The 57671-nt window shown below is 34.7% G+C and carries 31 protein-coding genes and 1 pseudogene (1 of these 32 cut by a window edge); 25 read left to right on the top strand and 7 right to left on the bottom strand.

Going from position 1 to position 57671, the window contains the following annotated elements; genetic code table 11:
- The 5 genes from AC1Q5Z_RS13280 to AC1Q5Z_RS13300 all read right to left on the bottom strand — a co-directional run.
- A protein-coding gene (locus tag AC1Q5Z_RS13280) for a RagB/SusD family nutrient uptake outer membrane protein (RefSeq protein ID WP_198856200.1) crosses the window boundary here: on the bottom strand, positions 1-904 show its 5' portion. It extends 620 nt beyond the left edge of the window; the window shows 904 of its 1524 coding nt (coding positions 1-904); its start codon is at positions 902-904; its stop codon lies off the left edge, out of view.
- A gap of 59 nt (positions 905-963) precedes the next feature.
- A complete protein-coding gene (locus AC1Q5Z_RS13285; protein WP_492445214.1) occupies positions 964-4068 on the bottom strand; it encodes a SusC/RagA family TonB-linked outer membrane protein in 3105 nt (1034 codons plus the stop codon).
- 437 nt (positions 4069-4505) lie between these two features.
- Positions 4506-8654, bottom strand: coding sequence for a hybrid sensor histidine kinase/response regulator (locus AC1Q5Z_RS13290; protein ID WP_492445215.1), 4149 nt, complete (start codon positions 8652-8654; stop codon positions 4506-4508).
- Positions 8655-8869: 215 nt separating this feature from the next.
- Positions 8870-11164, bottom strand: a complete 2295-nt coding sequence (gene bglX, locus AC1Q5Z_RS13295) for a beta-glucosidase BglX (RefSeq protein ID WP_492445217.1) — start codon at positions 11162-11164, stop codon at positions 8870-8872.
- Between the two features lie 540 nt (positions 11165-11704).
- Entirely contained in the window at positions 11705-12349 is a 645-nt protein-coding gene (locus tag AC1Q5Z_RS13300; protein WP_492445219.1) for a hypothetical protein, read from the bottom strand.
- Positions 12350-13777: 1428 nt separating this feature from the next.
- Between AC1Q5Z_RS13300 and AC1Q5Z_RS13305 the strand changes: the two genes are divergently transcribed.
- Both AC1Q5Z_RS13305 and xylE read left to right on the top strand, forming a co-directional pair.
- Positions 13778-15409, top strand: coding sequence for a glycoside hydrolase family 43 protein (locus AC1Q5Z_RS13305; protein WP_492445221.1), 1632 nt, complete (start codon positions 13778-13780; stop codon positions 15407-15409).
- A 344-nt stretch (positions 15410-15753) separates the two neighbouring features.
- The gene (xylE, locus tag AC1Q5Z_RS13310) at positions 15754-17172 is read left to right on the top strand and encodes a D-xylose transporter XylE (protein ID WP_198858490.1); all 1419 of its coding nucleotides are present in this window, start codon (positions 15754-15756) and stop codon (positions 17170-17172) included.
- A gap of 155 nt (positions 17173-17327) precedes the next feature.
- On the opposite strand, the gene AC1Q5Z_RS13315 is transcribed toward xylE, so the two are convergent.
- The gene (locus AC1Q5Z_RS13315; protein WP_492445223.1) at positions 17328-18203 is read right to left on the bottom strand and encodes an AraC family transcriptional regulator; all 876 of its coding nucleotides are present in this window, start codon (positions 18201-18203) and stop codon (positions 17328-17330) included.
- Between the two features lie 149 nt (positions 18204-18352).
- Between AC1Q5Z_RS13315 and AC1Q5Z_RS13320 the strand changes: the two genes are divergently transcribed.
- The 22 genes from AC1Q5Z_RS13320 to AC1Q5Z_RS13425 all read left to right on the top strand — a co-directional run bounded on the left by AC1Q5Z_RS13320 (position 18353) and on the right by AC1Q5Z_RS13425 (position 54791).
- Positions 18353-19231, top strand: coding sequence for a phytanoyl-CoA dioxygenase family protein (locus tag AC1Q5Z_RS13320; RefSeq protein WP_492445225.1), 879 nt, complete (start codon positions 18353-18355; stop codon positions 19229-19231).
- Entirely contained in the window at positions 19221-20042 is an 822-nt protein-coding gene (locus AC1Q5Z_RS13325) for a sugar phosphate isomerase/epimerase family protein (protein ID WP_492445227.1), read from the top strand. Before AC1Q5Z_RS13320 ends, AC1Q5Z_RS13325 begins: the two co-directional genes overlap by 11 nt.
- A 35-nt stretch (positions 20043-20077) precedes the next feature.
- Positions 20078-22606 carry an alpha-glucuronidase family glycosyl hydrolase gene (locus tag AC1Q5Z_RS13330; RefSeq protein WP_492445229.1) on the top strand — a complete coding sequence of 843 codons (2529 nt, stop codon included), beginning with the start codon at positions 20078-20080 and terminating at the stop codon, positions 22604-22606.
- 340 nt (positions 22607-22946) lie between these two features.
- Complete coding sequence (locus AC1Q5Z_RS13335; protein WP_492445231.1) at positions 22947-26105, top strand: SusC/RagA family TonB-linked outer membrane protein; 3159 nt, start codon at positions 22947-22949, stop codon at positions 26103-26105.
- A 10-nt stretch (positions 26106-26115) separates the two neighbouring features.
- Positions 26116-27807, top strand: a complete 1692-nt coding sequence (locus AC1Q5Z_RS13340; RefSeq protein ID WP_198858484.1) for a RagB/SusD family nutrient uptake outer membrane protein — start codon at positions 26116-26118, stop codon at positions 27805-27807.
- Between the two features lie 16 nt (positions 27808-27823).
- Positions 27824-28966: a glycan-binding surface protein gene (locus AC1Q5Z_RS13345; protein WP_198858483.1), complete on the top strand. Its 1143-nt coding sequence runs from the start codon at positions 27824-27826 to the stop codon at positions 28964-28966.
- A 27-nt stretch (positions 28967-28993) separates the two neighbouring features.
- Complete coding sequence (locus AC1Q5Z_RS13350; protein ID WP_492445234.1) at positions 28994-30529, top strand: hypothetical protein; 1536 nt, start codon at positions 28994-28996, stop codon at positions 30527-30529.
- Between the two features lie 81 nt (positions 30530-30610).
- Complete coding sequence (locus AC1Q5Z_RS13355) at positions 30611-31720, top strand: glycoside hydrolase family 26 protein (protein ID WP_492445236.1); 1110 nt, start codon at positions 30611-30613, stop codon at positions 31718-31720.
- A gap of 2 nt (positions 31721-31722) precedes the next feature.
- On the top strand, positions 31723-33012 hold the full coding sequence (locus tag AC1Q5Z_RS13360) for a family 43 glycosylhydrolase (protein ID WP_492445238.1): 1290 nt from the start codon (positions 31723-31725) through the stop codon (positions 33010-33012).
- 48 nt (positions 33013-33060) lie between these two features.
- Positions 33061-35331 carry a GH92 family glycosyl hydrolase gene (locus AC1Q5Z_RS13365; RefSeq protein WP_492445240.1) on the top strand — a complete coding sequence of 757 codons (2271 nt, stop codon included), beginning with the start codon at positions 33061-33063 and terminating at the stop codon, positions 35329-35331.
- A 24-nt stretch (positions 35332-35355) separates the two neighbouring features.
- Entirely contained in the window at positions 35356-37320 is a 1965-nt protein-coding gene (locus tag AC1Q5Z_RS13370) for a sialate O-acetylesterase (RefSeq protein WP_492445242.1), read from the top strand.
- Positions 37321-37361: 41 nt separating this feature from the next.
- On the top strand, positions 37362-39245 hold the full coding sequence (locus tag AC1Q5Z_RS13375; protein WP_492445244.1) for a sialate O-acetylesterase: 1884 nt from the start codon (positions 37362-37364) through the stop codon (positions 39243-39245).
- Between the two features lies 1 nt (position 39246).
- Entirely contained in the window at positions 39247-40638 is a 1392-nt protein-coding gene (locus AC1Q5Z_RS13380) for a family 43 glycosylhydrolase (protein WP_492445246.1), read from the top strand.
- 64 nt (positions 40639-40702) lie between these two features.
- Entirely contained in the window at positions 40703-42256 is a 1554-nt protein-coding gene (locus AC1Q5Z_RS13385) for a glycosyl hydrolase (RefSeq protein ID WP_492445248.1), read from the top strand.
- A 63-nt stretch (positions 42257-42319) separates the two neighbouring features.
- Entirely contained in the window at positions 42320-43192 is an 873-nt protein-coding gene (locus AC1Q5Z_RS13390) for an AraC family transcriptional regulator (protein WP_370569089.1), read from the top strand.
- 504 nt (positions 43193-43696) lie between these two features.
- Positions 43697-45910, top strand: coding sequence for a family 43 glycosylhydrolase (locus AC1Q5Z_RS13395; RefSeq protein ID WP_492445250.1), 2214 nt, complete (start codon positions 43697-43699; stop codon positions 45908-45910).
- 21 nt (positions 45911-45931) lie between these two features.
- Positions 45932-48241, top strand: a complete 2310-nt coding sequence (locus tag AC1Q5Z_RS13400; protein WP_492445252.1) for an RICIN domain-containing protein — start codon at positions 45932-45934, stop codon at positions 48239-48241.
- A 98-nt stretch (positions 48242-48339) separates the two neighbouring features.
- On the top strand, positions 48340-50952 hold the full coding sequence (locus tag AC1Q5Z_RS13405) for a glycosyl hydrolase (protein WP_492445254.1): 2613 nt from the start codon (positions 48340-48342) through the stop codon (positions 50950-50952).
- Positions 50953-51095: 143 nt separating this feature from the next.
- Complete coding sequence (locus tag AC1Q5Z_RS13410) at positions 51096-52217, top strand: glycoside hydrolase 5 family protein (protein ID WP_492445256.1); 1122 nt, start codon at positions 51096-51098, stop codon at positions 52215-52217.
- 119 nt (positions 52218-52336) lie between these two features.
- Entirely contained in the window at positions 52337-53317 is a 981-nt protein-coding gene (locus tag AC1Q5Z_RS13415; RefSeq protein ID WP_492445258.1) for a glycoside hydrolase family 43 protein, read from the top strand.
- Between the two features lie 118 nt (positions 53318-53435).
- Entirely contained in the window at positions 53436-54044 is a 609-nt protein-coding gene (locus AC1Q5Z_RS13420; RefSeq protein ID WP_492445260.1) for a LacI family DNA-binding transcriptional regulator, read from the top strand.
- A gap of 81 nt (positions 54045-54125) precedes the next feature.
- Positions 54126-54791 carry an IS6 family transposase gene (locus tag AC1Q5Z_RS13425; protein WP_492445262.1) on the top strand — a complete coding sequence of 222 codons (666 nt, stop codon included), beginning with the start codon at positions 54126-54128 and terminating at the stop codon, positions 54789-54791.
- Between the two features lie 37 nt (positions 54792-54828).
- Here the strand turns inward: AC1Q5Z_RS13425 and AC1Q5Z_RS13430 are convergent.
- Positions 54829-55458, bottom strand: a pseudogene (locus AC1Q5Z_RS13430) (DUF389 domain-containing protein); the annotation flags it as partial.
- Between the two features lie 513 nt (positions 55459-55971).
- On the opposite strand from AC1Q5Z_RS13430, the gene AC1Q5Z_RS13435 reads away from it, so the two are divergent.
- Positions 55972-57576 (top strand): arylsulfatase, encoded by a 1605-nt coding sequence (locus tag AC1Q5Z_RS13435; RefSeq protein WP_492445264.1) that lies wholly within the window; start codon positions 55972-55974, stop codon positions 57574-57576.
- Positions 57577-57671: the final 95 nt, after the last annotated feature.

Raw genomic sequence — 57671 nt, forward strand, 5'->3', positions numbered from 1 at the left:
TAGAAGGCAGATAAACTCCCCAACCGTCACCACCGCCAGTTATTCCAGTACCACCAGGAACTATATACGCTTGATTTGTATTTTGCGTTCCCCATTCGGTAGCAACTGCCTTCCATTGCAGGGCAAACATACTTTCGGCGCTATTATTATTTTCGGGACTGCTAAATAAGTTTCCGTACTCTTGAATTAAAGTGTATTGGTTTCCGATAATTTTCTGAGTTAGAGTTGCGCATTCTGCATATTCATTTAATGTCAAATGTACTTTTGCAAGGATTCCCATAGCAGCAAATTTGGTAACATATCCTTTTTTTACCGAAGTTGCTGGTAAATTTTCGATCGCATATTCTAAATCTTGTTTTATGAATTTGTAAACATCTGTAACAAGATTTCTTTTTGGTTGCGCAGCCGATCCTGCTTTGTTGATAATAGGCACAGCTCCAAAGCTTCTTACCAGATAGAAATAAGCATTAGCTCTCATAAACCTTGATATTGCTATGGCATTTTTATAAGATGCTTCTGGGAGCTCGCTTTTTCTGTCTTCAACCAAACTCATTAAATTATTAGATTGATCAATAACCGAAAACAAAGAAGTATATCCTTCTGTCAGGATTGGATTTTGCGAGGTTACCTGAGCGTCTTTAAATTGTGCATATGCACCATCAAATGTAAATGCGTTGCCAGCGTACATATCGCCAACTGCAATTAAGAATTTATCATTAAAAGTAAACCAAGGTTTAAAATACAAACTCTCGGCAATTCCATCAAAAGCGGTAATTCCTTCGGGTAAATCGCCAGGTGTCAATTGATTTTCAGATGGAGCATCCAAAAAATCATCAGAACAGGAAAATAAAGACAGCAATGGTATTACCATTCCAATCATAAAAAGTTTAAAAAGTTTTTTCATAACTATTATTTTTATTTTAACGACTATGAATCATTAAGTTAATTGTGTTTTTGTCGATTTTAAAACTCTAGATTTAGACCCATAGATGTTATTCTCGGTACTGGGTATCTTCCTAGATCAATACCGCTAAGGGTTATATTTTGATCTAAATTTCCTAAAGCAGGATCAAAACCAGAGTATTTTGTCCATGTGTATAAGTTTTGGACATTGACATACAATCTAACTTTAGATATAATAGACTTTTCGAAGATTTTGCTTGGTAAATCGTAGCTCAAAGAAACATTCTGAATTCTTAAATAAGAACCATCTTCAACAAATCTGTTAGAGATTCTTCCATTCCCATTTGGGTCATTAAGTGTAATTCTAGGTTCATTCGTATTTTCATTAACTCCCGGTTCAAAAGCATTTAAAGCTCTTGTGCTTACATTTGCAAATCGATCTCCAAATCCAGGATAGATGCCATCTGTATAATGACGAGTAAAGTTGTAGATTTCATTGCCTTGGCTTCCCGTTAAAGCAATTGATAAACTGATGTTTTTGTATTTAAAGTTATTGGTAAATGAATAAGTAAAATCAGGTATTGCGCTTCCTATAGAAGTTTGATCTTTAGCATCAATTTTCCCATCATTATTAAGATCTTTAAAACGAATATCACCAATTCCTGTTCCTGTTTCCTGAATTGGACCTGCTGCTAATTCTGCTGCATTTTTAAATATTCCATCTGTAACATATCCATAGAATTGTCCAACTGGCTGGCCCTCTGTAGTTCTAGTTACGGTATACAAGTCGAATTGAACTTTACCCAATAAAGATTTACCTGCCCCTTGAAAACTAGTCAGTTCATTATTGTATTTTGAGAAAATAATAGTACTATCCCAAGTAAAATTATCTGTAACAATATTTCTGGTGTTTAAGGTAAGTTCGACCCCTTTAGTTTGAATCTCACCCGTATTCAAATAATAATTTAAAGCACTTTGATTCGACTCATCATTGATTTGCTTAGTAAGGAAATTAGAAGAATGTTTTACATAGTAATCAAAGTCTAATTTTACTCTATTGCTAAGCATTCCTAGTTCAAAACCAACGTTAAAAGACTTAAGAGATTCCCATTTAATATCTGGATTTCCTAAATTATCAATTGTTGGAGAAACTCCTCCGAAAGGAGATGCAGTCAATGAAAGAATGGTTTGGTATCTGTTTGCAGGAATATTTTGATTTCCTACCGAACCATAACCACCTCTAAATTTTAGATAATTGACTGTATTAGATAAAGGTTCAAAAAAGCTTTCGTTACTAACAGTCCAACCTGCAGCAAATGATGGAAAATATCCCCATTTATTATTAGGGCCAAAGTTAGAAGAAGCATCAGCTCTTAAAGAAGCCGAAAAAGAATAGCGATTAGAAAAACTATAATTTAATCTCGAGATGTATGAGGTCATCGACCATCTTCCAGAACCATTTCCATTAACGGCGGTATCTATATCGCCTATGTTTAAGTTGGTAAAATCTTTGCTAAGGAAATCGCCCGATCTATAACCGCTTAAATATTCGTATTGGCTTTCTTGTGCTTCCTGACCTAGTAAGAAAGTGAAATTATGTTTTTCGCTAAATGTTTTATTATATGTCAAATAATTTTTTAAACTCCAGTAAAAACTTTGATCCTGCTGTTTAAAAGATTTATTTAATAGCTCAGATACATTTCCTAAAGTGTAGGCAGGGGCAAAAGAGCTGCTCTTTGCAAAATTTAAATCATATCCCAATTCTGTTCTAAAAACTAATCCTTTAGTAAGAGTGAAATCGGCAAAGACATTTCCATTAATTTTGTATCGGTCTGCTTTTGCGTTATTGTATTCTGATAATGCAATTGGGTTGGTTGCCTCATTTGCAGAAGAACCTAAACCGCTTGTTGGGCCGGCATAAGAACCATCGGCATATCTAACAGGTAATTCTGGAGACTGTCTTAATGTATTCATTACTAAACCACCTCTGTCATCGTTTCGAACTACTTGTTGAGATGATCTGCTTATTGACATATTGTTGCCAATTTTAAGCCATGATTTTACATTTGAATCCACATTTAATCTCATAGACATTCTATTGAAATCTGAATTCATCACAATTCCTTCCTGATCAAAATAATTCAAAGAAGTATAATATCTTGTTCCGTCTTTTTCGCCTGAAAATGATATTTGATGATTGTACATAGTGGCAGTTCTAAAAAGTTCGTCCTGCCAGTTTGTTCCATTGCCTAATAAATTTGGTTTTTGATATTGATAAGGAATTGGTTCTCCATTTAGTTTGAAGATTTTAGTCTGATAAGCGGCATATTGAGGCAAGTTTAAAACATCAACTGAATTTGCCACTTGCTGAGTACCTAAATAGGTTTCATAGGTAAAAGCCGACTTTCCTTTTTTTCCTTTTTTAGTTGTAATCAAAACGACACCATTCGCACCATTTGCACCATATATTGCCGTTGATGAAGCATCTTTTAAGATATCAATGGTTTCGATATCCGAAATATTTAATCCAGATAAAGCCGAGTTTTTAGTCTGTCCATTTCCTCCGCCTAATGCACTAAATGCAAATGAGTCGTTGTTTTTATCTGCAAAAACAGGTGTTCCGTCAATGACATATAAAGGCTCATTTCCATTAATAGAGGTAATACCCCTAATTTGTACCGAAATTCCTCCTCCTGGAGTTCCAGAATTTTGAGTAACATTTACACCTGCCGCTTTACCTACAAGAGCTTGATCGATGGAAATAAAAGGTTTGTCTTGAATTTCAGATGCTTTGATGGAAGAAATAGCACCATTTACATCTTTTCTTTTTGAAGTTCCGTAGCCAATAACCACGACTTCATTTAATTTCTCAAGGTCATTAACCATGTTGACTACCATCACTGATTTTGTATCCGCTTGAAGGGATACAGTTTTGTAACCTATGTAGCTAAAAATCAATGTGCTTTTCGGATCTACATTGTTTAAAATAAATCCTCCGTCAAAATCAGTGGTTGTAGCGTTTTTTGTTCCTTGTACTGCTACACCAACACCGGGTAGGCCAAGACCTCCTGATGTTACTTTTCCTTTAACAGTTTGCGCAAAGAAAAAGTTTCCCCACATACATACTATTAAACATAATAGTTTTTTTAATGTTTTTTTCTGCATAAAAATTGGTCGATTAAGTTAGTTTGTTTTTACTTGTAAAATATTTAATAGAAGAGACTTTTACATGTTCAAAAATGGAGCTATAAGAAGATTCTCTTTTTCTTAAAAATTTCTTAACGAAAGTAAAATGTAGTGTGCTGCTATTGTAGAACGCATGAAGCATATTGTGCAACAAATGATGCAAAAAATGGGGATTAAGGGCTGTTATTGCTGAAAAGAAACAATTATGATATAAAACAGGCGATAAAGTATTGCTGAAAAAACTGCTAAAAAAATACTTTTTGTATAAAAAAGAAGTAGTAATATTTTAGATATATTAGATTTTACTCTCAAATAACAGAAAAGATTTTTGAGGAAATTGACTTACAAAAAAAAAGAGCTTCGATTATGGTATCGAAGCTCTTTTTTAGGCCATTCTCTATTTTAAAGAGGTATTTTTAATGTTTGTTTTTTTGTTCTTTTTCTTGTGTGGGCAAATGTCCGTATTTAATCTTATAACATTTGGTGAAATAGGAGGGAGATGTAAATCCAACTTTATAGCTAATTTCATTAATATTATTATTTCCTTTTTCTATCAATTGTTTTGCCTTTTCTAATCGTACATTTCTAATAAACTCATTTACAGAAACGCCTGTTAAGGTCTTTATCTTTCGATACAGCTGACTTCTGCTTAGGAAAATTTTAGACGATAGCAATTCAACACTTAATTCTGGTTCGCTGATGTTTTCGTTTATAAAATGCAGAATTTTTTGAATGAAATCATTATCAAGAGAAGTTGTTTTTTCTTTACCATCTTTTGTGATTCCGCTATAAAATTTCTTAAACATAATTTGTCTGCTCGTAATAAGCTGCGCTAGGCTAGATTTTAAGATGTCTAACTCAAATGGTTTACTGAGATAAATATCAGCACCTGAATCTATACCTTCTAATCGGTCTTTTACCATTGCTTTTGCCGAAAGCATTAATAATGGAATATGGCTTGTTTTTAAATCGCCTTTTATTTTTTTACACATCTGCAGTCCGTCCATTACGGGCATTATAACATCTGTAATAATTAAATCTGGCAATTTCAGAACAGCAAGTTCGTAACCTTTTTGACCATTTTCGGCGACAATAACTTTATATAATTTGCTTAGTTCCTGTTTTAGGTAGTTTCTCAATTCAGGATTATCTTCAACAATTAAAACAGTATATGGTTTTACAGTTTCAGCAACATTTTCAGTTTGGTCTACATAATCATCTTGATCGGCAGATTCAGATAGAAATTTAGTTTTAGTTTTTTCTATTTTTTTTGTTTTGTCTCCTTCAATTATTTCGCTTTTCTTATACATAGATTTGCCTAAAGGAAAGGTTAATGTGAATTTTGTGCCTTGTCCTACCTGACTATCAACATCAATTCTTCCTTTATGAAGTTCCACAAATTCCTTTACAACCTCTAAACCAATTCCCGTACTTCCATAATAATCTTTATTTACATTATTGACCTGATAAAACCTGTCAAATATTCTTTTCAGATCTTTTTTGCGAATACCCGAACCTGTATCAGTAATCGTTATTGAAAAAGAAGGAACGATATTTCCATCAATTAGCAATAGATTATCGCCTTCTGATTTTGCTATAGAAATAGTGATTGAGCCATTATCGGGAGTAAATTTAAAAGCATTTGAAATAATGTTGAACAGTATTTTTTCGAGCATTTTAGGATCTAACCAGTCCTCAAGCTCATCAAATTCAGACTCAAAATTAATAGTAATATTTCGTGAGGCGGCTTCCTCATCAAAATAACCTCTAATTCCCTGTGTAAAGGCTACGACTTCAATTTTTCTGGCTTGAAGAAAAATTCTGTTGAATTCTAACTTATTAAAGTCCATAAGTTCATTGATAAGTCTAGAAAGCCTATCTGAACTTTTGTGCACAATTTTTAGTTTGTTATGTATTTCAGGAGATAAATTTTTACTTTTCAGAATATCTTCTAAAGGATTGATAATTAGTGTTAATGGTGTTCTGAATTCATGCGAAATATTTGTAAAAAATTGCAGCTTATTATTGTTTAATTTCTCAGACTGAATATTTTTTTCTTTTTCTAAAATTATAGCCTGTTTTGCTTTAAAACGATTTTGATATATTTTATTAAGGTATATAGTTAGAAAAACCAGTATCGAAGTGTACAGTAAATAGGCCCAAATAGTTTTCCACCACGGCGGCAAGACTTTTATTTTTAATTCTAAAGGAACAGTATTCCACGAGCCATCGGCATTTGCAGATTTTACTTTAAAAACATAATTACCTGGTGGCAAATTTGTATAAGTTGCGGCTCTGTTGTTTCCTACATAATTCCAATCTTTTTCAAAGCCCTGCAGGTAATAAGCATATTGGTTTTTCTTAGAATAATTATAGTTAATTCCAACATATTCAATCGTAAAAACAGATTGCGTATGATTAAGAATGATTTCTTTACTCTGACCAATTACTTTGGTTAATGGAGAAGCATCTTCATTAGGTTTTACAGATTTATTGAATAATTTGAAATCGCTGAAATACAATTTTGGAGCTTTCTCTACTTTTTTGATCTCGCTAGGATTAAAATAATTTACTCCCTCATAACTTCCAAAATACAGTTCTCCATTTCCATCTTTAAAGACAGCATTGTTGTTAAAATCATTATCAATAAGGCCGTCATCTTTAGTAAAGCTGGTACTTTTTTTGTTTTTTAAATCAAGTTTTGTTAATCCTAATCCGCCGCTAATCCATAGATAGCCATTGTTGTCGGCAATTATGGCGCGAACAGATTTTTCTTTAAAACCTGGAAAATAATTATAGTTTGAAAATGTTCTATCTTTTTTATTATAGCTAAATAATCCTTCGCCGTCTGTTCCAATCCATATTGTTTTATCGTTAGACTCGTAGATTGATAAAATAGTTTGGATGCTGTTATATTTCGTTTTGTCGTCGAACATGGCATCGCGCATTTTGGTAACTTTAAAACCAGAATCGTCTTTTAAACTTACCTGATATAAACCCAAGATTGTTCCAACCCACAAAACATTATCAGAATCTACAAAAACTTTACGGATAAAAGCATTGTCCAAAGCGTGTTCTGTAAATGATTTTGTGTTGCAATGAACAAATGTATTGTTCTTATTATCAAAATAATGCAATCCTTTTATGAAAGTTCCTATCCAGATTCTGCCCTTCAAATCCTCAGAAAAACTAAAAATTCTATTCGATTTTAATCCTTCAGTATTGGCAGTATTATAATTTATGAATCGGGTAGTGCCATTTTTTAAAAAGTAGATTCCGCAATCCCAACTTCCTATCCAAATATTTTGCTTGCTGTCTATGAATATGGTTTGAATATCAGCAGCGTCTAAGCCAGAATAATAACTTTGGCTGTTTTTATTTACATGAATGAAACTTTTATTGGTAAGATTATAAATGTCGAGACCGCCTCCTTCATTACTGATTAACAGATCTCCTTTCTTGTCTTTTACAATTGAAGTGACATAGCTTGTCTGCAAAGAATTTTCGTTGTTGACTAGCGATTCAAGAGAATTAAATTTGTTATTTGGTTTGTCAAATACGCCAAGTCCTTTATTAAAATATCCTAACCAGAGTCGCTTTTCTTTATCCTCATACAATGACCAGACAGAATTAGATTTTAAGCTAGAGTCATTATACTTGCTGTGCAAATACTTCTGGATTACTTGGCCTTTATAGTTTACAATCAATAATCCATCATTTTCAGTACCACAAACTATATAATCTTGGCTGCTTTCTATAATTGATAAGATTTTGTTTTTGGTTATAAAATAATTTTCAAATTGGTAATTATCAGTTTCTGGCTTAATTTTAATCAGACCGTGTTCAGTAGTTCCCAGCCATATATATCCTAATTTATCTATGGCAAGATTTTCTATATCGTCCAATAAAGGTTCTCTTTTAAACTTGTCTTTATAAACCTGTTTAAGTTTGCCGTTTAAATCAAGTTCTAAGAGGCCATAACTTGTTCCTAAATAGATAATTCCTTGCTTATTTTTTACCGAAGATTTTATTAGAAAATTAAATTTATCCAACACCTTTGATGGAATCAAAGTAGTTTTTAAAGTTTTTATGTTAAGTTTAAATAATCCAAAGCCATAAGTACCCAAGATTAAGTTTCCATTGTTATCTTGATTAATTGTCTTTACAGTAATGGGTTCATCATATCCTTTTCTGATTACATCCTCAATATTGATTTTGGTAAAATTATCTAAATCTCTGTTATATAAGCATAAACCGTCATCAGTGCCGACCCATAAGTTATTGTCAGAATCAACAAAAGTGGAATAAATAAAGTTACTGTTTATTGAGCCCGAATTTTTATTGTATTCATATCCAAAATAATTCACCCCGTCATATCGATACAAACCAGTGCCATTTGTGCCTATCCAGATAAAACCATTTTTATCTTGAATAATGGAAGAAATAGCTCTTTTTGAAGTAGTTTCCTGTATGCTTCTAAATTGATAGTTATCAAATTTATCTTGAGAAAATAGGCAATTCAAACCTATAAAGTAGCATACAAGAATATATTTAATATTTTTCATTTAATAGTAGTATTGATCAATCCTCGCCGAAAACCCGTCTTTATTTTTTAAGTGTAATTAACAATATTAATAAAACTAAACAAAAAATATACTTTTAATTGTGAAATTTGTCATATTGCCAAAAACCTGAGTATGATTAATTAATAATCTCACTCAGGTTATTAGGTTGCTTAAAACAACATATTTTATACAAATAGATATAGTGCTTTTTCGAATTAATTTAGTTCAAATTTTTCAGTAAGACCTTTGTCAGAACTACCTCCAACCATAATTTTAAAAGTTCCCGGTTCTACCAGATAATTTCCTTCGTTATCGTAAAAACCAAGCTCTTTATCCGTTAAAGTAAAGCTTACCGTTTTGGTTTCCCCTTTTTTGAGGCTTACCAGTTCAAAACCTTTCAATTCTTTAATCGGACGGACGATGCTTGCAAATTCATCATGAATGTACAATTGCACCACTTCTTTTCCGTCGTAATTTCCAGAGTTTGCAACTTCAACGCTTACCTGAACTTTTTCACCTTTCGCAAAAGATGTTTTATCCAGTTTCAGGTTTTTATAATCGAAAGTCGTGTAGCTCAATCCAAAACCGAATGGAAATTGGGGAGTTTTCTCCACATCCATATAATGCGACCAGAAAACATTTTTATCGCTATCAATTGGCCTTCCTGTGCTGTATTTGTTGTAATAAATCGGCACCTGCCCAACATTTCTAGGAAATGACATTGGCAATTTTCCGCTCGGATTGTAATCTCCGTACAAAACCTGCGCAACTGCATTTCCGGCTTGGGTTCCCAAATGCCAAGCTTCCACAATGGCAGGAACATTTTCTGCAGCCCACGGAATGCTCAGCGGACGTCCATTGTTTAAAACCAAAACCACATTCGGATTCACTTTATAGATTTCTTCCAATAATTCCTGCTGCAAACCTGGCAGATTCAAATCGGTTCTGCTTCTTCCTTCACCGCTCTGGAATCCGTATTCGCCTAAAACCATTACTACGGCATCGGCATTTTTAGCCGCATTTTTAGCCGCTTCAAATCCGCTTCTGTCTGTTGTATTGAAAACGGTTTCCGTTAAGAAAGTCGCTTTCTGCTTTAATAAATCTGCCCCTTTTTCAAAAGTAAGCTGGTTGCCTTTGTACTGCTGCATCCCTTCCAAAACCGAAACCGCGGTATCGTCTGAAGCCGCAATTCTCCAGCTTCCCAACGGACTGTTTTTATCGTTTGCCAAAGCTCCGATTAAAGCGATTTTCTGACCTGATTTTTTCAGCGGAAGCAGATTCTTTTCGTTCTTCAACAAGACAATCGATTTCTTCGCCATATCCAAAACGCCTTCGTTATTGGCTCTGCTTCCAACGACTTCTTTTTCGCGTTTTTCATCACAATATCTGTACGGATCATCAAATAGTCCCAATTCAAATTTCACTCGAAGAATTCGGCGAACCGCATCATCGATTAAAGATTCTTTTACTTTTCCTGATTTTACCAGATCAACTAATTTCGCTACATACAAATACGATTCCATATCCATATCAGAACCTGCAATTACAGCTTTTGCCGCTGCATCGGCTTCATCTTTTGCATAACCGTGTGCGATCATTTCGCGGATTGAAGCATAATCCGAAATTACAAATCCGTCAAACTTCCATTTTCCTTTTAGAATATCCCTTTGCAAAAAGGCATTTCCAGTCGCAGGAACGCCATTCAAAGTGTTAAACGAATTCATAAACGTGCGGACTCCCGCGTCAACCGCAGCTTCAAAAGGAGGCAGCACAGAATTGTACAATTTCGAATTGCTGATATCCACAATATTATATTCCAATCCCGCTTCGACATAACCATAAGCCGCAAAATGTTTTGCACAGGCCGCAATCGTATTTGCTTTAGCCAAATCAGCAACCGTTTCGCCCTGAAAGCCTTTTACTCTTGCATAGCCAATTTTGCTTCCCAAATACGGATCTTCTCCCGCGCCTTCCATCACGCGTCCCCAACGCGCATCATTTGCAACGTCGACATTTGGCCCGAATGTCCAATTGATTCCGGATGCCGAAGCCTCATCTGCCGCAATCGCAGCCGATTTCTTAATCGCTTCCAAATCCCAGCTCGCAGCTTCTGCCAGCGGAATCGGACTTAACGTCTTATAGCCATGTATCACGTCAAAACCAATAATTAATGGAATTCCCAAGCGGGTTTCTTCCACCGCAATTTTCTGCACTGCGCGAACTTCTTTAACGCCGCGAACTGTCAGCATCGATCCCACAAGGCCTTTTCTTAAATGCTCGTATTTCAGTTCGGCTGTTCCGCCTTTTGGCGCCGGTCCCGTAACATCCCAAAAGCCATTGTATTGGTTCATCTGCCCAACTTTTTCCTCCAGCGTCATTAATGGCAGAAGCAGGTCTATGCGCTGCTCAACAGTTTTATTTTTATCCAGATACGGCTTCTTTTGTGCATTCATATTTCCAACAGTAAACAGAGCAAAAACTCCAATAGTTAGTAATTTTTTATTTTTCATTTGTGGTTTTAAGTTTTATTATTGAGGTTACTAAATTCAGAATATACAATGCGCTTTATTATAGTATTTTTAATGACTATAATAATCAGATTTCCAAACATCAAATGTTTGGTTTCTATGAGTGTAAATTTAGTTTTGCAGTAATAATAATAGTAGCACATTTGAAGCATTATCTATGACAGATGATGCATAAAAAACTTTAACATCAATCAAACCACTAGATTTTTGCTAGGTGTTTTGATTTTAATTCTGTTTTTTAAAAAAATGGATGTATGATTCTTTGAGATGAATGTCTCTAAAAAAAAGGAAGTTTTGGTTAAGTAAAACTATCAAATATAGAAAGCCGGTTTTACAGATGGTGAGTTTTTAAACTATGTTAAGTTCGTTTAGTATTTATCATTATAACTGCTCATATTTTAGTTTTAGACAATTAATTTTTATAACAAATTTAGATACTGATAGGTAATAATTTTATCAAAAGACTTAAATAAAAGACAGCAAATTAAAATGCTATCATTTATTTCTAGAAGATATTGGTTGCTATTTATTAAACAGATAATTATATAAAAAATTCTCTTTTAAAGCTATATTTTCTTTCACGGGAGTTAAAACAAAAAGAAAAGAATCATTTTGGATTTGATAAAGCAGCATTTGCGCATCTAAATTTTTAAGTCCATAATATTCAATTTTTGCATATATGGTTTTATTGTCATCATTGTTAATTTTAATTGCGAATTTATTGAAATTAAGACTAAAGCTTTTAATGCTGTCGTTGTTTATCTGATAGTTTAATTTCTTATCGGAGAAAAAATCTATCTTATCAATTCTGCTTTTTGAATCAAAAATCTGAGGACTTATATTGATCTCATACAGGCCTTCATTAATTACAGAAAAATAACCAGGTGTAGGGTAGTCACTCTCTTCGTAATTATTAAAAATTATGTTAGGAGAGGCGTTTGCCAGCTTAATTGCTATAAGCGAATACTTCGATTGGATTTCGAATTGTGAAATTACAGAATCTTTATCTGTGACATAGCTTCCAATAGAAATGCTATTCTCCTTTGGCAGTCTTAAATTTTTGATTTTAAAATTTTTTTGAGGAACAAAAGTCAGATTGTCACTTATTATAATTTTTTGGCAGCTAAAAAAGAGCCCTGCTATAAATATTAGACAAATAATTTTCATAATAGTATTGATTAATAAGGAATGAATCGTATGAGCTATTTAAGATGAAAGTTGATAGGAGTAAGGATTCATAATTGAAATTTATATGAAGAAATTCTTTTCTTGTAATGTTTTCTCGAAATGAAGTCTATTAAATGTTTATGGTATTGAATACTTTATCAATATTTTTGGATAGATATGGAGATAATGCTTCATAGGAATTGTTTTCCAGTATTGTGATTCCGACTGGATTTTTTTTTCAGTCTTAAGAGGCTTGTTTTCTGTAATGCAGGAAATAAGCAAAAGCGAAAATACTATTTTCATAGTTTAAGGATTTCTTTGTGATCTTTTTTGGTGTACTATAAGATTATAAAAGAATTAGTTATGATTGTTGAAAGATAGCATTTTTATTGAAAAGAGCGCAATGGCTGCCTGCCTTTTTCTTAATATAGATACTTTACTGGCTGTAAAGTTTTGGAGAGCCGAAAAAAAAGCGATAAGATCTTAGAAAAAGGCAATTAGAAGAATCGTCTCAATGTTTTAAACAAACTTTGTTAGTTAGGTTTTAGACTTTTTCATTTTTTGATTTTAGCGATGAATATTTGGTATTTCCTATTAAGTAATTAAGTTTTCGTATATAGTTGCAAAAAGAATAACAACTCCATGCCTAGAAGTGTCACGATTTTACAATAGAATTTGTGGGCGGTTTTAAAAAGTATGAAAAAGCAGTATAAAAGAAAAAAACCTGAAAATACCTAAGATTTACAGGTTTTGTTTTTTTAGCAAAAAAAAAAGTCCTAATCTTTAGATTAGGACTTTTGTGGGGAGAGCAGGATTCGAACCTTAAGCTTGAAACCGCTGTATATCTCACTTTTATGTATGTCTTGAACCTCTGTGCACCGATTCTGCACCAAATTCAAATTTTTAATATTTCAATATTAAATCACGCACAAAATTTAAAAATACTAACGAATTAACAGACAGTAGCATTATTCTTTTTTTGTATTACAAATATATTAAAAAAGTATATATTTCAGGATGTTCTAACTGAAATTGTAAACGAAGTTAAAAATGAAATCTTAATTATTTTCTAAAATCTCTATTTTAGAAAGTTAAACGACCTTTAATTCACTTTAGCTTTTAAACGAAGAATCGTTATCATCTCTAGAATGAAATAACTCTCTTTTTATTAAACATAAGCATATGTGTATTACTTGATTTTTTTCTTTTAGATTAAAAAAAAATAAAAAACCAGCGATTTATATTATATCATTCTTTGACGATTTAGTACCGTTTGGTAAAAAACTTTCTTATTAGGTTTGACTTTTATATTTTAATAATTTTAAAAGATTAAAAGTGAGTCAACTAAAATGTTATATAGCAATAAGTTTTTTGTTTTTGATTTTATTCTCAGGATGTATGAGAGTGTCAAAAAGCTCAAATTTAGTTATGAATTCTGACTACGCAGTTTTTGATTATTTCCATTATGAAGGAAAAGACCAAATCTATAAAACAATTACCAGAACCAATGATAATTATCTCAACCCAATTTTATCTGGATTTTACCCGGATCCAAGTATTTGCAGAGTTGGCAATAAATTTTATCTCGTAAATTCTTCTTTTTCATACTTTCCGGGACTTCCAATTTTTGAAAGTGAAGATTTAGTCAATTGGAAACAGATTGGTCATGTAATACACAGAAAAGAACAGGCTAATTTTACGCTGGGAATTTCAAAAGGAATGTATGCGCCAACAATTCGATATCATAACGAAACTTTTTATGTGGTTTGCACAAATGTTGATGCAGGAGGGAATTTTATTGTAACAGCAAAAAATCCCGCTGGCCCTTGGTCGAATCCAATTTGGTTTCCGAATATTGACGGAATCGATCCAGATATTTTCTTTGATGATAATGGAAAAGTTTATATAACACACAATGGCCCTCCTCCAAATAATATTTCTGTTCATGAAGGACACCGTGCGATTTATATGTTTGAGTATGATATTAAAAATTTTAAAATTATTGGAGAACCTAAGCTTGTTATAAATGGTGGAACAAACATGGCTGAAAAACCAGTCTGGATTGAAGGTCCGCACATTATTAAAAAAGACGGTTTTTATTATATGATTTGCGCACAGGGAGGAACAGAATATCGTCATACCGAAGTAGTTTTTAGAAGTAAAAACATTTTCGGACCTTATGAAAGTTATGAAATGAATCCAATTTTGACACAGAAAAATTTAGATCCAAACAGGAAAAATCAGGTTACAACTACAGGTCATGCCGATTTTGTACAATTGCCAAATGGAGAGTGGTGGTCGGTCTTTTTAGGATGCAGACCTTACGGCGATGATTTATATAATACAGGTAGAGAAACTTTTATGCTTCCTGTTGAATGGAAAAATGGCTGGCCTGAAATAATTGACGGAAATGAACCTGTTCCGTTTATTCATAAAAGACCAAATTTACCGCTCTCAACAGAATCGGTTTCACCTATTAATGGAAATTTTATTTCAGATGACGAATTTGATTCTACTGCACTTGATTTTAAATGGAATTTTGTTAGAACACCATCTGAAAAATGGTATAATTTAAAAGACGGAAAATTATTCATTAAAGCTAGAAAAGAATCTATACAAACACAAACAAACTTTTCATTTATAGCAAGAAGACAGCAACATCTTCAATTTGGTATTTCAACAAAAGTATCTTTTGATTTAAAAGGCAATAAAGCCACAGCTGGTTTAGCAGCTTTTCAAAATGAGAAAAATTATCTGTTGATTGGTATTCGTTTAAATGCAGAAAATAAACAGGAAATATATTTGGAAAAAGCAACAAATGAAGTAAATGAGGGGAAATCTGAAATTGTAAAAAAACAAAAACTTTTGAGCTCTTCAAAAGATTTGTTCTTTAGGATTGAAGGTGAGACTCAGTATTTTACTTTTTATTACAAAACAAATCAAGATGATAATTGGAAAGTTCTGGCAGAAAAGGTCGATGCAAGTATTTTGAGTACCAAAAAAGCAGGCGGTTTTGTGGGAACTTATTTAGGAATGTATGCGTCATCAAATCATTTTTAAATAAACTAAAACTAAGAGCCTAGTTTAAAAACAGAAGTAGTTATTTTATTACAATAATTTTATAGGTAATTAATAGATCTAAAAACAGCTTTTGAATTAGTTTGAATATTTTTTGTGTATTTAAATTATTGATGAATAGAATCTTAAGTTTTAGTTTGCTTTTAATGTAAATCCGAGTAAAAAATAGCAATACGTTTTTTAATTCAGAATCATTACAAATTTCAGTTTATCATATTCTAATTCATGGACTTGTTTTATATTCGGCTCAAAAAATTGGCAAATTAATTTTTAATACTGAAAAAATAAGCCTTTTTTGTAATGTTTAAATCAATATTTTTATTAAAATGGATAATGTGTCAAATTCTAAGTTTTTATTGAAATTAACGATGATCGCCACTTTGGGAGGAATGCTTTTTGGCTATCATACTGCTGTCATTTCAGGAACCGTGAGTTCTTTAGAGAAATTTTTTGTACTTCCTTTAGGATTAACAGAGGATGCAGCAAGCTCACAATTAGGATTTGTAGTTTCAAGCGCTTTAATCGGCTGTATTATTGGAGGAATAGTGAGTGGATTTATCAGTAAAAAACTGGGAAGAAAAAAAGGATTGATTTTGGCAGGAATTCTATTTTTACTTTCTTCTATTGGTTCAGCTGCACCGGAAATTTTTATTAGACCAATTGGTAAAGGAGATTATACTTTTATTAATTTCTTTATGACGTACCGAATGATCGGAGGAATTGGAGTTGGTTTAGCTTCAATGCTTTCTCCACTTTATATTGCTGAGATTGCTCCTGCAAAAAACAGAGGTAAATTAGTGTCAATGAATCAGTTTGCTATTATTTTTGGAATGCTGATTGTATATTTTGTCAATTATTTTATTGCAAAACAAGGAGATGAAACATGGCTGGATACATTAGGATGGCGCTACATGTTTGCATCTGAGATTGTATTTGCTATTCTCTTTTTAGGACTTTTGTTTTTTGTTCCAGATACGCCTCGTTCTTTAATGCTTCAGTCGAAAGAAAGTGAAGCTTTTGCGGTTTTAGAAAAAATTAATGGAAAAGAGGAAGCAAATAAAATACTTGTTGAGATTAAAAATACTTTGGCTGATCATTCAGGTAAATTATTTTCTTACGGTTTGGCAGTTATAATTTTCGGAATGTTATTATCGTTTTTTCAGCAATTTATAGGAATTAATGTGGTTTTGTATTATGCTCCTGAAATCTTCAAAACAATGGGTTCAGGAACAGATAATGCTTTATTGCAGACTATAATTGTGGGAGCAGTAAATTTATTATTTACCGTTTTAGCAATTCAGACAGTTGATAAAGTAGGCAGAAAACCATTAATGATAATTGGTGCTTTAGGAATGGCCGTGGCAATGATTTTACTTGGAGTTTCTTTTCAAAGTAAATCAATGGGAATTTTTGCACTTTTATGTATGTTATTGTATGTTGCCGGTTTTGCAATGAGCTGGGGACCTGTAACCTGGGTATTGTTATCTGAGATTTTTCCAAATAAAATTAGAGGAAAGGCTATGGCTATTGCAGTAGCTGTACAATGGATTTCGAATTATCTGGTTTCGTGGTCATTTCCTATTATGGATAAAAATTCTTATTTAGTACAACAATTTAATCACGGTTTTGCCTATTATATTTATGGTTTAATGGGAATTCTTGCAATGCTTTTTGTATGGAAATTTATTCCAGAAACAAAAGGAAAAACATTGGAGGAAATGGAAAATTTGTGGAAGAAAGATTAGTGCAAAAAAATAAGATTTTAGAACCAAGAATATACTTGCTAAAAAAAACAAAAAAAGGTTGCTGATGTTATTAGCAACCTTTTTTTGTTGATTATTTTAACACTTCAAAATGAAGATATTTTTTCTAAAACAATTTTAATATTTTGATTTTCAAATTAAGCTATCTCCGGAATTTCATAAAATGATTCTTTTTTGTATAAAATCCTGTATTTGGATGGAGTCATTTTTTTAAGTTTCAAAAACTGTTTGTTAAAATTGGCAATAGTTTGAAATCCGCTATCGTAGCAAATGTCTGAAACGGGCAGATTAGTTTCTAAAAGAAGATTGCACACGTGTCCGATTCTTATTTCGTTAAGGAAATTGATATATGACTTTTTGGTACTTTTCTTAAAATAGTTGCAAAATGCGGGCTCCGTCATTCCGGCCAAATCTGCAATGTCTTTTATTTTGATTTCATTTTGGAAATTTTCGATACTGTAATTGAATACTTTTTCAATTCTAATTTTCTCCTTAATGTTTTGAAAAGCAATCTGTTGTTCTGTTAATTTAGTGTAGCAGTTTTTCTTGGTCAATATGGTTAGGCATTGGTATAAAAGTAAAATACGTTTATGAAATGGGCCATCCTGCATTTTAGTAATCAGCTTTCCAAGTTTAGCTGTATGTTTTTCGTTGACTTTCAATCCTAATTTAGAAGTAGCAATTAACTGTTTGACATGAATGTTTTCAGGAAGATTTAAAAAATCGCTTCCCCAAAAATCTTCTTTAAATTGAATGACAATGGCGCTGGTTATCATGTTTTTATCTCTTTTTTGAAAGGTATGCGGAACATTTGAGCCAATAAAATAAACATCTCCGGTTTTAAATTCACTAACATCATTTCCAATAAACCCTAAGCCTTCACCTTGAGTAAAAAATATAATTTCAATCTCAACATGCTGATGCCAGGTTACTTCAAAATTAGGTGTGCAGTATGTTCTCGCGACAAACGAATTATTTTGCGATAATGGTAATTTTTGAACATGTGGTTTCATTTATAATATTTTTACGACAATTAATTTATGAAGATTACTTAAAATATTAAAATAGTTTATAAACTAAACAATTATTGCGCAGTATCTTCCCGAAAAACTCTTTTTATTTGCAATGTTAATGAATTTTTAATTATAAGAATTTTAAAATAATGACAAATTTGAATCTGGATATAAAAAATCAACGTGAGTTTTATGATAATAATGGTTATCTAATTGTATCAGATTTATTGTCTGATAATGAGATAGATATTCTAAAAAACGAAACAAAGGAAATATTTAAAGGGAATCGTGGTTTAATTGACGGTCTTATTGAATCGTCTCAAAATGAAGAAGACGAAGACATTCTAAAAAAATATGTGGCTATTCATTTTCCGCATAAAATTTCACAAGTTATCTATTCTTTTTTAAAACATGATAAAATAGTATCAATACTTCAAAACTTAGTTAGCGAAAATGTAAAGTGTATGCAATCGATGCTTTTTGTAAAAGCTCCAGGGAAAGCTGGACAATCATGGCATCAGGATGAATTTTATATCCCAACCAGAGATAAATCGCTAATTGGTGTTTGGATTGCGATTGATGATGCAAATATTGACAATGGCTGTTTATGGATTATTCCAGGTTCTCATAAACTTGGATACATTTTGCCAAGAGTAAAAAATGAGAATAAAAGCTTTGCCGATGTTGATACCGTAGATGTGTCATCGTACAAGCAGGAAGACATGATTCCGGTTGAGGTAAAAAGAGGTTCTGTAGTGTTTTTTAACGGATATACGTTGCACAGTTCATTGAGAAATCAGACCGCATCAAATTTTAGAACGGCTTTAGTTAATCATTACATGAGTGCAGAATCAATGCTACCGTGGGATCAGGATGGTAAATTACCGCCATCTGATGATTTGCGTGATATTGTAATTGTAGCAGGAATTGATCCTTATTCCTATAAAGAAATTACGGATGTTAATAAACCTTTTTTAAGGCCGGAAGTTTTGGCTATAAAGTCAAAAATAAATGTAAATGAAGATTAATTTTTTTTGCCCTCGCTGGGGAAGTGAAAATTTAAATTGGAATGAGTTTTTTGAAAAGGTTAAAAATGCAGGGTATGATGGTGTGGAGTGGGCGATTGCAAAAGAAGTTTCGAGAAATGAAATTGAAAGGGTTTTAGAGATTTCAAATTTATACCAATTAAAAATAATTGCCCAGCATTTTGACACCAATGATTCGAATTTTGAGGAACATTTAAAAATATACAATGAGTGGCTGGAAAAAGTTTCAGGTTTACCATTTTATTGCATTAATTCGCAAACAGGAAAAGATTTTTTTTCGAAAGAACAAAATCAGATTTTGATTGCTGAAGCAAAGAAAAGTGAAATAAAGATCGGAATACCAATTTATCATGAAACGCACCGAAACAAGTTTTCTTTTGCAGCTCATATCACAGAAAAGTTCTTAGAAGAAAATCAGGAATTAAAGCTGACATTAGATGCTTCACATTGGGTAAATGTTGCAGAATCTTATTTGGATGATCAGCAAAAGGCTATGAATTTAGCACTTGAGAGAACAGAACATATTCATGCAAGAATTGGTCATACTGAAGCGGCACAAGTTTCAGATCCTTTTGCTCCAGAGTGGAATGATGCTTTAGAGAAACATTTAAACTGGTGGGATGCCATTATAAAAAGAAAAATAATTGAAGGTGAATCTCAAATAAGCATAACACCAGAATTTGGTCCCGCGCCTTATATGTTTGTTCTGCCATATACCAAACAGCCAGTTGTAGATCAATGGAATATTAATGAAAGAATGCTTCATTTTTTAAAAAATAGATATCAGGATTAAAAAAAACTTTTAGAAGAATTACAATGAATTTTAAAATGAATTACAAAAAAGCTTTAGCAAAATTAATCTGTGTAACAGTTGTTTTACTTGTTTTGATAAGTTGTGGCGAATCAAAAACGCTCACTATTTATTATGCAAAAGACGCATCGCCAAAAGAAATTCTGGCTGCTAAGGAACTTCAGAAATATATTTATGTGAGATCTGGGGAACTTCCGGAAATTGCAGTTTATGAAGGAAAAGAGCAAGTAAAAGGCAAAGCTATTATTTTGTCTCAATTTGAAAAATTTGAAAACAAAAGTAATGTTATAAAAGTTGAAGGAGATTCGTATTTATTGAAATCTGAAGAAAAAGACCAGCTTTTTATTGTTGGAGGCTCATCAGAAGGTATTCTATACGGAGCTTATAAATACATAGAATCGCTTGGTGTTGGTTTTATGATTGATGGCGATATTATTCCTGACGAAAAATTGGATACTGTAAAACTGAATGGTTTCAACGAAACACATAATCCTGCATTTGCATTAAGAGGAATTCAGCCTTTTCATGATTTTCCTGAAGGACCGGATTGGTGGAATGAAGAAGATTATAAAGCTGTTATTTCTCAATTGCCAAAAATGGGAATGAACTTTATCGGATTTCATACTTATCCTGAAAAACGCCCATTTGGAGGTTGGGAACGCGCAGAACCAATGGTTTGGATTGGCACAAAAGATCAGTTTAATAAAAACGGAACTGTAAAATCTGCTTATCCGGTTTTGCATTCCAACACGGCAGACAGTACTTGGGCTTATTATCCTAAAAATACTTCTGATTATCATTTTGGAGCTTCACAATTATTTGAAACAGATAGGTATGGCGCTTCTTACATGAAAAATGTATCGGGATGGCCTCATACAGAAAAAGAAAATGTAAAGATTTTTGATGAAGTTGGATCAATGCTTGGAAACACTTTTACATTGGCAAAAGATTTAGGGGTAAAAACATGTATCGGAACTGAAACGCCATTAACAATTCCGTTTGATGTACAGCAAAGATTGATTGCTCAGGGCATTGATTTGAATTCTAAAGAAGCAAGAGTAAAGCTGTACGAGGGAATTTTTTCTAGAATTATGGCAACACATCCGTTAGATTATTATTGGTTTTGGACGCCAGAAACCTGGACTTGGGACGGACAAAATGATGCGGCGGTTGAAAAAACAATTCAGGATATACAAAGTGCCATTCAGGCAAAAAGCAATGTCAAAGCACCTTTCACTTTAGCAACAAGTGGTTGGGTTTTAGGTCCTGCAAGAGACCGAGCGGAATTTGACAATTTATTTCCGAAAGAAATGCCTTTTTCTGTAATTAATAGAGAAGTTGGATTTACGCCTGTTGAGTCTGCTTTTAAAAATGTCAACAACAGACCAAAATGGCAAATCTCATGGGTTGAAGATGATCCTGCAATGGTGACACCACAGTTTTGGGCGGGAAGAATTTTGAAAGATGCCTCAGATGCCTTTCGCTTTGGATGTACAGGAATGATGGGAATTCACTGGAGAACAAAAAATCTTTCGCCAAGTTTTATGGCTTTGGCAAGATCAGGTTGGGAAGCTGATAAATATAAATCTCCAGGAGACAGTATTCGCCACATTAATCCAAGTGAAATATATAAAGAGTGGACTTCACTGCAATTTGGACCAAAAGCCGCTACTCAATTAGGTAATTTGTTTACTTCTTTAGATGGAGGGGAATTTAAATTAGGAAGCAAAGACAGACATGCTAATTTTCCAAGAACAGCCGACTGGGGCAAAAAAGGTCCTGGAATGATTAAACCAAATTATGAAGCTTGGGAAAAGTATCAGAAAAAATATGATTTTATAAAAACGTATGAAAATGCTAAAAATCTTGTTGTAGGAAAAGGGAATCTGGAACGTTACAATTATTGGTTAAACACTTTTTATTACGCAAAATATCAAGGAAATGTTGGATGCATTTTGGCTGATATGGAACGTTTAAACGGACAAATTGGAAAAGCAAAATCAAAGGAAGAAAAAATAAAACTGGCTAATGAATTAATTGCAAAAAGAAATGAAGTTGCAAAAGCCTGGGAAAAAATGGGAGATTACCTGATGCAGACTGTAAGTACAAATGGCGAAATGGGAACTATTGCAAATCTAGAACAGCATAATCTTGGAAGTCTAAATCAGATTCATCAATACGATAAAGTTTTGACAGAATTGTTAGGAGATATTCCAGAAATTAAAATGTCGACAGCATATAAAGGCGAAACCAGAATTGTAATGCCAACAAGGCAAACCATTATAAAACAAGGAGAATCTTTAGTGACTAAAGTCAGGATTTTGTCTTCTCAAAAAATTGCTTCGGTAAAAGTATTTTACAAAGTCTTAAATGAGAAAAATTATACGGAAAAAGCATTGAAGAATGTGAACAGAAATGTGTATCAATTAGAAATAACCCCTAAAGAATATAATCAAAATAGCTTTACTTATTATGTAGAAGTAACAACTGGAACTAAAACGGTTCGTTCCCCTCAAAGTGAGCCGGAAGCTGTTACAGTTTGGTAAATCTTTAATAAGAAAACAAGCTAGAATTTAATGTTTCATTTTTAAGATTATCTAAAAAAATATTAGTCATTTTTTTTCTGATTGACTAATATATCGAGTCATCTTTTGCCTTATCGGAACGGTTTTAATACGAGTGAAATATCTCGTACAGGGACTCTTTTTGCCTAAAAAAATGAAAAAATAATAATATCTACTCACTAAAAAAAATAGCAAAAAAAAACAAAAATGAATCCAAGTAACCAAAAAACAATTTTGAAAGTAAATCTGAAATTCTTGAAGAACCACTAAGAAAAGAAACAGATTTTGAAAAGAAACATGACTAATTAAATAACTAAACCTTATGAAAAACCTTTTAATTACCGGCCTTTTTTGGCTTTTTCTTATACCGGTTGCTTTTGCACAACAGCAAATTACCGGTAAAGTAACTGATGAGCATTCCGGAGACCCGCTTCCTGGGGTAAATATTCGATCGGAAGGCGGAGGACAAACTACAATGACAGATTTTAACGGAGCTTATACCATTTCGGTACCGAAATCAACAAATCTATTATTCTCTTTCATTGGATATAAAACAAAAAAGATAAACTCAGGAACTTTAGCAACATTAAATGTGGCATTATCTTCTGAATCAGAATCGCTTCAGGAAATTGTGGTAACAGGTTATACCAAAGTCAAGAAGACAGATTTAACCAGTGCGCAAGCAACTATTGATGCAAAAGCTATAAAAGAGACTGTAAATACAACTGTAGAACAAGCCATTCAGGGTAGAGCTGCGGGAGTTTACGTAACTCAAAATTCGGGTGAACCAGGAGGAGGTTTGTCTGTTAATATTCGTGGGGTTAACTCTCTAAATGGAACAAATCAGCCTTTGTATGTTATTGATGGAGTGCAGATTACTGTTCAAGAAATTGGAAGTGGATTATTAAGTTCTTCAAGCCCATTAGCGGGTCTTAACCCGGCTGACATTGAAACTATGAATATTCTTCAGGGGCCATCTGCAACTTCATTGTACGGTTCAAGAGGTACAAACGGTGTAATTGTAATTACCACCAAAAGAGGTAAAGCAGGAAAAGTAAGAATTGATTATGATTATACCTATTCACTTCAAACACCACCTCAGAAAATTGATGTCATGAATTTAAGACAATATGCGCAGCTGAGAGGAGAATACCAAAAATTGACAGGCGGGGTAATTCCTCCAGAATTTATGGATCCTTCTATTTTGGGAGAGGGAACAGATTGGCAAAAAGAATTATATCGTTTAGCTCCAATGACTAAACATCAATTACGTTTAAGCGGAGGAAGTGAAAATACAACGTATTATTTATCAGGAGAATACTTTAATCAGCAGGGTATTTCTCAAGGGTCTAATTTTGATCGTTATTCTGTTCGTATGAACTTAGATAACAAAGCAAACGACTGGCTGACAATTGGAGCAAATTTCAATATCAACCAGACAGAAAATGTCGCTGCAGCAACTTCTGAATCGGTTATTTTAAATGCCACAAAATTGAGCCCGAATATTCCAGTAAAAAACTTTGACGGAACTTATGGTGGGGGAAGCACTGATCCGGATTCTCCAGAAAGATATAGTGTTCCGAATCCGATAGCGATGGCTAATTTAAATAAAAATGAAGTTTTAACCAGACAGTTTTTAGGAGGATTAAATTTGAAAATTGACATTATAGACGGATTAGTTTTCAAAACATCCTTTAATACAAATATTGAATACGGAAGCGGAATGTACTTTCTGCCAAAATATAAATTTGGAGTTAACGAAAGAATCAATACACAGCTTACAAATGTTGAAAATAGAAACACATACTGGAAATTTGACCAATTCCTTAATTATGATAAAAAATTTGGAGATCATACTGTAACAGCAATTTTAGGACACGAAGCGCAAAGTGGAGCTTGGAAACAGTTAACAGGTTATAGAGAAAACTTTCCAGTTGATATTCCTGATTTAAATGTTGGAGATCAGTCTACTTCTATTGCAACAGGGGGTAAAAATGATTGGGCTTTAGAATCTTTCCTTGCAAGTGCAGGCTACAACTATAAAAACAGGTATTTTATTAATGCTACGTTAAGAGCCGATGGATCTTCAAACTTTGGTCCAGATAATAAATGGGGCTACTTCCCATCTGCTTCTGCAGCGTGGAGAATTTCAGAAGAACCTTTTTTTAATGTAAAATCAATCAGTGATTTAAAGTTAAGATTTGAATCTGGAGTTACAGGAAGCAATGGTCCTGGAGGTGTAATCTACGGAAGATTAGACGGTAGCCCAACACAATGGGGAACAGGTTTCTTGCCAAGTAAATATGCAAACTCTGATTTGAAATGGGAGGAAACTACAACGAATAACATTGGTTTTAATCTTGGATTATTCAACAACAGAATTACAGTTGAAGGAGATTTTTATGTAAAAGAAACAGATAACTTGATTATGGATCTTCCTTTACCGCTTTACTATGGTGTTGACGGAGAAGGAGGAATGGCGCCGCCTACAGTAAACGTAGGAGCTTTACAAAACAAAGGATGGAGCATTGCGGTTAATACAGTAAATATTAAAACAGCAGATTTCTCTTGGACAACTAATGTAAACGTTTCGCACTTTAATACAAAAATTAAAAAATTCTACACTCAGTCGGCTATTTTAGATCGTTACTCTCGTTATTTCCAAGAATGGACTCAGCGCTCTGTTGTCGGACAAACGCCTTGGCAGTTTTACGGTTATGTTGAAGAAGGATTATTTCAATCACTTGATGAAATCAATAACAGTGCTTTGCCGGTTGATAATCAAGGAAACAAACTTCCTGTAAATAAAGATCAGGGAGGTGTTTGGGTTGGAGATGTTAAATACAAAGACATCAGCGGGCCAAACGGTGTTCCAGACGGAATTATCGACGAAAAGGATCAAACTTTTATAGGTAATCCATATCCGAAATTATTTGGAGGTATGACCAATACATTTACTTACAAAGGATTCACTTTAGGAATTTTATTAACGGGTTCTTACGGAAATGATATTTACAATTATACAAAACGTGTCAACTCAAATCCTGTAAACGTAAGTGTGGGAAGTAATTTATTAGTTCACGCCTTAGATTATGCAAGAGTTGCAGAAGATGCAAATGGAAATCCTTATCTAGAAAATCCTGATACGGATGTTGCAAGAGTTTCGAATTCAAGAAACGGAAACTATGACAGACACACTAGTAAATGGGTAGAAGACGGTTCTTATTTAAGAATAAAAAATATCTCATTGAACTATGAATTTGGTAAAGAAATCTTAAAAGGCATACCAGGTGTAAGCGGTTTCAGACTTGGTTTAGGGGTTCAAAACATTGCAACTTTTACCAAATATACCGGATATGATCCTGAGGTAGGTTCTTATGTAGGAAGTGGTTCAAATGCTGGTTCTCAGCCTATCGGATTTGATTATGGACGTTATCCATTAACACCAATGTACACATTTAATTTAGGAATTAACTTTTAAAAATAGCGTGATGAAAAATATAACATTCAAAATTTTTACAGTATCCAGTCTGTTTTTATTGCTTTTCACAAGCTGTTCTGAAGAATTTTTAGAAAGACCGCCTCAGGACGTTCCTGTAGATGCGGAGTTTTATAAAACAGACGAACAAGTTTTAGCAGGTTCTGCATTATTATACAATAAAGTATGGTTTTTATATAATGATAAAGCTTCATTTAGTGTTGGAGATTTTAGAGGAGGAACAATGATGTCGGTTTACAATTATCCAGACATGGTGCAGTTCAATACAACTCCGAACTCACAGATGAACTATGATGTTTGGAAATCTTTATTCAATACAATCGGACAGTGTAATACTTATATTATAAACGTAAATAAATATGCTGGGCCTAATGTTAATCCAGAAGTTAAAAAACAAACTATTGCAGAAGCCAGATTTATGAGAGCAACAGCATACAGTTTATTAACAATGAATTATGGTGCGGTGCCAATTATTACAAACAATTTTACATTGGTTGGAGATACGACAACAGTACGCAATACGCCAGAAAGTGTTTGGAAATTTATTACCAAAGATTACCGTGCAGCCGCTCAAGATCTTAAAGAAACTCCTTTACAAACAGGCAGAATTACAAAATGGGCCGCTGAAGGAATGTTGGCAAGAACTTACTTGACAAGAGCTGGTGTTGGAAGAACTGAGGGAAATAGAAATCAGGTTTATCTTGATTCTACAAAATATTATGCAGAACGAGTTATAACTAGCAGTGGTGCTAAATTACAGCCAAACTATGCTGATTTATTCTTGACCAAAAATGAAAACAATGCAGAATCGTTATTTTCACTTCAATGGCTTTATACAGGAACTTACAGCTCAACAACAAATACTGCACCTTCTTCTTTAGCGTTTAGCCCATCAATAGCTAATGGTGACGGATGGGGAGGAGATTTTAGCGCAACTTGGTGGATTTTAAGTAAATATGAAGGAATTAATCCTGTTGCAGGAAGTCCCAATATGATGGAAGGTAAAACACTCGATCAGCGATTGAAAGCAACCTTTATGCTTCCTGGTGCACATTACCCTGAAATCACACAGACATTAGAAAATGGAACAGATCAAGAACTTCGCTTTCCTTATAGTCAAGGTGCAGAGATTAGTTATGCTTCAACAAAAAAATATGTCGTTGGTAAAGCTAAAGATAACGGAGGTTTAGCAGGATTCCATACTTATGAAATCAATACGTATATGCTGCGTTTGGCAGAAATTTATTTGGCTTACGCCGAAGCTGCAGTTGGAAATAATAGTTCGACCACAGATACAAAAGCAATACAATACTTCAATGCAGTACATACAAGAGCTGGTTTAAATGCAATTCAGGGACCATTGACTTTTGATAGAATTTTTGACGAAAGAATGATTGAGTTTTCTGTAGAAGCTATGGCATGGTACGATTTAGTTCGTCTACATTACTATAATCCTCAAAAAGCATATGATATTATCAGTAATCAGGATAGAGCTGCTTTTGCAATTGTTCCAGATAGAATTCCAAATCCTACATCTTGGACTTTTACCAAAACATCTTGGGTAACGGTTAGAAGTTATGCAGCAAATGACGGAAACTTTTTAATCCCGATTCCCGCTACAGAGATGAGTCAGGCTCCTAATTTGGGTAAAACGCCTGTAGATTATTATGCAGGTAAACAGTAATCTTAAAAAAGACATTATGAAAACTTTATATAAAATAACAACAGCCTTATTAGTTGTTCTGGGAATAACTGTGGTTTCTTGCTCATCTGAAGAAGCTGTCAGCAGAAGTCCTTACATTAGTTATGTGAGAGTCACAGATCCTGCTTCTTCAGATTCATTATTGGTCGAAGCAGGTCAGGGACAGCTTTTAGCGCTTATTGGAGATAATCTTCAAAACACAAAAGAAGTTTGGTTTAATAATCTTAAAGCATTTATATCGCCAGTATATGTAACCAAAACTTCAATACTTACCAATGTTCCGGGAAAAATTCCGACAGAGATAAACAATCAAATTCGATTAGTTGACGGTTCAGGAGGCGTTTACACTTATGATTTTAAAGTAAAAATCGGAAAGCCTTTCATGAAAGCAATGAAAAGTGAATATGTGGCTACTGGTAAAATAGCAACAATTCAGGGAGATTTCTTTTACGAACCAATGACAGTAACTTTTACAGGAGGTGCACAAGCGACAATTTCCAGCATTGAAAATGATCAGATTTTGAATATTGTTGTTCCAGAAGGTGCTCAGCCGGGACCTATTACAATCAAAACAAATTTTGGAGAAACTAAATCTGATTTCTGGTTTAGGGATAACCGAAATATTTTTGTGAGTGGTGAAGCAGGATCTGATTTTATAGTGACATCTCCTGGAGCTGGAGATCCTGAAGCAATCAATGGAAACTATATCAGAGTGAAGAAAAATATTGGAAGCTGGGATTATACCGCATTTTTCAGCGGTGGCCCAGATGTCTTTGGTGCAGAAAGCAGAAATGTACCGGATGACGCCTTAACACATCCTGAAAAATACAATTTCAAATTTGAAATAAATACATTAAAACCATATAACGCAAACGCGCTGAAATTTCAGGTTTTATTAGACAAAGCGTCAGATTTTGATGATTACTATTGGAGTGGTGGCGTTTATTTATGGAGTCCTCCATATGATACAGAAGGAGAATGGGAAACAATTGTTGTGCCTTTAGAAAAAGTACTATTAGGACCTGGTCACGAGCCAAGTGCAGCTGGATATTTTTCTCGTTTAATCGTTCATGGTGACGGAGCGCTTGATGCAGATATTTCTGTAGATAACTTTAGAGTTGTACCAAAAACTTTAAAATAATTCATTTTATATAAAACCTAAACCAAAATGAAAAAAAATATAAATAATAACCCGTTTTACTTCCTGATTATGTTTTTCATAATCATTGGAGTAACTGTTTCGTGTAGCAATGACGATGCAGACAGCAGCAATGATGTTGTTGAGCTTTTAAGTTTTGGTCCTTCGGGACAAAAACATGGCGAGAAAATATCTTTTATAGGTCATAATCTTGATCGTGTTACCTCTATAATGCTTCCAGGTGTTGAGGTTTCTAGCGATGATTTTGTGTCGCAGACTTCAGAAAAAATTGAATTGATTATACCTGAAGAAGCTACTGAAGGAAAAGTAACTTTAATTTATGATGGAGGAGAAATAACCTCAAAAACAGTTTTAAGTTTTGATGTTCCTTTTATGATCGCGAGCATTACACCTGAAGCAAAACCGGGAGAGAATATTACCATTACGGGAGATTATCTAAATTGGGTAACTTCTGTAGTATTTGCTGACGGAATTGAAGTAAAAGAATTTGTAAGCGCTTCATTAAAACAATTAGTTGTTAAAGTTCCTTTAGATGCTAAAACTGGACAGCTTTTAATTATTGGAGGCGGAACAGAACCTTACACTTTTCAATCTGAAAGTGATATCATCATCGATTTGCCAAAATTATCTTCTCTTGAACCTGCAAGCGTAAAACATAGTGATTTGTTGACTATTAATGGAGAAGATTTGGATTTAGTAAAAACAATTAAATTTCCAAATAGTACAGAAAGTGCGGCTTTTGAAAGCCAGACAGCAACAAAAATTGTGGTAAAAGTTCCAAACACAGCAACGGACGGAAAAATAGCATTAACGGCTTATTCTGGAGTTGTGGTAGAAACGCCGCAGCCGGTTAAAATTATCTTGCCAATTATTACAAACGCAGCACCTAAACCAGTAGCCATTGATGCAGACTGGACATTAACAGGAACTGATTTAGATTTGGTAAAAGAAGTAATAATTCCGGGAGCAGCTTCTCCAATTACTTCATTCGTTAGTCAATCAGCAACGAAAATTGTACTTAAAGTTCCTACAGGTTCTTTTAATGGAACAATTAAATTGAAAACTATCAATGATTTCTTAGTTGAAACTAATACTGAAATTCAAATTGCAGGTCTAACTGATATTCCACTAAACAGAGTAATTTTTGACGATGATTACAGAAATGGTTTTGCTAACTGGAGTTGGGGAGGAGATGTAAATCCGGCTTACACGACAGAAGTAAGAGAAGGCACAAAAGCAGTTAGAAAAGACTGGCAGGATTGGGACGGACTTCGTTTTGGCGGAGGAAGTATTTCTACAGCTGGAATGACAGAATTTGTATTCTCTGTTTATGGAGGTGAAGGCTTGGAAAACAATCAGCAATTAGGAATTATGATTAATAATAATTGGGGAATCACTACGGTTCAGGTAAAAATTGGAGCCTGGACAGATGTTGTAATTCCGTTATCAAGTTTGCCAGCATTGAGTTCAGCAACCGAAATTAATGATTTTGCAATCCAAGGAAAATTTGGTTACGTGATTGTTGACAAAGTTGGATTAAGATAATAGTTAAGTAGTAATTTTTACCCGACAAAGAAGAAACTTTCCTGAGCTTTCTTCTTTGTCATTTTTCAATTTTTAAAATAAATGAGAAATTTAAATACTTTATTGAGTGTTGTTTTTTTGATACTGACAGTTTCCTGTAGCACAAATAAAGTAAACAAAACACAACATGAAAAACCATCAAAAGAAGTGGTTTTGCAAAACCTGAAAGCATTAACTAAAAAAGGAACCTTGTTTGGACATCAGGACGATTTGGCTTACGGAATTGGCTGGGCTTATGAGCAAGGTAATTCAGATGTAAAAAGAGTCGTGGGAGATTATCCTGCAGTTTATGGTTGGGAATTAGGTCATTTAGAATTAGGAGATTCTTTGAATATTGACGGAGTTTCATTCAATAAAATGAAAGAATATGTAAAAGAAGTTTACAAAAAAGGCGGTCTGAATACTTTTAGCTGGCACGAAGTAAATCCGTACAACGGAAAATCAGCTTGGGATACAACATCTACTATAAAACATCTTTTAAAAGAGCCAAAATTGATGTCGGCTTATCATAAAGATTTAGATAAAGCGGCTACTTTCTTTAATAGTTTGAAAGACGAGAACGGAAATGCAATTCCGGTAATTTTTAGACCATTGCATGAACAAACCGGAAATTGGTTTTGGTGGGGAAGTCCGCAGACTTCAGCTCAGGATTATATAAAATTCTGGCAATTAACAGTTGATTATTTAAAAAGCAAAGGAGTAGAAAATGTTTTATATGCTTATTCTACAACAGAATTTCCAAACAAAGAATATTATCTGGAAAGATATCCGGGCGATCAATATGTTGACATTTTAGGATTTGACGCTTATCAGACAGATGCTCCAAAAACGGATGAAGATTTTAGAAACAGAATAAAAAAAATGGTTTCGACCTTAAAAGAAATAGGTGCAGAGCATGACAAATTAATAGCCTTTACAGAAGTTGGTTTAGAGCAAATTCCAAACCCAAATTGGTGGACAGAAGTGCTACAACCAATTCTTGAAAATGCTGATATGTCTTATGTTATGCTTTGGAGAAACGGCCGTCCAGATCATTATTTTGTTCCATATCCGGGTCAGGTGAGCGAGAATAATTTTAAAACATTTTATAAAAGTCAAAAAGTGCTTTTTCAGGAAGATTTGACAAAAGAAAAAGTATATCAAAAGAAGTAAATATGAATAAGTTAATAGTCCTTTTTAGTTTTTTCTCCATTTCGATGTTGGCTCAAAATCCTGTAGTTCCAGGGTATTTTGCAGATCCAAGTATTAAAAAATTCGGAGACACTTATTATATGTATTCCACGACTGATGGATATTACAGCGGCAATGACGGGGAACAATTAGTCTGGACAACAAAAAATTTTGCAGATTGGGATGTGCAAACCATTGCAGGAATGCCACACGAAACCGTTTGGGCTCCGGCTGTAATTCAGGGAGATAACGGAAAATATTATTTGTATTGCCAATCTTCTGTAGATTATTCAGGATATGTGTATTCTGGAGATTCTCCAACAGGACCTTTCAAAAAAGAAGCACATTTAGGAGGTTTTGATATCGAACCTTTTCGTGATCCGGTTTCCGGAAAAATCTATGTGATTTCTGCAGGACGCGAATTGTTTTTAATGGATAATGATGTAAAATCGCCAACCTATTTAACCAAAATAGAAAAGAAAATTTATATAAAAGGAAACCTTTTTGATTATACAGAAGGACCTTATTTAGTCTATAAAGATGGATTTTACTATTGCATGTGGGCTGGCGGGCGCTGTTGGGAAACCAGTTATAAAGTGCGTTATGCGGTATCAAAAAATATCGATGGTCCTTATGAAGAAGCTTCAAATAGCCCGATTTTAAAAACAGATTTAAACGCTGGAATTTCTGGTCCGGGACATCATTCGATAACAGAAATTGACGGACGTTCTTTTATGTTTTACCATAGGCAAGATTTGGTAAAAGGACCAACTTGTGATTACCGTTTTCCAGCGGTTTCTGAAGTTGAGTTTAAAAACGGAAAAATCAACTTGATTTCTTATGTTGATGATTTAGCACAAACCTTAAATAAAAAAGGAAAATACACCAACCTGGCTTTAAATAAAAATGCTTTTTCAAGCAGTCAAAATGCAGGTTTTGAAGCCAGTAAAGCTGTTGATGGTAAAAACGACACACGCTGGACAACAGGTGGCGCACCAAGTGATATTACTATAGATTTAGGTAAAGAATTTTCTTTTGACGCTGTTCGTGTCTGTTTTGAATATCCTGATAAATATGTCACTTTCAAAATTGAGACTTCTACAGATTATCAGAATTGGCAATTATATGCAGATCATAGTCAGGAAGCCGTTCAGGGTTATACACAAATGATGCAGTCAAAAGCAGGAAAAGCACGATATGTAAAAGTTACAGTAAACAATTCTGAAGACAGAAATGCTTCACTTTGGGAGGTTCAGGTTTTAAAGAACAACTAAATTTTAGAAAATACAGCTTTAGAATAGTATAATTTTTTAAGGAATAAAATGAAAATAATTAAACAAAAAACCTTCGTATTAACCGCATTGCTTTTGGCAGGAAGTTTGGCTTTCGCCCAAAAAAAATCGCCTGTAGATTATGTAAATAATTTTATAGGAACTGGCGAATGGGGAAATCTTTATCCAGGAGCTCAGGCACCATTTGGCATGATTTCGATCAGTCCAAATAATGTATTTGACAATTACGAAACTTCACGCTCTGGATATCGATATACGCAGGATGAAATTTATGGTTTCGGAATGACGCATTTCTCAGGAGTAGGTTGTCATGCTATGCAGGATTTACCTTTTTTACCAGTTGTTGGCGATTTGAATTTTTCTCCAGTTTACAATAAGGGAGCTTACAAAAGTAAATTTTCACATGAAAATGAGGTTGCAAAACCGGGATTTTATTCGGTAAAATTAGATACTTATAATACTGATGTAAAATTTACAACAACACAAAGAGCTTCAATTGGAGAAATAGATTTTCCTGAAAATAAAGAAGCATCCATCGTTTTTGCCCCAACAAATAACGCAAACGGAATCTCTGCTGGAGAACTGAAAATTGATTCTAAAAACAATAGAGTAAGCGGTTTTATGTCAACTGGAGGTTTTTGCTGGCGCGATCCAAACGACAGACCTTATCGAGTTTATTTTGTAGCCGAATTTGATACTCCTTTTAAAGAAGTCGGAAACTGGAGAGCCGAAAATAAAACAAAAGGAAGCGAGAATATTTCCGGAAGTGCCATTGCATCTTATGTAACTTTTGATCTTCAGGGAAAAACGAAAGTTAAAATGAGAACAGCAATTTCTTTCGTTAGCATAGAAAATGCCATTCAGAATCTAAATGCAGAAATTCCGGATTGGAGTTTTGAAAACACTTATGAAAAAGTTCGTAAAGACTGGGAAAAGTATTTGAATAAAATTCTGGTCGAAGGAAAAAATGAAGATCATAAAACAGTTTTTTATACTTCCGTTTCACGCAATTTATTACAGCCAAATATTTTTGAAGACGTAAATGGACAATACATTGGTTTTGATGATAAAATTCACACAATCGAAAAAGGGCGAAGTAAATATGTAAACTTTTCGCTTTGGGATACTTACAGAACAACAGCACATTTACAAGCTATTATTGCTCCAAAAGAATCCTCAGATATGATTCAGTCTTTGTTGTTAGATGCACAGCAAGGAGGATCTTTTCCAAACTGGAGTATGAATAATCAGGAATATGGCGTTATGAATGGTTATTCTCCTTTCCCTTTTATAGCCAATATGTATGCAATGGGCGCCAAAGATTTTGATTTGATTGCAGTTAAAGATATGATGAAAAAAGTTTCAACCGAATTTCATTCCAGCAGAAAATCTCATGGCTGGTATGCGGTCGAAGAATATAAAAAGTTAGGTTATGTTCCTGTAGATCTTCATGGTTATGGTGCTTCGATGACATTAGAATATGGTGTTGATGATTATTCGATTGCTAAAATTTGTCAGGCAGCAAATGATCTAGAAGCAGAGAAATATTACTTAAATCGTTCTCAAAATGTTTTCACTTTATTAAATCCTGAAAATAAATTTATTCAGGGAAGAAATTCTGATGGAAAATTCATTACGCCATTTGGAGAATCAAGCGAGAATGGTTACAACGAAGGAAATGCCATGCAGTATTTCTGGAGCATTCCGCAAAGCATGAAAAAATTAATTGATAAAGTAGGAGGAAACGCTTTTGTAGAAAATCGTCTGGACCAGTTTGTGTCGAAAATCGAAATAGGTTGGGCACCAGAAAAACCTTTTTACTGGGTTGGAAATGAACCTTGTTTTGGAGCAATGTATGTTTATAATTACCTTCAAAAACCTTGGAAAGCACAATATAATGTTCGTCGCGTTACAGATGTTTTCAAAAATTTACCAAACGGAATGCCAGGCGATGATGATGTTGGAGCAATGTCGGCATTGTATGTTTTCTCTGCACTAGGTATTTATCCGTATTTGCCGGGAGAAGCTGGATTTACTGTTACGGGTCCGCTTTTTGAAAAAACTACTATCAGTTTAGAAAACGGAAAGAAAATTACCATCGACGGAAAAAATGCAGAATTTGATGCGCCTTATATTCAGGAAATGAAAATAAACGGAAAAAATGTTTCGAGTTTATGGTTGGATTGGAATGAAATGCAAAAGGGAGGATCAATCGAATTTAAAATGGGTAAAAATCCAAATAAGAAATGGGGAAGTGCTGTAAACGATATGCCTCCAACATTTTATCCGGAAAAGAAATAAAACTTAGAATAATACAAATAGAATATGAAACGTATTTTAATCTTCCTGACACTGTTTATAACAGCATTTTCAAGCGGAGTTTTTGCCAATGTAAAACTTCCAAAATTGGTTGGCGACAATATGGTTTTGCAAAGAGATGTCAAAATTCCGATTTGGGGTTGGGCTGAAAGCGGAGAAAAAGTCACGGTAACTTTTTTAGGCTTAAAATATCAGACAAAAACCGGAAAACACGGAAAATGGAAATTAGAGCTTAAAGCTGTTTCTTCTGGAGGCCCTTATGAAATGACTATTGAAGGAAAAAATAAAATTAGCTTAAAAAATATTTTAATTGGAGATGTCTGGATTGCTTCGGGACAATCGAATATGGAATGGCCATTAAGTGCAACCGTAAACAATTTCAAAAAAGAAATCGCCGATGCCAATTTTCCAAACATCAGATTATTTATGGTGGAAAAAGCAGTTGCAAGTCATCCAAAAGAAGATGTTGTAAGCAACGGCTGGATGGAATGCAGTCCGGAAACGGTTCCGAATTTTTCTGCGGTGGCGTATTTCTTTGGGAGAGATCTTCAAAAAGAAATTCAGGTTCCGATTGGATTAATCAGTTCGAATTGGGGCGGAACTCCGGCAGAATCCTGGACGGATTTAGAATCGGTTAAAAAGTTTCCAAGATATGCATCTGAAGCAGAAAACCTTTCAAAAAGCAAAGATGATGTTGGCGAATTGCTTTCGAAATACAAACAAGATTTAGCGATTTGGACAAAAACTTCAGGGCAAGACAGAGGTTATCAGGAAAACGGAAAAACTTGGGCAGATACTGATGTTGATGTTTCAACTTGGTCGACAATGAATTTACCCGGAAACTGGGAACAGCCAAATATTCTTCCTAATTATGACGGTGTGGTTTGGTTCCGAAAAGAAATCAATTTATCTGCGGAAGAAATTGCAAAAGGTTTGACACTTCATTTATCAAAAATTGATGACGAAGATATTACGTTTTTCAACGGAATTAAAATTGGAGAAACCAAAGGTCATGAAGCGTTACGAACGTATATCGTTCCGAAAAACCTTTTAAAAGAAGGGAGAAATGTATTGACAATTCGTGTAAACGATACCGGTGGCGGTGGCGGAATTTACGGTAACGCTGAAGATTTATTTATGGAAATTGGTTCTTCTTCAAAATCATTAGCCGGAAATTGGATTTACAAAACTGCTGTTGATACAGAAAATATGCCAAAATATCCATTAAATAGAGAACCGCAATATGTGCCGACAACGCTTTACAATGCCATGATTTCGCCATTAGTTCCTTATGCAATCAAAGGTGCAATTTGGTATCAGGGAGAATCTAATGCAGATCGTGCTTTTGAATACGGAACTTTATTTCCGGACATGATAAAAGGCTGGAGAACAAAATGGGGATCTGATTTTCCGTTTCTGTTTGTTCAGTTAGCCAATTTCATGCACGACGAAGCACAGCCAGCAAATTACGATTGGGCAGAATTAAGAGAAGCACAAACCAAAGCGTTAGAGCTTCCAAATACAGGAATGGCTTTGGCAATTGATATTGGAAATCCGGACGATATTCACCCAAGAAATAAACAGGATGTTGGAAAAAGATTAGCGCTTTCTGCTTTAAAAGTGGCGTACAATAAAAACGTTGTTTTTAGCGGACCAAAATATCAATCAATGGAAATTAAAGGAAATAAAGTTGTTGTTACATTTTCAAATTTGGGTTCAGGTTTAGAAGTGAAAGACAGTTACGGTTATGTAAAAGGCTTTGCCATTGCAGGAAAAGATGAAAAGTTTGTTTGGGCAAAAGGGCATCAGGAAGGAAATACAATTGTTTTATATAATGATGATGTAAAAGAACCAATTGCAATTCGTTACGACTGGAGCAATAATCCGGACGGAAATATTTATAACAAAGAAGGATTGCCTTTAGTGCCGTTTCGCACAGACAATTTTAAAGGAATTACAGAAAACCGATAATTATGTTTATCAGATCAATAATAAGTTTAGTTTGTTTTACAATGTTCGTCAATAACGCTTGGTGTAAGGTTAGTGCACCAAGTTTTGTTGCGGACGACATGGTATTGCAACGCGACGTAAAATTACCAATCTGGGGCTGGGCAAGTCCGGGAGAAAAAGTGACGGTTCGTTTTCAGAAACAAGTAAAAACTGCGCAAACCAATAAGGACGGTTCGTGGCGTATTTATCTCGATCCAGTTTCTGCAGGTGGACCTTACACAATGACTTTGGAAGGAACAAATAAATTGGTTTTTAAAGATATTTTGGTAGGCGATGTTTTTCTGGCAAGCGGACAATCAAACATGGAGTTTACGACTTATTCTGTAAATAACAGTAAAGATGAAATGCTCAAGGCAGACTTTCCTGAAATTCATTATTTCAGGGCAGGATTAAATGTCGCCAATAAACCAATCGATACACTTTCGGGACAATGGAAAGCCGTAACTCCTGAAACGGTTGGAAACTTATCTGGCGTGGCTTATTTTTTTGCTAAAGAATTGTATCAGAAAAAGAAAATCCCGATTGGGATAATTGTTTGCGCATGGGGCGGATCTGTGGCAGAATCCTGGACGAATGCCGAAGCTTTACAGTCTTTTCCTGAATTCAAAAAACCTTTAGAAGATTTAAAAACAGGTCAGGATTGGCATAAAACTTTTACGGAATATGAAAAGAATTTAAAGGCATTTAAAGAAAGTAAACAAGGTCTTGGAAAAGGTGCTCATCAAAATAATTATGCTGATGGAGATTGGAAAGAAACAGAATTTCCATTTGAATTGAAAACAATGGGATTGGCCGATAATTATGGAAATAATGTCTGGATTAGAAAGAAATTCACCATTGATTCATCTTTTAATGTAGAAAAAAAAGCGTCTTTATTTTTAGGTAAAACCAATGGAGAGATTACAGTTTATGTAAACGGAATAGAGATTCAGAATCGGGAAGAAACTCTGGAAGGAAATTGGTTTGTAATTCCGCAAAATTTTTTGCAAAAAGGAGAAAATCAAATTGCGATTAAATTTCTGGAAATCTGGAGCGGAAATATTGGCGAATTAGGACAGAATGTGATTTTGAAAAATGAAGATTCGTATTTAAAAATTGATGGAAAATGGAAATTTAATTCAAAAATAGAATTCCCAATTCCGCCTTATGTTTCCTGTAATTATACACCGAGCACGATTTACAATGCCATGATTTCGCCTTTGGTTCCTTATGCTTTAAAAGGTATTATCTGGTATCAGGGCGAATCTAACGCAGACCGAGCAAAACAATATCAGACTTTATTTCCTGCATTGATTGAAGGTTGGAGAAAAAAATGGAATTCGGATTTTCCTTTTTTGTTTGTACAGCTTGCCAACTTTCAGCCAGATAAAAAGCAACCAACAGATTATCAATGGTCAGCTTTGCGCGAAGCACAGCAAATGACTTTAAAAGTGCCTATAACCGGAATGGCCGTTACAATTGACATTGGCGATGTAAACGATATTCATCCAAAAAACAAACAAGATGTAGGGAAACGATTAGCGTTAGTTGCCGAGAAAGTGATTTACGGAAATAACGAAATCGTGTATTCAGGACCAACTTTTAAAGAATTTAAAACCGTCAATGATTCCATTGTCGTTGAATTTACAAATGTTGGAACGGGCTTAAAAGTAAAAGATCAATACGGTTATGTAAAAGGTTTTGCAATTGCTGGCGAAGAGAAAGTTTTTAAATGGGCAAAAGGATATCAGAACGGAAATACTTTGATTTTATACAATGAAACCATAAAAAATCCAACAGCAGTGAGATACAATTGGGGTAACAGCCCTGACGGAAATATTTATAATAAAGAAGAATTGCCTGCTGTGCCTTTTAGAACAGATAATTATCCATTGAATTTTGAATGATATGAAACAAATAAGTATGATTAAATTATTTTTTGAGAAGTCTAAATTTTTAATGCAGTTAAGTATTTTGATGTGCATTGGCTTTTCCGCGAAAGCGCAAAATCCATTATTTCCGCATTTGTATACAGCAGATCCTTCTGCACATGTCTGGAAAAACGACCCAAATACGTTATGGATTTACGCCTCGCATGATGTACCGGGAACCAATCATCACGCTACCATGTTTGATTATCATGTTTTCTCGACAACCGATTTGAAAACATGGACAGATCATGGACGAGTACTGTCTGTAGATGATGTTTCATGGGCAATCAGCCACGCTTGGGCAATTGATGCAGTACTCTGGAAAGGAACATATTATTTGGTTTACGGTATGAAAGAAAGAGCTACGGGAATGTTTAGAACGGGTTTAGCAACCAGCGATCGTCCAGAAGGTCCTTTTACAGATATTGGTTTTATAAAAGGAGTTGAATGGGGGCAAGATCCTGCCTTATTTGTAGACGACGACAATAAACCATATTTGTACTGGGGCTCTTCAAATTCTTGTTTTGGAGCACAATTGACAGACGATTTAAAAGCAATTGTTCCGGAAACCAAAGTAGAATTAACATCGCAATTGACAAATGTTTTTGAAGGTCCGTGGGTTCATAAATATGAAGGAAAATACTATTTGTCTTATCCTGGATTACAGAAAAAACAATGGCCGGAAATTATGTATTATGCTGTTGCAGATAAACCTTTAGGACCTTATAAATATAAAGGGGTTTATATTCCGCAGTTCGAACAGCAGTCCGGAACCAATCACGGTTCGATTGTAAAATATAAAGACAACTGGCTTTCTTTTTACCACAGTGCATGGCTTTCGGGCGGAGTGAGTGAATCGAGATGTACAATGGCCGATTATTTACATTATGAGAAAAATGGAGACATCAAATTGAGCGAACCAACTCGTACAGGTTTGGGCGAATCTGTTTGCAACATTCACTTAGAAGCTGAAAATGGAAAAGCATCAGGTGGAAAATTTGACGGAACTGAAGTAGCTTCAAAAGAAAAAGGATTTTCTGGTAGAGGCTATGTTACTGGTTTTGATTTGGAAGAAGATTATGTAAAAGTTTTAGTTCAGGTAGCAAAAGACCAGAAATTCAAACTGAAAATTAGATATTCCTCGACACACGATACCAAAATTACTTTGACTGTAAATGAATTTATGTCCAATGGTTCAACTTCTGCATGGCAGGATATTGTGATGCCAAAAACAACTGGTTTTGAATATTTTGATGCCGGAACAGTGAGCTTAAAAACGGGCGATAATTTCCTAAAACTAACCAGTCAAAACGGAGATATGAATGTGGATTATTTTCTTTTGGAACCGATAAAAGGTTCCAAGAAATAGAAAGTCAAACATTTAAAAAATAAAGATTTAAAAGAAAAAGTAAAACAAACAAAAACGAAAAAAAATGAAAAACTATCTAAAATCGATACTGCTCTTGTTCAGTATTTTTATAATGTACAATTGCTCCTCCAATGGAGATGATGAAAAACCACCTGTTACTGAAAAAGCAACGGCAACGATAACAGCTTCGCAGGTTTCTGTTTTAGAACCAAGCACAGATGGCGAATTTGTAGTGAAATTATCTAAATCAGTTGCTTCAGCCACAGAATTGTCTCTTACTTTCGGCGGAACTGCAAAAAATGGGGAAGATTACAAAACCATTGCAAACACCATTGTAGTGCCTGCAAAAGCAACTTCAGTTAAAATTCCAATTGAAATTTTGACAGACAAAATTGTTGAAGGGGATGAAACTTTAGAAATAACTTTGGCCTCGTCTAAAAATGCCGATGTTATAATAGGTTCTCCTGCAAAAGCTGTATTGACTATTACAGACGCTATTGTTGACATCGAGTTAACTCCTGCAAACGTGAGAACCTATATGGTAAACAAAAATGCGACAGATGAAACTGTGGCTCTTTTCTACAATATGAAAATGTTGGCAAAAACGTCGTTTATGGTTGGTCAGCATGATGCATTATTGAGTTTTTATAAAAATAATGCAGGAGATTCCGATATTAAAAAAACAACAGGTTTTGATCCGGGAATGTCGGGTGGTGATTTTATGTTTATAACCGATGATCCAAATACAGGACAAGAAGGTAATTGGTGGTATGCACAGGAAAAATTAATTAAGCAGGCTGCTGTAAATGCTTATGATAAAGGAATGGTAAATATGTTTTGCTGGCATATGAGAGAACCTTTTGAAGGAAAGACTTTCTATACAAGTGAAATGACAGATACACAGAAGAAAAATGCTTTTAAAAGTATTTTGGTTGGAGGTGTAAATCATGAATATTATAAAAACAAATTGAAGAAAATTGCGCAGGTAACAAAATCTTTAAAAGGTGCTGATGGAAAATTAATTCCGATTATTTTTAGACCATTTCATGAATTTGACGGAGATTGGTTCTGGTGGGGGAAATCATTTTGCACGCCTGCAGAATATGTGCAGAACTGGCGTTTTACAGTCGAATATTTACGTGATGAATTAGGTGTAACCAATATGCTTTTTGCTTTTTCTCCAGATGCAAGTTTTACTTCTGAAGCCGATTATTTGGCAAGATATCCGGGCGATGCTTACGTCGATGTTTTGGGTTATGATGATTACGGAAATTTCGATAATAAAGGCGATGCAGGTGCAAATAATGCAAATGCGAAACTTCAGATTATTTCAAAATTAGCGAAACAAAGAGCAAAAATTGCTGGACTTACAGAAACTGGCTATTTTGTAACTCCGGGGAAAAATAACCCAATTTCAGTATTGTATTCGAATTATTTCTACAGTGCCATGACGAAGAATAATGTTGAGCTTTCATTTATGACTTTCTGGGGCAATGGTGGCGATACGTATTGTACGCCAACGCCAAGTATGTCTGATGCAAGTGATTTTATTCAGTTTGCCAGAAAAGAAAAAGTGGCATTGCTGAACAAATTGCCTAAAATGTACAAAATGCCATAAAGCATAAGTTCAATTTTGATAATGAGAAAATTATTGTACTGCTCGAATAAAATTTAAATGATTATGACTAAAAATCTGCACAGGGAAATAGCGCCACTTTCAAACGAAGACAGCTTTTTGGTCTTTGACAGAGTAAAAGATGATTTTGATTTTCCTGTTCATTATCACCCTGAGTTTGAAATTAATTTTATTGTGAACGGAAAAGGAATAAAAAGAGTGGTAGGAGATAATATTGATGAAATCGAAGATATTGAGTTGGTACTGATAGGACCAAATTTATATCACGGATGGGAATTGAATAATTGTAAAAATGATAAAATTCATGAAATTACAATTCAGTTTCACAAAGATTTATTTCCTGATTCCTTGCTTTCCAGACGAATTATGAATCCGATAAAGGAAATGTTTAACCGCTCTAATCACGGTATTTTATTTTCTGAAACTACAGCAAGAAAACTCATGCCGCAATTGATAAAACTGTCTAAATTAGATGGCATGGATTATTTTTTGGAGATCACGTCGATCCTTCATGATTTGGCCAATTCAAGAAATCAGCGATTATTATCTACTTATACCGTTGATCACGATAAGTTTGAAGATTATGATAAAATGAAATTGATTTATGATTATGTTCAGAAAAATTTTTCTGAGAAAATTACTTTAGAAGATATTTCTAAAGAAGCCTGTATGTCTAATGCTTCATTCAATCGTTTTGTTAAAAAAAGAACAGGAAAAACATTGGTTAATTATTTAAGAGATATCAGAATTGGATATGCAACAAGATGGCTTTTAGAAAACGAAATGAGTGTGTCCGAAGTAGCTTATAAATCAGGGTTTAATAGTCTGGCTAATTTCAATCGTGCATTTAAGTACATTAAAAAATGTACGCCAAGTGAATATAGGGAAGATTTTTTTGGAATGAAAAGGGTTTTGTAATTCAATATTCAAAAAACTAAAAAAGGTATTTTTAATTCAATTTAGAAAGCTGTTCAAATGTAATTTTGAGCAGCTTTTTTATTATAATGATAATTTTAAAATGTAATAATTTTAATACTCATTTTTTTATCTTAATTATTTTATAGAAAAACGTATAAATATTAAAATAGTTTATAAACTAAATAATCCTGTAATAGTTTCTTTCTGAAAAACTTACTTTATTTGCAAGGTTAATTTGTTATTAATAAAACATTTACATTCTTATAGGAAGAAAAACTACTCTTTAAAATATTAAAAAAATAATTAGGCGTCGATTTTGAAAAACGAATCGATGCAACTTTTTTAATGTTTAAATTGAAATTAAAAATTAAACTTTTAAAGGTTTTCAAAAGATGTAGGTTAAGGCATTTTAGCACATAATTATAGCTGTTTTATTTTTTGTTTCAAGATTTTTTGAAATGATAGAAAAGCTAAAAAAAAAATGTAACCACAAACCTCAAATATATGAAAACGCAACTCTTACGAATACTATGTTTATTTTCAATATTATATTTTAGTTTTATATCAAAAGGACAGGCGCAGAGCACATTTATAAATCCAATTATGCAAGCCGAAAGCCCAGATCCTTTTGTGACCTATAATAATGGTTTTTATTACTTCATGGTCACAACCGGCGATGGAGTTTGGATTCACAAATCAGCTACTTTACAAGGCGTTGGTTCTGCACCGCGAACAAAAGTATGGAGTTCTGGGGGAGAAATAAGACGCGATGTCTGGGCGCCTGAACTTCATTATATTAATGGAAAATGGTATATCTATGCCTGCGGGAATCTTTCTGATGACGGTTTTAATATGAGAATGTTTGTTTTAGAAGGAAATTCTCAAGATCCTTTGGGCTCTTATACCTATAGAGGAATTTTAGCTCCGGAAGCTTCAGGAATCGATGAAAGTCCGTGGCAAGATCCAGCTACTGGAATTCTTTATATGACATGGTCGCAATTTGATCCGCAAGGACAAACCATCTGGATTGCCAGAATGGATAGCCCAACTCAAGTAAGCAATCAAAGAGTTCGTATTTCTGAGCCTGTTTTTAATTGGGAAAGAACAGACGGATTAGTTAATGAAGGCCCAATATTCTTAAAAAAGGGGAATAGTCTACACATCATTTACAGCGCCAGTCAATGTGCTTCTGCAGCTTATGCGTTGGGAAGATTAACCTGTACAGACGGAAATTATCTTAATCCGGGTTCCTGGCAAAAAGTGGGTCCGGTTTTTTCAAGAAACGATGCCAATGAAGTTTATGGAACAGGTCACAATGGTTTTACAAAATCTCCCGATGGAACTGAAGATTGGATTATTTACCACGCAAAACACGGAACATCTTTCACCAATTCAGATAGAAGTACACGTATTCAAAAATTTACATGGAATCCTGATGATACACCAAATTTTGGAATTCCAGTTCGTGAAGGAGTTGCCATTCCGGTTCCGTCTGTAAATGGAGCAGTGCAAACACCTTTTAACGGAGTTATAAATCTTCCGGGAATTGTCGAGGCTGAAAATTTTGATAATGGAGGTGAAGGTATTGCGTATCATGATGCAAATCCGCAGAATATGACTGGAGCTTACAGAAATGAAGGCGTAGATATTGAAGCAAGTACAGAAGGATATTATAATTTGTGCTTTTCAGAAAATGGAGAATGGACTGAATATACAGTAAATGTTACTCAAAGCGGAAATTATGCTATTGATTCAAGAGTTGCTTCGATGGTTGGAGGGAGTTTTCATCTGGAATTTAACGGACAAGATATTACGGGGTCTTTAATTGCTCCCAATACAGGAGGTTGGCAAAATTGGCAATGGGTTCATAAGGAAGTGTATTTAAATAGTGGCACTTATGTAATGCGTTTCGCTATTGATCAGGCAGGTTTCAATACTAATGGATTTATTTTCACATATCTGGGCGGGGGAAACGGAATAGTTTCAGGGCAAACATACAGATTAGTAAACCGTAACAGCAATCAGGTTTTAGAAATTGGTGGCTGTAATACTGCAGATGGAGCGAGAGCACAGCAATGGCCTTGGTTGGCAAGCGACTGTCAAAAATGGAAAGTTGAAGCAACAGACAGCGGTTTTTATAAACTGACTGCTCAACACAGTAACAAAACATTGGATATTGTTGGCTGTTCTACTGATATTGGAGCAGGAATTCAGCAATGGCCTTGGGTTGGCGGAGTTTGCGAACAATGGAGTATTGAACCGACTGATAATGGTTATTATAGAATCATTTCTCGTGCCAGCGGATTAGCACTTGAAGTTCAAGACGCCTTAACTACAAATGGAGCAAATGTAAGACAATGGCCTTGGAATACTGCCTCTTGCCAGCAATGGAAATTGGAAGCCATAGGTAGTACAGCAAAATCAAGTTTAAAAACTCAGGATTCTGCAGCATTATTAGAAGACCAAGATCAAGTTTCAGATTTAATGATATTTCCAAATCCGGCAAATGATCAGGTCGAAATTTTATTTCCTCAAAATGATAATTATCCAGTAAATCTTCAGATAACTGATATGATTGGAAATATTCAGCTTTCTCAAAAAGAGGTAACAGGAGTAAAAACGACGGTTGATACTTCAAAATTAAAGGCTGGAATTTATATTGTTTCAGTTAAAAACGGAACAACTGTTACCAATAAAAAACTAGTCATTAAAAAGTAATTTATTTTAAAAATGAAGTTTATGATTAAAATAAATAACAAAAAAACAGTCTTACTATTGTTACTGATTTTCTTTTCCATATTTGAGATTCAGGCACAGAAACAGGTTGGTATATTTTATTTTTCCAATTTCGGACATTATTTATATCAGCCTGAGAGATTGTCTCCGACTGGAGATTCCTGGATTATGCAACAGCAGAATCCTCCTTACAGCCCTAACGGAATTATTAATTTCTGGGGAAAACCGCTTTTTGCGAGTACACGCGGCGATGGAACAATTAAAAATAATTATGTCTTTTATTTTAATGGAGACCCGAATCAGACCAATAATGCTTTATTAGACAATCACGCTGATTTGATTACGCAAGCAGGAATAGATTTTATTGTTTTGGATTTTACCAACGGAGCACTCGATTTTCCTGATGGTCCGTCTTATATTTCTGCGACAAAAGCATTATGCAAAAGATGGCAGGAAAGAATGAACGCAGGACTTCCGGTTCCTAAAATTGTATTTTTTGTTAAAGATGAAGTAGCATTGGATGTTGTAGAAAATACTTTTTTTAATGTCTATCGTCAGGATATGTTTTACACTTATCTGAATAAAAAACTGCTTTTAACTGCAATGCCTTTTATGAATTTGTCACAGGGCGATCCTGGTCAGCCTGCGGTTCCGACACATGGCAAGTATGCTAATTATACCGCAAGGCATTGTTGGGGACTTGATAATTCTGGAAGTTATTGGCAGTTCAAAGTAAATTCTGATGTACCGCCTCCGCCGTTTTATTATAACGGACAACCGGAGCAAATGTCAGTTCCCGTAGCGACACAAGCAACTTACATGACAACAGATGGCGTTAATCCTTCGGCTGGAGCCAAAGGACGATCGAACGGTGATTATTTTGTCAAATACATGGACGCCGCCATAAATGCTAATGTAAAATTTGCTTTTATCCATTCTTGGAACGAGTGGATTACAGGAAACTGGGGACAACAGTCAGCACCGCATTTTGTAGATCAATGGCTTCAGGAATACAGCTCAGATATTGAACCGATGACTGGCGGACATGGCTGGTATTATTACGATTTGATGAAAACTAAAATCGCTCAGTTTAAAGGTTATCAGACCCAAACTCCTTTTGCTGGAGTAATTAATTTGCCGGGAATTGTTGAGGCAGAAAATTTTGATAATGGAGGTGAAGGCGTTGCTTATCATGATACTAATCCGCAGAATATTACCGGCGCTTATAGAAATGAAGGCGTAGATGTCGAAGCAAGTACTGAAGGCTATTATAATTTATGCTTTTCAGATACCGGTGAATGGACAGAATATACTGTAAATATCACCCAAAGTGGTAATTATGCAATTGATGCAAGAGTAGCTTCAATGGCAGGAGGAAATTTTCATTTAGAATTTAACGGACAAAATGTTACCGGTTCTTTAGCCGCTCCAAATACTGGAGGCTGGCAAAATTGGCAATGGGTTCATAAAGAAGTGTACTTAAACAGCGGAACTTATGTAATGCGTTTTGCAATAGATCAACCTGGTTTTAATACAAACGGATTTGTTTTTACTTATCTGGGAGGAAATGGAATTGTGTCTGGACAAACATATCGATTGGTTAACCGAAATAGCAATCAGGTTTTGGAAATTGGCGGATGCAATCAGGATGATGGAGCGCGAGCACAGCAATGGCCTTGGCTGAACAGCGCTTGCCAAAAATGGAAAGTAGAAGCTACAGACAGCGGTTATTATAAACTGACTGCTCAGCACAGCAATAAAACATTGGATATTGTTGGATGTTCAAATGATATTGGAGCAGGAATTCAGCAATGGCCTTGGGTTGGAGGTGTTTGTGAGCAGTGGAGTATAGAACCGACTGACAATGGATTTTATAGAATTATTTCCCGTGCCAGTGGTTTAGCTCTTGAAGTTCAGGATGCTTTAACTACAAATGGAGCAAACGTAAGACAATGGCCTTGGAACACTGCCTCCTGTCAGCAGTGGAAATTAGAAGCTGTTGGAATTACATCAAAATCAAGTTTAAAAACTCCCGAAGAAATAGTTGAAAACGAAACGCAGATTTCAGATTTGATGTTATTTCCGAATCCGGCAAAAGATCAGGTTGAAATTTTATTTCCGCAGAATGATACTGTTCCTGTAAGTATTCAGATTACTGATGTTTTAGGAAAAATACAAGTTTCTAAAAAAGATATTACTGGAGGCAAAGCAACAATTGATACTTCAAAATTAAGCTCAGGAGTATATATCGTGACCGTAAAGAATGGAAAAACCAGTACCAATAAAAAGCTAATTATTTCTAACACAAATTAATCTTTTTAAAATTTAAAAGATCGTGAATTTACCAGATTCACGGTTTTTCCTTCATTCAAAATAACCACATTTTTATCTATTAACTAAACTAACTATTTATGAAAACACTTTACCCCTATTTTTTAATCTTTTTTCTGCTGACTGGATTTACTTCCAGAGCTGATATTTTTATAGAAGCAGAAAGCGGAAGTCTCAATGGTACGCAGGCTGTCAATAGCAATGGTGGCTATACGGGAACTGGTTATGTAGGCAGTTTTGATAATCCCGGTGATAATGTAATCTGGACTTTTAACGTTCCGACGGCAGGATTGTATGAAATCAGATTTCGTTATAATTCTCCTTTTTCAGCAAAGATGTATGATTTGCAGGTAAATGCTGAAAATGCACAGCCCACTTTTCCGCAATCATCTACATGGTCGGTTTCTTCAGCGGGGAAATATTTTCTTCCTGCAGGACAAAATTCCATTAAAGTTTCTATTGGCTGGGGCTATTTTGATATCGACAATTTGACATTAGTTCCTGCGGTAATAAATCCACCAATTACTCCAGCAGCTAATCTGACAGATGCAAATGCTACGGCTGCTACAAAATCTTTGTATAATTATATGAAAAGCATTTATGGAAATAAGATTTTATCCGGACAGCAAGATGACTTACAATATATTATAAATGTAACAGGAAGAGAACCAGCAGTTGCAGGTTTTGATTTAATGGATTATTCTCCTTCAAGAATCGAAAAAAGCGGTTATACACCAACAAGTTCTGAAAGTAATATAGCTTGGGCGAATAAAGGGGCAAACCGCGGAATGATAAGTTTAGTCTGGCACTGGAATCCGCCTACAGATTTAATTGATCAGCCCGGAAAAGAATGGTGGAGAGGTTTTTATAGTGATGCCACAACATTTGATTTACAAGCTGTTTTAGCCGATAAAAACGGTACAAGATATCAGTTATTGCTAAGAGACATTGATGCTATTGCAGTTCAGCTTCAAAAATATGCAAATGCCAATATTCCAGTGCTTTTTAGACCATTGCACGAAGCAAGCGGAGGCTGGTTTTGGTGGGGTGCAAAAGGTCCTGGTCCATTTAAGGAATTATGGCAGATAATGTACAATCGTCTGGTAAATTATCACGGTTTGCATAATCTTATATGGGTTTATACGGGGACTGCAGATGCGCCTTGGTATCCGGGGAATAATTATGTCGATGTTTTTAGTTTGGACATTTACGGAAATGCAGGCTCAAGTATGAGTGTAGAATGGGAAGATACACAGGCTTTTATGCAAAATAATAACATTAATAAAATGGTAGCCCTTTCTGAAACAGGAAATTTACCAGATCCTGATAAAGCGAGAGCATACGGAACTTGGTGGTCATGGTACGCAAATTGGCCGGGAACTTATCTAACAAGTCAACCGAATAACGTAGTTCAGAAAATGTTTTTAGATAATGATGTTATTACACTCGACGAATTACCAGATTGGAGAAACTTTGGTGGAGGAGGTGTGCGATCACCATTTGCAGGAGTTATTAATTTGCCAGGTATTGTTGAGGCTGAGAATTTTGATAATGGAGGCGAAGGAGTGGCATATCATGATACTACACCTCAGAATATAACCGGAGCGTATCGTAATGAAGCCGTAGATATTGAAAATAGTACAGAAGGGTATTATAATTTATGTTTTTCCGATAATGGTGAATGGACAGAATATACAGTGAATGTAACTCAAAGTGGTACTTATGCAATTGATGCACGAGTTGCTTCTATGGCAGGAGGAAGTTTCCATTTAGAATTTAATGGACAAAATGTTACCGGCGCATTGACAGCTCCAAATACAGGAGGCTGGCAAAACTGGCAATGGGTTCATAAAGAAGTGTATTTAAACAGTGGTATCTATATAATGCGTTTTGCAATCGATCAGGCTGGTTTTAATACAAACGGGTTTATATTTACAAATTTAGGTGGCGGAAATGGTATTGTTTCTGGACAAACGTATCGATTAGTAAACCGCAACAGTAATCAAGTCTTGGAAATTGGAGGCTGTAATCAGGATGATGGAGCCAGAGCACAGCAATGGCCTTGGCTAAACAGTGGTTGCCAGAAATGGAAAGTGGAAGGAACTGACAGCGGTTATTATAAATTAACGGCCCAACATAGTAGCAAAACATTGGATATTGTTGGATGTTCAAATACTGCGGGAGCGGGAATCCAGCAATGGCCATGGGTTGGTGGTGTTTGCGAGCAATGGAGCATCGAACCAACTGATAATGGCTATTACAGAATTATGAATCGTTCTACTGGATTAGCGCTAGAAGTTCAGGATGCTTTAACTACAAACGGAGCAAATGTGAGACAATGGCCTTGGAATACGGCTACGTGCCAGCAATGGAAACTGGAAGCAGTAAGTGCTACTGCAAAAACTTTAGGTACAGTAAATCCTGAAGATTTGGTTAATGATGAGCAAAATATCAATGACATAATTTTATTTCCAAATCCAGCAAGTGACAGTGTAGAAATCCTGATTCCTCAATCTTATGGACAAATGGCTGATGTAGAAATTTTAGATGTTTTAGGAAAAGTTCAGATTAGAAAAAAAGCATCAGACGGAAAAGCAAAAATTGATGTTTCACGTTTGAGTGCAGGAATTTATATTGTAGCGATAACAAACGGTTCGCAAATGAGCAGTAAAAAACTCGTGATCAGAAAATAGAAAGGACACAATTGAAAGATGTTAATAATCTAGAATTAAATTCAGTTAATATTAAATAACTTTTTAAGGGAATCTGTGTCAAAAACCAGATTCCCTTTTTTTAAGAATAATTGATGATAAACAAGAATATTAGAATGATAAAAATGAAACTATACATAACTTTAATGTTTGCTGGACTTACGTTAATTAGTTGTGATAAAAAAAGAGAAATCTGGACATCAGAACAAGCTAATGAATGGTATGCGAAACAACCTTGGTTAGTAGGTGCAAATTACATTCCGAGTACAGCGATTAATCAATTAGAAATGTGGCAAGCCGAAAGTTTCGATCCTAAAAGAATAGATCAGGAATTGGGCTGGGCCGAAAATATTGGCATGAACACAATGCGTGTTTATTTACACGATTTACTCCATAAGCAAGATGCAAAAGGCTTTTATAAAAGAATGAATATATTTCTTGGAATTGCAGAAAAACATCATATCAAAGTACTATTTGTTTTATTTGATTCCTGCTGGAATCCATTTCCAGTTTTGGGGAAACAAAAAACACCGCGACCTTTCGTACATAACTCAGGTTGGGTTCAAAGTCCGGGGCGAGAAGCTTTAGAAGATTCAACACAGTATGCTCGATTAGAGAAATATGTAAAAGAAACTATTTCTGAATTCAAAGATGATAAACGTATTTTAGGTTGGGATCTTTGGAATGAGCCTGATAATATGACCGGCCAGGCATTTGGAGCTGTTGAAACGAAAGATAAAGTCAAATTGATTTTTCCGCTTTTAAAGAAAGTGTTTATTTGGGCAAGAGAAAGCAATCCATCACAACCTTTAACATCGGGATTGTGGATAGGAGATTGGAGCGATCCAAAGAAAATGCTTCCAATGCATAAAATGCAAATTGAACAATCAGACGTTATTTCTTTTCATAATTATGATAAGCCAAAGGACCTGCTAAAAGTAATTAAACAATTGCAACGTTATGGCAAACCTTTGTTATGTACAGAATATATGGCAAGAACTAACGGAAGTACTTTTGAAGGCTTTTTGCCAATTGCTCAAAAATATAAAATCGCAATGTTTAACTGGGGTTTAGTTGACGGAAAAACGCAAACGAAGTATGATTGGTACAGCTGGATTAACAAATACGATTCCGAGCCAAAAGTTTGGTTTCATGATGTTTTTCATACTGATGGAATGCCTTACAACAAAGCAGAAACTGATTTGATCAAAAAAATGACATCAGAAGTAAATAATAAACAAAACTAGTTTTTCCCAGGGTAACATGAATCGTCTTTTTATTAGAATAGTTTAAAAACTGGTTTAAATACAATTATTACAACAGATTGGTTTATGGTATGTTTGTTTTTATTATAAAAAACATAATTATGAATAAAGTTTTATTTTTTATCACATTTGCTTCTTGTTCAACACTGATTGCGCAAAAAAAGGTTTCAGAAAAAACAAGTATGAATCCGATTTTTAAAGGTTGGTATGCAGATCCTGAAGCCGTCATTTTTGATAAAACTTACTGGGTATACCCAACCTATTCTGCTAAATATGAAGATGAGGTTTTCTTAGATGCTTTTTCTTCTCCGGATTTAGTTAACTGGACAAAACATCCGAGAATCATAGATACAGCATCCGTAAAATGGGCTAAAAAAACAATGTGGGCGCCGGCAATCGTTAAAAATAATAACAAATACTTTTTATTTTTTAGCGCCAATGATATTCAAAATAATAATGAAATAGGAGGAATTGGCGTAGCTGTCGCAGATAAACCAGAAGGACCTTTTAAAGATTATTTAGGAAAGCCGTTAATTGATAAATTTATTAATTACGCACAGCCAATCGACCAATTCGTTTTTAAAGATAAAGATGCTCAGTATTACTTAATTTATGGCGGCTGGAGACATTGTAATATTGCTAAATTAAAGCCCGATTTTACAGGTTTTATCCCTTTTGATGACAATAGTGTTTTTAAAGGAATAACACCAGATCAATATGTTGAAGGTCCTGTAATGTTTATCAGAAATGGGAAATACTATTTTATGTGGTCTGAGGGAGATTGGGTTGGACCGGATTATTACGTTTCTTATGGCATTGGAGATTCTGTAATGGGGCCTTTCAAACGTATTGGCAAAATTTTACAGCAAGATCCAAAGATTGCAACTGGTGCAGGTCACCATTCAATTATTAAAGCACCAGATTCAGATAGATATTATATTGTTTATCATAGAAGACCTCTGACAGAAACAAGTGCATTTTCAAGAGAAACCTGTATAGAAGAAATGTTTTTTGATGAAGAGGGCTACATCAAACCTGTTAAGATAACAAATGAAGGAGTTAGGGCACATCTGTTAAAATAAAAAAAATGATCTCTACAGAAAAAAAACAATGAAGTTCATGTCTTTTGATGTAGAAAAAATAATCCAGAGCAAAAGGTAAGAATTACTCAAAACCAAATAATGAAATAGGAACTTCTCTATGAAAAATAAGTTTGTTACCATTCAGAATATTGCCGACGAACTGAAGATTTCTATTTCTACAGTTTCATTCATCTTGAATGGAAAAGCCGAGAAAATGCATATTTCGGCATCATTGACACAAAAGGTGTTAGATTATGCACGATTAGTCAATTATAAACCCAATCGCATTGCCCAAAGTCTTCGCACTGGTAAATCAAATATTTTGGTTTTTATGGTGGAGGACATTTCTGATCCTTTCTTTTCTAAATTAGCTAAAAGTTTTGAAGTTCTTGCTTATAATGAAGGATATAAAGTTGTTTTTTGTAGTACTGAGAATGATGACAATAAAACAAAGGAACTTATTAATTTTTTTTGCACTTGGCAGGCAGAAGGCTATGTTATTGTTCCATCTTCTGCTATAAAGAATGTTATTGAAGATCTAAAACAAGGAAATGTCCCTGTGATTTTATTACATAGGAATTTTGAAAATCTTGACAGCAGTAGTATTTTCATTAGTAGCAGGGAGGTTTCTTTTAGGTCAGTTCAATATTTGCAAAAGTTAAGTGTAGAATTGATAGATCTAATGCTGACACTTATTAATAAAATTAATATTAAGAGAGATAGATGAAATTTTTATTATAATCATAAATTGTGGTTCTGTCGCATCTGGAATACCTTTTTAACTTTGGTTTTTTAAAATTAATAAAAAATGAATACGAAAGGTCATTGCTATCCAAAGTCTATCATTCTGCAGGCAGTATATTTTAAGCTTAGATTTACTTTAAGTTATCGAGATGTTGAAGAAATAATGAAGATCAGGGGCGTGATTGTGGATCATGCTACAATCCAACGGTGGGTTTATAAATTTACGCCTTTCATTGAATCAAATATGAAGAAGAGAAAGGTCAAAGTAGGTGCAAGCTGGAGATTGGATGAAACATATATAAAAGTAAAAGGTATTTGGTGTTATTTGTACAGGGCAGTGGATAAATTAGGTAGTACGGTTGACTTTCTTTTGACTAGAAAAAGACAGAGAATGAGCGCTCAGTCTTTTCTAATTAAAGCAATTAGTAATAACTGCAGGCCAAAGGTAATAAATATTGATAAAAGCGGTTCTAATGTAGCAGCGATCAAAGTTTATAACAAGCGCTTGTTCTCAAAGATTAAAGTCCGGCAATGTAAATATCTCAATAATATTGTTGAGCAAGACCATCGTTTTATCAAGTGGCGCATACAAAACGGATTAGGCTTTAAAAGTTTTGAATCTGCAAAGAGAACTCTAAACGGAATTGAAATTGTGCATATGCTTCGGAAGAATCAAATGGTTAGACCAGGGATCTCTATGTTTAAATCATTCTGCATGTTGGCGGGTTGACTTTTAAATTGATTAAATTCTTATATTTGATTCTGACAGATGCGACAGAACCATAATTTAGGTACTTTATAATTAAAAATGTAGCAATTCCGATAAACACGCAGTTTGTGCAGTACAGATAGACTGCCCCCAGAAAAAAAGGCCATTGTGCTGTGGTCAAGCCATAACCCGCTGTACAGAGAGGGGGCATAAGCGCGGTGGCGATGGCAACTCCGGCAATGGGATTCCCTTTTTCTGATCTAGTTGCAGCTATTACCCCTACAGTGCCTCCAAAAAAAGCAATAAGAATATCATATATATTGGGAGAGGTCCTGGCCAGCAATTCGGAATGCGCCTCCTTGAAGGGGCTCAGGTAAAAATAGAGTGTAAAAACTATAAGGCTTACTGCTGTTGCATTAAGCAGGTTTTTAAGTGATTTTTTCAGTAAAGAAAAGTCATAAATGCCAAGTGCAAATCCTGTTCCGACAATTGGAGGCATAAGTGGAGATATAAGCATTGCCCCAATGATGACAGCTGTTGAGTTTACATTTAAACCAATTGATGCTATGATGATGGCACAGGCTAAAATCCAAAGGTTCGCCCCTCTGAAAGCTATATTCTTCTTTACGTTTTCCAAAGTTTTTGCCCTGTCTTCTTCTCCTTCTCTTAAATTGAATATCTCTGGAATATTTTTCAGAATCTATTCTAAGTCATTTTCAAAAATAAATAATGAGCTCTTTTTTTTAGTCGATATTCAAAATTACATTTTTTTGCTGTTAAGTTTTAGGCCAATGTGGATAAGCATGGCATTCGGATATCCAGCATAAGAAAATTAAACGCTTAGGAGTATCTTAAGCGCTTATTTTTAGTTGTTTTTTTAGCCTCTACTGGCGATATGGTAAAATATGAACTTGGCATCGTATTGCTGATTTGATTAATTAGGGCATGCACAAATCTTGTATGGTCCGTAATTGACAATTTTTGATTTTTGGCAGATATAAATTGGTTGCACTTTTTACTTTTATGTTTCAAATTATAAAATGCAACCATTTTATCGGTATTGTGTGTAGGTTCTTTCTTTAAATTTATAATTCCTTCAAATGAGTGGCACCTTAAACATAGATTTTTACATCGGCTTTTATAGGGCAGCACTTTCATGACATGCAAATTTAATCTCTTGTGTAATTATAAATCTCTTATTATGAAAAAAAGAAAACATCTATTATCAATTTTGGCGCTGTCGTTATTTACCTGCGCAGCTATTGATGCCCAGACCAAGAAAAGCCCGAATATTATCATTCTGCTGTCGGATGATACCGGATGGGGCGATTTAGGCCCTTATGGAGGAGGGGAAGCCAGAGGGGCGGCAACTCCCAATATTGACCGCATGGCAAACGAAGGCATGCAGTTCTGGTCCTTTTACGGCCAGCCAAGCTGCACACCCGGGAGAGCTGCCCTAATAACGGGAAGAATTCCCAACCGCAGCGGTATGACAACAGTTGCTTTTCCAGGAGATGGAGGGGGGCTTCCAAAAGCCGAATGGACTTTGGCGTCTTTATTGAAACGCAAAAATTACAATACTTTTTTCGCTGGGAAATGGCATCTTGGCGAGGAAGACTATTCTATGCCAATTGCGCAGGGGTTTGATGTGATGAAAAACGTGACTTTATATCACTTGAATGCCTACACCTATACAGATCCGGACTGGAATGCGGACATGCCTGAAGATATTAGAGCACAATGGGTCAAAGGGACTAAAGGAGCACTCGAGGGAGAGGCAGGCAAACCATACAGGGAAGTCAGAAAAATCGATGGAAAAGTGATTCCGTTTTTAGATCAGTATACGGAAGAGGAATCCATAAAATGGCTGAAAGAGAATGCTAAAAAGGACAAGCCTTTTTTTATGGAAATTTCTTTTGCCAAAAACCATCAGCCTAACCTGCCCCATCCGGATTATGTGGGGAAATCTGCGGGAAAAAATAAATATGCCGACTGTATTGTCGAGCTGGATTCAAGAATAGGCCGCATCATGGACGAGGTGCGCAATCTTGGAATTGCAGAAAACACTTTGGTTATCTATACAGTGGATAACGGCACCTGGCAGGACGTATACCCTGATTGCGGCTATACGCCTTTTAGAGGAACAAAAGGAACTGATCGTGAAGGTGGCAGCCGTATTCCTACACTGGCTTGGTGGCCTGGAAAAATCAAGGCAAACAGCAAGAACAGCGACATTTTAGGAACACTTGATTTTATGGCAACATTTGCCGCTTTATCAGGACAGGAGCTGCCGACTGTAGACAGGGAAGGAAAACCAACTATTTTTGACAGCTATGATATGTCGCCGGTTTTATTTGGCACAGGCAAATCAAAAAGAAATATGTGGCTTTATTTTACGGAAGACGAATTGGCTCCGGGAGCAATCCGAATTGGCAAATTCAAGGCGGTATTTAATCTGCGCGGCGATGATGGCGCCCATACGGGAGGTCTGGCTGTAGATGCCAATTTAGGGTGGAAAGGGCCGGCAAGCTATGTGGCCACCGTACCGCAGATATTTGATTTATGGGCAGATCCCCAAGAACGCTATGATCTGTTTATGAACAACTTTACCGAGAAGACATGGTTTTTGCCAACTGTTCAAAACATTCTTGCGGATTTTGTCAAAACGTATGAAAAGTATCCGCCAAGTCCATTGCAGAGCCAAATGTATCCTGGACCAATAACAATCAATGATTATATAATGATGAAAAATGTTCAGGAAAAACTTAAAGCCACAACTACTGCAAAAAGAAGCGGCGGAGGGTGATAAAATGCAGGACAAAGATTAAAAAAATATCATTTGGCCGTTATTATAAAAGTAATCTCTCAAAGAAAGGGTCGGCTATGCTTGCAAATAAGCAG

The sequence above is a fragment of the Flavobacterium sp. GW823-FHT06G12 genome, from assembly GCF_058794775.1.

Bases quoted from the DNA above. Each gene is read 5' to 3' on its own strand.
- AC1Q5Z_RS13285 (WP_492445214.1), bottom strand. From the start codon at position 4,068: ATGCAGAAAAAAACATTAAAAAAACTATTATGTTTAATAGTATGTATG.
- AC1Q5Z_RS13290 (WP_492445215.1), bottom strand. From the start codon at position 8,654: ATGAAAAATATTAAATATATTCTTGTATGCTACTTTATAGGTTTGAAT.
- bglX (WP_492445217.1), bottom strand. From the start codon at position 11,164: ATGAAAAATAAAAAATTACTAACTATTGGAGTTTTTGCTCTGTTTACT.
- AC1Q5Z_RS13300 (WP_492445219.1), bottom strand. From the start codon at position 12,349: ATGAAAATTATTTGTCTAATATTTATAGCAGGGCTCTTTTTTAGCTGC.
- AC1Q5Z_RS13305 (WP_492445221.1), top strand. From the start codon at position 13,778: ATGAATTCTGACTACGCAGTTTTTGATTATTTCCATTATGAAGGAAAA.
- xylE (WP_198858490.1), top strand. From the start codon at position 15,754: ATGGATAATGTGTCAAATTCTAAGTTTTTATTGAAATTAACGATGATC.
- AC1Q5Z_RS13315 (WP_492445223.1), bottom strand. From the start codon at position 18,203: ATGAAACCACATGTTCAAAAATTACCATTATCGCAAAATAATTCGTTT.
- AC1Q5Z_RS13320 (WP_492445225.1), top strand. From the start codon at position 18,353: ATGACAAATTTGAATCTGGATATAAAAAATCAACGTGAGTTTTATGAT.
- AC1Q5Z_RS13325 (WP_492445227.1), top strand. From the start codon at position 19,221: ATGAAGATTAATTTTTTTTGCCCTCGCTGGGGAAGTGAAAATTTAAAT.
- AC1Q5Z_RS13330 (WP_492445229.1), top strand. From the start codon at position 20,078: ATGAATTACAAAAAAGCTTTAGCAAAATTAATCTGTGTAACAGTTGTT.
- AC1Q5Z_RS13335 (WP_492445231.1), top strand. From the start codon at position 22,947: ATGAAAAACCTTTTAATTACCGGCCTTTTTTGGCTTTTTCTTATACCG.
- AC1Q5Z_RS13340 (WP_198858484.1), top strand. From the start codon at position 26,116: ATGAAAAATATAACATTCAAAATTTTTACAGTATCCAGTCTGTTTTTA.
- AC1Q5Z_RS13345 (WP_198858483.1), top strand. From the start codon at position 27,824: ATGAAAACTTTATATAAAATAACAACAGCCTTATTAGTTGTTCTGGGA.
- AC1Q5Z_RS13350 (WP_492445234.1), top strand. From the start codon at position 28,994: ATGAAAAAAAATATAAATAATAACCCGTTTTACTTCCTGATTATGTTT.
- AC1Q5Z_RS13355 (WP_492445236.1), top strand. From the start codon at position 30,611: ATGAGAAATTTAAATACTTTATTGAGTGTTGTTTTTTTGATACTGACA.
- AC1Q5Z_RS13360 (WP_492445238.1), top strand. From the start codon at position 31,723: ATGAATAAGTTAATAGTCCTTTTTAGTTTTTTCTCCATTTCGATGTTG.
- AC1Q5Z_RS13365 (WP_492445240.1), top strand. From the start codon at position 33,061: ATGAAAATAATTAAACAAAAAACCTTCGTATTAACCGCATTGCTTTTG.
- AC1Q5Z_RS13370 (WP_492445242.1), top strand. From the start codon at position 35,356: ATGAAACGTATTTTAATCTTCCTGACACTGTTTATAACAGCATTTTCA.
- AC1Q5Z_RS13375 (WP_492445244.1), top strand. From the start codon at position 37,362: ATGTTCGTCAATAACGCTTGGTGTAAGGTTAGTGCACCAAGTTTTGTT.
- AC1Q5Z_RS13380 (WP_492445246.1), top strand. From the start codon at position 39,247: ATGAAACAAATAAGTATGATTAAATTATTTTTTGAGAAGTCTAAATTT.
- AC1Q5Z_RS13385 (WP_492445248.1), top strand. From the start codon at position 40,703: ATGAAAAACTATCTAAAATCGATACTGCTCTTGTTCAGTATTTTTATA.
- AC1Q5Z_RS13390 (WP_370569089.1), top strand. From the start codon at position 42,320: ATGACTAAAAATCTGCACAGGGAAATAGCGCCACTTTCAAACGAAGAC.
- AC1Q5Z_RS13395 (WP_492445250.1), top strand. From the start codon at position 43,697: ATGAAAACGCAACTCTTACGAATACTATGTTTATTTTCAATATTATAT.
- AC1Q5Z_RS13400 (WP_492445252.1), top strand. From the start codon at position 45,932: ATGATTAAAATAAATAACAAAAAAACAGTCTTACTATTGTTACTGATT.
- AC1Q5Z_RS13405 (WP_492445254.1), top strand. From the start codon at position 48,340: ATGAAAACACTTTACCCCTATTTTTTAATCTTTTTTCTGCTGACTGGA.
- AC1Q5Z_RS13410 (WP_492445256.1), top strand. From the start codon at position 51,096: ATGAAACTATACATAACTTTAATGTTTGCTGGACTTACGTTAATTAGT.
- AC1Q5Z_RS13415 (WP_492445258.1), top strand. From the start codon at position 52,337: ATGAATAAAGTTTTATTTTTTATCACATTTGCTTCTTGTTCAACACTG.
- AC1Q5Z_RS13420 (WP_492445260.1), top strand. From the start codon at position 53,436: ATGAAAAATAAGTTTGTTACCATTCAGAATATTGCCGACGAACTGAAG.
- AC1Q5Z_RS13425 (WP_492445262.1), top strand. From the start codon at position 54,126: ATGAATACGAAAGGTCATTGCTATCCAAAGTCTATCATTCTGCAGGCA.
- AC1Q5Z_RS13435 (WP_492445264.1), top strand. From the start codon at position 55,972: ATGAAAAAAAGAAAACATCTATTATCAATTTTGGCGCTGTCGTTATTT.